General features: G+C 64.2%; 54 protein-coding genes and 1 pseudogene (2 of these 55 cut by a window edge). 31 read left to right on the plus strand and 24 right to left on the minus strand.

Annotated elements, in window-relative coordinates; genetic code table 11:
• The 3 genes from V5F53_RS09460 to V5F53_RS09470 form a co-directional block, all read left to right on the plus strand.
• On the plus strand, nt 1–525 hold the 3' portion of the coding sequence (locus tag V5F53_RS09460) for an HAD family acid phosphatase (RefSeq protein WP_393998542.1). It extends 192 nt beyond the left edge of the window; the window shows 525 of its 717 coding nt (coding positions 193–717); the start codon falls outside the window, past its left edge; its stop codon occupies nt 523–525.
• A gap of 138 nt (nt 526–663) precedes the next feature.
• Nucleotides 664–1,989 (plus strand): MFS transporter, encoded by a 1,326-nt coding sequence (locus tag V5F53_RS09465; RefSeq protein WP_393998543.1) that lies wholly within the window; start codon nt 664–666, stop codon nt 1,987–1,989.
• 94 nt (nt 1,990–2,083) lie between these two features.
• Nucleotides 2,084–2,686, plus strand: a complete 603-nt coding sequence (locus V5F53_RS09470; RefSeq protein WP_509212995.1) for a Crp/Fnr family transcriptional regulator — start codon at nt 2,084–2,086, stop codon at nt 2,684–2,686.
• A 26-nt stretch (nt 2,687–2,712) separates the two neighbouring features.
• Here V5F53_RS09470 and V5F53_RS09475 read toward each other — a convergent pair whose 3' ends face one another.
• The 7 genes from V5F53_RS09475 to V5F53_RS09505 form a co-directional block, all read right to left on the minus strand.
• A complete protein-coding gene (locus tag V5F53_RS09475) occupies nt 2,713–3,114 on the minus strand; it encodes a DUF2306 domain-containing protein (protein ID WP_509212996.1) in 402 nt (133 codons plus the stop codon).
• Between the two features lie 140 nt (nt 3,115–3,254).
• Nucleotides 3,255–4,049 carry a histidine phosphatase family protein gene (locus V5F53_RS09480; protein WP_393998546.1) on the minus strand — a complete coding sequence of 265 codons (795 nt, stop codon included), beginning with the start codon at nt 4,047–4,049 and terminating at the stop codon, nt 3,255–3,257.
• 223 nt (nt 4,050–4,272) lie between these two features.
• Nucleotides 4,273–5,139 (minus strand): CPBP family intramembrane glutamic endopeptidase, encoded by an 867-nt coding sequence (locus tag V5F53_RS09485; protein ID WP_393998547.1) that lies wholly within the window; start codon nt 5,137–5,139, stop codon nt 4,273–4,275.
• Between the two features lie 137 nt (nt 5,140–5,276).
• Complete coding sequence (locus tag V5F53_RS09490) at nt 5,277–5,774, minus strand: Spy/CpxP family protein refolding chaperone (protein ID WP_393998548.1); 498 nt, start codon at nt 5,772–5,774, stop codon at nt 5,277–5,279.
• Nucleotides 5,775–5,803: 29 nt separating this feature from the next.
• Nucleotides 5,804–6,133 (minus strand): hypothetical protein, encoded by a 330-nt coding sequence (locus V5F53_RS09495; protein ID WP_393998567.1) that lies wholly within the window; start codon nt 6,131–6,133, stop codon nt 5,804–5,806.
• Nucleotides 6,134–6,490: 357 nt separating this feature from the next.
• Nucleotides 6,491–7,288: a helix-turn-helix transcriptional regulator gene (locus V5F53_RS09500; RefSeq protein WP_393998549.1), complete on the minus strand. Its 798-nt coding sequence runs from the start codon at nt 7,286–7,288 to the stop codon at nt 6,491–6,493.
• 122 nt (nt 7,289–7,410) lie between these two features.
• Nucleotides 7,411–9,036 (minus strand): OPT family oligopeptide transporter, encoded by a 1,626-nt coding sequence (locus V5F53_RS09505; RefSeq protein ID WP_393998550.1) that lies wholly within the window; start codon nt 9,034–9,036, stop codon nt 7,411–7,413.
• 343 nt (nt 9,037–9,379) lie between these two features.
• On the opposite strand from V5F53_RS09505, the gene V5F53_RS09510 reads away from it, so the two are divergent.
• From V5F53_RS09510 to V5F53_RS09525, 4 genes are all read left to right on the plus strand, one after another.
• A complete protein-coding gene (locus tag V5F53_RS09510; protein ID WP_393998551.1) occupies nt 9,380–10,477 on the plus strand; it encodes an S-methyl thiohydantoin desulfurase family protein in 1,098 nt (365 codons plus the stop codon).
• Nucleotides 10,474–12,042 carry a hydantoinase/oxoprolinase N-terminal domain-containing protein gene (locus V5F53_RS09515; protein ID WP_393998552.1) on the plus strand — a complete coding sequence of 523 codons (1,569 nt, stop codon included), beginning with the start codon at nt 10,474–10,476 and terminating at the stop codon, nt 12,040–12,042. Before V5F53_RS09510 ends, V5F53_RS09515 begins: the two co-directional genes overlap by 4 nt.
• A 97-nt stretch (nt 12,043–12,139) precedes the next feature.
• Nucleotides 12,140–13,333 carry an alpha/beta fold hydrolase gene (locus tag V5F53_RS09520; protein WP_393998553.1) on the plus strand — a complete coding sequence of 398 codons (1,194 nt, stop codon included), beginning with the start codon at nt 12,140–12,142 and terminating at the stop codon, nt 13,331–13,333.
• A 78-nt stretch (nt 13,334–13,411) separates the two neighbouring features.
• Nucleotides 13,412–14,311: a LysR family transcriptional regulator gene (locus V5F53_RS09525; protein ID WP_393998554.1), complete on the plus strand. Its 900-nt coding sequence runs from the start codon at nt 13,412–13,414 to the stop codon at nt 14,309–14,311.
• A 257-nt stretch (nt 14,312–14,568) separates the two neighbouring features.
• Here the strand turns inward: V5F53_RS09525 and V5F53_RS09530 are convergent, their stop codons facing one another.
• The 12 genes from V5F53_RS09530 to V5F53_RS09585 all read right to left on the minus strand — a co-directional run bounded on the left by V5F53_RS09530 (nt 14,569) and on the right by V5F53_RS09585 (nt 27,107).
• Nucleotides 14,569–14,796: a DUF2274 domain-containing protein gene (locus tag V5F53_RS09530; protein WP_393998555.1), complete on the minus strand. Its 228-nt coding sequence runs from the start codon at nt 14,794–14,796 to the stop codon at nt 14,569–14,571.
• 1 nt (nt 14,797) lies between these two features.
• Nucleotides 14,798–16,039 (minus strand): TraB/TrbI/VirB10 family type IV secretion system protein, encoded by a 1,242-nt coding sequence (locus V5F53_RS09535; protein ID WP_393998556.1) that lies wholly within the window; start codon nt 16,037–16,039, stop codon nt 14,798–14,800.
• Nucleotides 16,036–17,088 carry a P-type conjugative transfer protein TrbG gene (gene trbG, locus V5F53_RS09540; protein ID WP_393998557.1) on the minus strand — a complete coding sequence of 351 codons (1,053 nt, stop codon included), beginning with the start codon at nt 17,086–17,088 and terminating at the stop codon, nt 16,036–16,038. Before trbG ends, V5F53_RS09535 begins: the two co-directional genes overlap by 4 nt.
• Complete coding sequence (gene trbF / locus V5F53_RS09545) at nt 17,085–17,774, minus strand: conjugal transfer protein TrbF (RefSeq protein WP_393998558.1); 690 nt, start codon at nt 17,772–17,774, stop codon at nt 17,085–17,087. Before trbF ends, trbG begins: the two co-directional genes overlap by 4 nt.
• A complete protein-coding gene (trbL, locus tag V5F53_RS09550) occupies nt 17,771–19,051 on the minus strand; it encodes a P-type conjugative transfer protein TrbL (RefSeq protein ID WP_393998559.1) in 1,281 nt (426 codons plus the stop codon). Before trbL ends, trbF begins: the two co-directional genes overlap by 4 nt.
• Nucleotides 19,048–19,308, minus strand: a complete 261-nt coding sequence (gene trbK-alt, locus V5F53_RS09555) for a putative entry exclusion protein TrbK-alt (protein ID WP_393998560.1) — start codon at nt 19,306–19,308, stop codon at nt 19,048–19,050. Before trbK-alt ends, trbL begins: the two co-directional genes overlap by 4 nt.
• A gap of 9 nt (nt 19,309–19,317) precedes the next feature.
• Nucleotides 19,318–20,052: a P-type conjugative transfer protein TrbJ gene (gene trbJ / locus V5F53_RS09560; protein ID WP_393998561.1), complete on the minus strand. Its 735-nt coding sequence runs from the start codon at nt 20,050–20,052 to the stop codon at nt 19,318–19,320.
• Nucleotides 20,049–22,478 carry a conjugal transfer protein TrbE gene (gene trbE / locus V5F53_RS09565; protein ID WP_393998562.1) on the minus strand — a complete coding sequence of 810 codons (2,430 nt, stop codon included), beginning with the start codon at nt 22,476–22,478 and terminating at the stop codon, nt 20,049–20,051. Before trbE ends, trbJ begins: the two co-directional genes overlap by 4 nt.
• A 14-nt stretch (nt 22,479–22,492) precedes the next feature.
• Complete coding sequence (locus V5F53_RS09570) at nt 22,493–22,765, minus strand: VirB3 family type IV secretion system protein (RefSeq protein WP_238123828.1); 273 nt, start codon at nt 22,763–22,765, stop codon at nt 22,493–22,495.
• Nucleotides 22,765–23,064 carry a TrbC/VirB2 family type IV secretion system protein gene (locus tag V5F53_RS09575; RefSeq protein WP_238123856.1) on the minus strand — a complete coding sequence of 100 codons (300 nt, stop codon included), beginning with the start codon at nt 23,062–23,064 and terminating at the stop codon, nt 22,765–22,767. Before V5F53_RS09575 ends, V5F53_RS09570 begins: the two co-directional genes overlap by 1 nt.
• 29 nt (nt 23,065–23,093) lie before the next feature.
• Nucleotides 23,094–24,080 carry a P-type conjugative transfer ATPase TrbB gene (trbB, locus tag V5F53_RS09580; RefSeq protein ID WP_238123827.1) on the minus strand — a complete coding sequence of 329 codons (987 nt, stop codon included), beginning with the start codon at nt 24,078–24,080 and terminating at the stop codon, nt 23,094–23,096.
• A 402-nt stretch (nt 24,081–24,482) separates the two neighbouring features.
• Nucleotides 24,483–27,107, minus strand: a complete 2,625-nt coding sequence (locus V5F53_RS09585) for an AAA family ATPase (RefSeq protein WP_393998563.1) — start codon at nt 27,105–27,107, stop codon at nt 24,483–24,485.
• 407 nt (nt 27,108–27,514) lie between these two features.
• Here V5F53_RS09585 and V5F53_RS09590 point away from each other — a divergent pair, with 407 nt between their 5' ends.
• Both V5F53_RS09590 and V5F53_RS09595 read left to right on the plus strand, forming a co-directional pair.
• Nucleotides 27,515–29,770: an nSTAND3 domain-containing NTPase gene (locus V5F53_RS09590; RefSeq protein ID WP_509212997.1), complete on the plus strand. Its 2,256-nt coding sequence runs from the start codon at nt 27,515–27,517 to the stop codon at nt 29,768–29,770.
• A gap of 539 nt (nt 29,771–30,309) precedes the next feature.
• Nucleotides 30,310–31,506, plus strand: coding sequence for a DUF932 domain-containing protein (locus V5F53_RS09595; protein WP_393998565.1), 1,197 nt, complete (start codon nt 30,310–30,312; stop codon nt 31,504–31,506).
• A gap of 204 nt (nt 31,507–31,710) precedes the next feature.
• Here V5F53_RS09595 and ltrA read toward each other — a convergent pair whose 3' ends face one another.
• Complete coding sequence (gene ltrA / locus V5F53_RS09600) at nt 31,711–33,237, minus strand: group II intron reverse transcriptase/maturase (protein WP_393998844.1); 1,527 nt, start codon at nt 33,235–33,237, stop codon at nt 31,711–31,713.
• Nucleotides 33,238–33,955: 718 nt separating this feature from the next.
• Between ltrA and V5F53_RS09605 the strand changes: the two genes are divergently transcribed.
• The 4 genes from V5F53_RS09605 to V5F53_RS09620 all read left to right on the plus strand — a co-directional run bounded on the left by V5F53_RS09605 (nt 33,956) and on the right by V5F53_RS09620 (nt 38,960).
• The gene (locus V5F53_RS09605) at nt 33,956–36,019 is read left to right on the plus strand and encodes a ParB/RepB/Spo0J family partition protein (RefSeq protein WP_393998206.1); all 2,064 of its coding nucleotides are present in this window, start codon (nt 33,956–33,958) and stop codon (nt 36,017–36,019) included.
• Nucleotides 36,020–36,109: 90 nt separating this feature from the next.
• Nucleotides 36,110–37,147, plus strand: a complete 1,038-nt coding sequence (locus V5F53_RS09610) for a DUF7146 domain-containing protein (RefSeq protein ID WP_393998207.1) — start codon at nt 36,110–36,112, stop codon at nt 37,145–37,147.
• Nucleotides 37,148–37,488: 341 nt separating this feature from the next.
• Nucleotides 37,489–38,409 carry a DUF2493 domain-containing protein gene (locus V5F53_RS09615; RefSeq protein ID WP_393998208.1) on the plus strand — a complete coding sequence of 307 codons (921 nt, stop codon included), beginning with the start codon at nt 37,489–37,491 and terminating at the stop codon, nt 38,407–38,409.
• Between the two features lie 383 nt (nt 38,410–38,792).
• Nucleotides 38,793–38,960, plus strand: coding sequence for a hypothetical protein (locus tag V5F53_RS09620; protein WP_393998209.1), 168 nt, complete (start codon nt 38,793–38,795; stop codon nt 38,958–38,960).
• Nucleotides 38,961–38,980: 20 nt separating this feature from the next.
• Here V5F53_RS09620 and V5F53_RS09625 read toward each other — a convergent pair whose 3' ends face one another.
• Nucleotides 38,981–39,526, minus strand: coding sequence for an AAA family ATPase (locus V5F53_RS09625; RefSeq protein ID WP_393998260.1), 546 nt, complete (start codon nt 39,524–39,526; stop codon nt 38,981–38,983).
• Between the two features lie 716 nt (nt 39,527–40,242).
• Between V5F53_RS09625 and V5F53_RS09630 the strand changes: the two genes are divergently transcribed.
• The gene (locus tag V5F53_RS09630) at nt 40,243–40,569 is read left to right on the plus strand and encodes a DUF736 domain-containing protein (protein ID WP_012112600.1); all 327 of its coding nucleotides are present in this window, start codon (nt 40,243–40,245) and stop codon (nt 40,567–40,569) included.
• 74 nt (nt 40,570–40,643) lie between these two features.
• Here V5F53_RS09630 and V5F53_RS09635 read toward each other — a convergent pair whose 3' ends face one another.
• The gene (locus tag V5F53_RS09635) at nt 40,644–40,892 is read right to left on the minus strand and encodes a helix-turn-helix domain-containing protein (protein WP_012112601.1); all 249 of its coding nucleotides are present in this window, start codon (nt 40,890–40,892) and stop codon (nt 40,644–40,646) included.
• A gap of 134 nt (nt 40,893–41,026) precedes the next feature.
• Between V5F53_RS09635 and V5F53_RS09640 the strand changes: the two genes are divergently transcribed.
• The 16 genes from V5F53_RS09640 (at nt 41,027) to V5F53_RS09715 (ending at nt 54,545) form a co-directional block, all read left to right on the plus strand.
• Nucleotides 41,027–41,287 carry a DNA -binding domain-containing protein gene (locus V5F53_RS09640; RefSeq protein WP_012112602.1) on the plus strand — a complete coding sequence of 87 codons (261 nt, stop codon included), beginning with the start codon at nt 41,027–41,029 and terminating at the stop codon, nt 41,285–41,287.
• Between the two features lie 119 nt (nt 41,288–41,406).
• Nucleotides 41,407–41,751, plus strand: coding sequence for a transcriptional regulator domain-containing protein (locus tag V5F53_RS09645; RefSeq protein ID WP_393998210.1), 345 nt, complete (start codon nt 41,407–41,409; stop codon nt 41,749–41,751).
• Nucleotides 41,714–42,175, plus strand: coding sequence for a DUF2285 domain-containing protein (locus V5F53_RS09650; protein ID WP_393998211.1), 462 nt, complete (start codon nt 41,714–41,716; stop codon nt 42,173–42,175). Before V5F53_RS09645 ends, V5F53_RS09650 begins: the two co-directional genes overlap by 38 nt.
• Before the next feature lie 139 nt (nt 42,176–42,314).
• Nucleotides 42,315–42,593 (plus strand): helix-turn-helix transcriptional regulator, encoded by a 279-nt coding sequence (locus V5F53_RS09655; RefSeq protein WP_012112604.1) that lies wholly within the window; start codon nt 42,315–42,317, stop codon nt 42,591–42,593.
• A 14-nt stretch (nt 42,594–42,607) separates the two neighbouring features.
• Nucleotides 42,608–43,747 (plus strand): replication initiator protein A, encoded by a 1,140-nt coding sequence (locus V5F53_RS09660; protein ID WP_393998212.1) that lies wholly within the window; start codon nt 42,608–42,610, stop codon nt 43,745–43,747.
• A complete protein-coding gene (gene parA, locus V5F53_RS09665; protein ID WP_393998213.1) occupies nt 43,744–44,397 on the plus strand; it encodes a ParA family partition ATPase in 654 nt (217 codons plus the stop codon). Before V5F53_RS09660 ends, parA begins: the two co-directional genes overlap by 4 nt.
• Nucleotides 44,394–44,648, plus strand: a complete 255-nt coding sequence (locus tag V5F53_RS09670) for a hypothetical protein (protein WP_393998214.1) — start codon at nt 44,394–44,396, stop codon at nt 44,646–44,648. Before parA ends, V5F53_RS09670 begins: the two co-directional genes overlap by 4 nt.
• Nucleotides 44,645–45,175, plus strand: a complete 531-nt coding sequence (locus V5F53_RS09675) for a DUF2840 domain-containing protein (protein ID WP_393998215.1) — start codon at nt 44,645–44,647, stop codon at nt 45,173–45,175. The genes V5F53_RS09670 and V5F53_RS09675 overlap by 4 nt, the downstream gene beginning before the upstream one ends.
• On the plus strand, nt 45,172–45,717 hold the full coding sequence (locus V5F53_RS09680; RefSeq protein ID WP_393998216.1) for a S26 family signal peptidase: 546 nt from the start codon (nt 45,172–45,174) through the stop codon (nt 45,715–45,717). Before V5F53_RS09675 ends, V5F53_RS09680 begins: the two co-directional genes overlap by 4 nt.
• 44 nt (nt 45,718–45,761) lie before the next feature.
• The gene (locus tag V5F53_RS09685) at nt 45,762–46,538 is read left to right on the plus strand and encodes a lytic transglycosylase domain-containing protein (protein WP_393998217.1); all 777 of its coding nucleotides are present in this window, start codon (nt 45,762–45,764) and stop codon (nt 46,536–46,538) included.
• A gap of 243 nt (nt 46,539–46,781) precedes the next feature.
• Complete coding sequence (locus V5F53_RS09690; protein ID WP_393998218.1) at nt 46,782–48,521, plus strand: relaxase/mobilization nuclease domain-containing protein; 1,740 nt, start codon at nt 46,782–46,784, stop codon at nt 48,519–48,521.
• Nucleotides 48,522–48,545: 24 nt separating this feature from the next.
• Nucleotides 48,546–50,525 (plus strand): conjugal transfer protein TraG, encoded by a 1,980-nt coding sequence (locus V5F53_RS09695; protein WP_393998219.1) that lies wholly within the window; start codon nt 48,546–48,548, stop codon nt 50,523–50,525.
• Between the two features lie 5 nt (nt 50,526–50,530).
• Complete coding sequence (locus tag V5F53_RS09700) at nt 50,531–50,959, plus strand: CopG family transcriptional regulator (RefSeq protein WP_393998220.1); 429 nt, start codon at nt 50,531–50,533, stop codon at nt 50,957–50,959.
• A 361-nt stretch (nt 50,960–51,320) separates the two neighbouring features.
• Entirely contained in the window at nt 51,321–52,442 is a 1,122-nt protein-coding gene (locus tag V5F53_RS09705; RefSeq protein ID WP_393998221.1) for a Fic family protein, read from the plus strand.
• A 428-nt stretch (nt 52,443–52,870) separates the two neighbouring features.
• Nucleotides 52,871–54,118: a DNA cytosine methyltransferase gene (locus V5F53_RS09710; protein WP_393998222.1), complete on the plus strand. Its 1,248-nt coding sequence runs from the start codon at nt 52,871–52,873 to the stop codon at nt 54,116–54,118.
• A complete protein-coding gene (locus V5F53_RS09715) occupies nt 54,096–54,545 on the plus strand; it encodes a very short patch repair endonuclease (protein ID WP_393998223.1) in 450 nt (149 codons plus the stop codon). Before V5F53_RS09710 ends, V5F53_RS09715 begins: the two co-directional genes overlap by 23 nt.
• Before the next feature lie 79 nt (nt 54,546–54,624).
• On the opposite strand, the gene V5F53_RS09720 is transcribed toward V5F53_RS09715, so the two are convergent.
• The gene (locus tag V5F53_RS09720; RefSeq protein ID WP_393998261.1) at nt 54,625–55,032 is read right to left on the minus strand and encodes an HNH endonuclease; all 408 of its coding nucleotides are present in this window, start codon (nt 55,030–55,032) and stop codon (nt 54,625–54,627) included.
• Here V5F53_RS09720 and V5F53_RS09725 point away from each other — a divergent pair.
• A pseudogene (locus tag V5F53_RS09725) lies at nt 55,005–56,139 on the plus strand (IS3 family transposase). The gene V5F53_RS09720 and the pseudogene V5F53_RS09725 sit on opposite strands and share 28 nt — an antisense overlap.
• An 18-nt stretch (nt 56,140–56,157) precedes the next feature.
• Here V5F53_RS09725 and V5F53_RS09730 read toward each other — a convergent pair.
• Nucleotides 56,158–56,458, minus strand: partial view of a hypothetical protein gene (locus V5F53_RS09730; protein ID WP_393998224.1) — the 3' portion only. The gene runs 83 nt beyond the window's last position; the window shows 301 of its 384 coding nt (coding positions 84–384); its start codon lies beyond the right edge, outside the window; it ends in the stop codon at nt 56,158–56,160.

The raw sequence follows: 56,458 nt of genomic DNA on the forward strand, positions 1-56,458 counted from the left end.
GCTGCGATAGCGTGGATCAATGACGCAGCGCCCCACAGCCACCGGCCTGCTGTAGTGCTCGATATCGACGAAACGGCTCTGTCGAATTGGGAGGTCATCCGGCGTGATGACTTTGGCCGGCCCATCGGCGGACCGTGCCTTGCAGGTGGCACCGATCCCTGCGGCTGGGCCGCCTGGGACATGCTGGCGTCCGATGTGGCCATTACGCCGGTGTTGGATCTCTTCAGACGCGCCCGGGAGCTCGGTATCGCGGTGGTATTCATCACCGGCCGTCCGGAAAACCAACGGACCGCGACCGAGACGAACCTGCGAACCGCCGGCTTTGCTGGGTACGAGGCCATGTACATGACGCCCGATGGCGCGCGTTTCGCATCGGCGGCCGACTTCAAGACGCCCATCCGGGCGCGGCTGGAAAAGGATGGCTACACCATCATCGCCAATGTGGGTGACCAACCCTCCGATCTTCTGGGTGGTCACGCCGAGAAAATCTTTCTCCTGCCCAATCCCTTCTACCGCGTGCCATGACGAGCGCCCGCGCGCGGCAGGACCAGAACGCCCACAGGGCCGCCACCATCCATTGCCGGCCGCACGAGCAGGAGGCGTCACCCTTGTGGCGGCCCCCTCGGAACCAAGTTCGTTCCTGCGGCAAGTAGGGAGTAGATCATGTTCGGCTCATCCTCCTCCGGGGGATCGAAAGCACGCACCATCATCGCCTCGGCCATCGGAAACGGGCTCGAATGGTTCGATTTTCTCAGCTACGGCCTGCTCGCAGGATCGATCGCGATCGCATTTTTTCCCGATCACGCACCGGGTTCCGGCCTCATCCTGGCTTTCGCGACCTTTGCGGTCGGCTTTGCCGTCCGGCCCATCGGCGGGGTTCTGCTGGGGCTCTATGCGGACAAGGCCGGACGCCGCGGCGCGCTCGCCTTAATGATGGGGATGATGTCCGGGGGCAGCCTGCTCCTCGCGCTGGCGCCAGCCTATGACCAGATCGGCATCGCCGCCCCCCTTCTCGTCGTTGCCGCGCGGATCGTGCAAGGGCTCTCCGTAGGCGGCGAATTCGCCGGTTCCGCAACCTTCCTGGTGGAGCACGCACCGCCCGGCCGACGCATGTTCTACGGCAGCTTCCAGATGTGCGCGCAGGGCGTCGGCATTCTGGCGGCATCGCTTTTCATTTTTGCGCTCGAGCAGAACCTGACGCCGGACGCCTTCGGCACCTGGGGGTGGCGTATTCCCTTCGCGGCCGGCGCCATCATCGGGCCTGTCGGGCTCTACTTGCGCTGGCGCGTCGCAGAGACTCCAGAATTTTGCGCCGCTGTCTCGAAGAGCCCCGCCCCTGCTGGTGTGCTGCGGGCGTTGCGCACCGAGGCTCCCGCGCTTCGGTGCGGCATCGGTCTAATCGCCGTGGGCACCGCCATCGCCTATCTTTGGCACAGCTATCTGGTGGTCTATGTGGTGCATGAGCTTCACCTGACGCGAACGGACGCATTGCTGAGCGCCTCTGCGTCCGGCGCACTGGCCGTGTGCCTCTACCCGCTGGCCGGCTGGCTCGGGGATCGGCTCGGTCCCTTCCGCCTTTTCTCATGGTCCACCGCCATCTTCGCGGGGCTGACATGGCCCATTTACGCCTGGCTGACCGGCGCGCCCGATTTCGAACGGCTCATGGCGGCGCAGCTTGTCGCGACCGCCTTTCTCGCCTTCATTTCCGCCTGTCACCCCGGATTGCTGGCCATGCTGTTCCCGGTCAAAGTGCGGACCACAGGCGTGGCGCTTTGCTATAATTTTTCGGTATTGGCTTTCGGGGGCCTCGCACCGCTCACAGTGTCGTGGCTGGTCGCACGGACGGGCAGCCCCATGATGCCGGCAGTCTATCAGATCGTGGTCGCCGGCCTGTCACTGCTTCTGGTGCTTTCGGCGCCTTCGGCACGTCGGCAGGCTCTGGCCCGCAACAGGGCGATGAAAGATAACCCGTCGTCTATTTTCAGGTAATAAGGTAGCATCGGTGTCACCGTTGCGATCCAGAGCATATTCAGCGATGCCTACACTCAACAATTTCATTCTGCGACGAACGGACTTACCTCCGGTGGAGATCGACTGGCTCCTCGCCCATACCAGGCCGCGCTTCCTGCCGCGCGGGGGCGTCTTCTGCACCATAGGGCAGGCCGAGCACGAGATCGGATTCCTCGATGAGGGCATCCTGCAGGTGTTCGCCTTATCGCCGGATGGGCGCAAGATCCTGCTGGACTTCATCTTCGCCGGCGGCGTCGCCCTGGCCCTGGACAGCGCGACCAAGGGCCTCCCCTCCGAGGTGGTGTTCGAGGCCGTCATTTCATGTCGGCTCACGGTCCTGCCCTATCACCTGCGGCACGCAGCCGTGGAGCGTCATGCGGGTTGGGAGCGCCTGGCAACGCGGATGACGGAGGAGATGTTCCAACGCAAACAACAGCGGCATATGTCGCTGCGCTCGAAGACCGCGCGGCAGCGCTACGCAGAGCTCTCCTGTGAACTGCCGGAGGCATGGCGATCGATCCCCCAGCATCTGATCGCCGCCTATCTCGATATCACGCCGCAATATCTCTCCACCCTCAAGCAAAGGGCGGAACGGGAGATAAGGACTGAGAAAGTGTCGGCGCGGGCCAGAGCCGCGGGCCTTCTCGTCAGCCCGGGTGAGGATGTGGGCCGTTAGCGCGCCGCTCCAGCCGCGAGCGCAGCTCACGGTGCCCCGAACAAGACCTGATGCATGATGCGTCCGGGCCAGAAGGTAAAGAGCCCCGCCAGCACGAGGCCGCCATAGAACAGCCCGCGCATGCCTCTGGCATGAGGGCTGATGTCGCCCCTGCGCCCATGCAGGAGCGCCAGAGGGAGGGCAAAGAGAACGTAAAGCGAGAGAAGGTGAATGGGACCGAAGGGGCCGATCCAGCGCATCTGATGGATGAAGAAGGACGATAGCGCCACGCTGGCCATCAAAGCCGCCCACACCCAGCCCACGAGCCGATGGGGAACTGTCCCCTTGGGCGCAGCCAGCTGGATCATGCCGATAGCCAATGCGGCGACGGCGGAAAACGCGTGAATGCGGATTGCCGCCGAGGCATCAAGAAGCGGTTCAAGTGTCATGACGCCTCCCAGCTGTGCGTCGCGCAGAATTCGCGTCACAGCGCTGACCATGGATACTCAGAGCGTCTAAACTGCCGCTATTCCGCCGGCAACGCCGCCATACGCGTTTCCCCGCCGACAACAGTCTTCTGCCTCCTCCATCAGAGGCAACCGAACTTGGTGGAGCGCGGTTCGGGCTGCCCCCAACCGTTGGAGGGCAGGTCCTCGAAAGGACGCCGGAAGACTTGGCGCACCAAGCTGAAGCGCGACGGCACTGTCAATGTCGGGCTGTCATAATCGAGAATCCAGAAGTAATCATAGGTGTCATCCGGCCAGGTCCCTGGCACGCGACGGGACGCACCGCTCATTTGATCGAGGTGCAGAAGTTGCCGAAGCGTGACCCTCTGGCCCGGGAAGGCCTCTTCCAGCCGCGCGCTGGCGATATGGAGATGCTCCCACACCATGACCACCGTCTGTCCGCGCCAACGCGGATTGTCCAATAGGTCCCGGGCCACCGCGGCGGTTCGCGCATTGAGCAGGACTTCGGGGTGAAACGGCGTGAGCATGAGCGGGTTCGCGGCAACACTCATGTTCCATGCCGCAGCGATGGGCTGCGCGGTTTCCAGCGTGTGCAAGGTAATGGCGAGAATGGCCGCCGGTCGAGCGCCATTGAGAAGGCTCCTGGATGCCCTCGGACCAAGATATTGCGCGGCGAGCGCCTCTGCCCGCTGCCGACCAACGCCACACAGAGACAGCAGGTTCTGTTTCTCACCGTGGCGAACGATAATGATGCGTGCGGGCGCTGCCGCTGCCTCAGTGACGCCAAACGCAGCGGCGCCCCATGCAACCAGAAGAATCAGAACGCATAGCCTGGGCAACAGCGTGCTATCGGTACGTAGGCTTGTCATTGAGATGACTTTCGCAGGTGGTGAGCACCATTTCTCAAGCCGGCGCATGTGGGGACATCGCCCCTCCCTCGTCGGCGCAACCAGGGACCGTATCGAAGCGCTACGGCTTTCTACTGGGATGGCAAAGGCGTTCATGACATGAGTACTGTGGAATGCCGTGCAATGCTGACGCGACGGTTGCAGGGGCGGGATGGGATCTGCTTCGACGCCCTCGCCGTCGCGCTGACTTGCCCAAGCGCCCATCATCACGGCGTGCGGCGCGATACACGCCCTACCAGGTAGCAGACGGGATCATCCGGAGCGGGTAGGTGAAGAGAAGAAGGTGGGCCGCATTGAAGCCAAAATGAGCGAGTGTCGATGCAAGGAGGCCACCCTTACGAAAGGCATAGCCGTAAATAGCACCCGCAACCGACGCGAACACAACCATAATAGGACCTCCAGAGTAGTGCATAATTCCAAAAGCTACGGCAGAAATTCCCAACGCAATCCATTGCGACATGGAATATTTTTCAAACCAGCGCGCTAGATTTGACTGCAGGAAACCTCGGAACAAGGCCTCTTCGGTGAAGGCGACAAGCAGGAGATTATTCAGCGCCCACAGGCCGAACTCCGGCGGCACCTTCGGCTCCCAAACCACGGCCTTGAACAAGAGAGCCGGCGGCAGGAGCACAAGGACAGTCGCGAAGGCGCCGGCGGCGGCCCAAGCCAATGATGTTCGAATGCCCTCCCCCCTGCGGAGCGGCCTGTAGAGCAGAAATATCGAAAGCCCCACAGCAGCCTTATCCAGGTTGAGGTACATCTTGAACGGATAGGCATCTGGGCTGAACTGAACCGGACCAATGAGAATTGGATTTTGAAATCCAGGAAACACATGAACAGACAAGGCAATGCATAATATGAAAAATGATATTTTTGCTATTTTTTTATTTGTTATCCAAATAGAACGGCTACAGATATGAGCCATCAGCATGCATAGCACAACTGCGAGAAGGCCCAGTGGCTGAACGTAACCCAGGACGGCGGCTGTGACGTAGGTGATAGCCGTCAACGCCCCGGCAAATGCAAACGCAGATGGAAGCCAGGCCAGGGCCGCGCTGAGCATCAGAAGCGCGGTTAGATATGACAATTCGGAAATCATATGTCAGAGACCCGGAATATTTCAATATTACTTAATTTATTTATCGTAATTAATTTTAATTAAAATTCGGCACCTCATGGATGCCGAAGCTGTTTGTGGCCAACGCGGTGGTTTAAATTCAAATCATGCCTTCGTCATCACCGCTCTTCTTCCTCGAACAGCCACAGAGATCGTGTCGCCAGTGGAGACTGAGCGTCGGCAACCATCCCAAGAAAAGCAGGCATCCGGTGCTTCTGAACATCTGAGAGCGACGCGACAAGCGGACGTGTCGCGCTGACGAAGGCTTTGAGATCCTGGCCGCGAATGACCTCGGCCTCGCCGATCCGCTCGAGCGCTTCAAGAAAGTCGGATGGCGGCTTAGCCTCCGCCCGCTTCTTGCCGCGGGCCATCGAATCCGCAGCGATCTTGCGGATCGAGGCTTCCACCGGCGCCCAAAGCTTATCCTGCGCCGGCGTCAGCTCCAGCACGGTCTTGAGGGCGGCAAGACGCGCGTTGAGGACCGCATTTGCATCAGCATCGGAGTAGATCTCGATGATCTGGGTTTCTTGCGGGGCATTTTGCGCCTGGGCGACGGAGGCGGCCAGCAGCAGACCGCTGCAGAGCGTCGCGCACAGGGCGGACTTGATGAGGTTCATGTTCATTCTCCGCAATGAGAGCGCGTGACCTACTGCCAGTTTCCATCGGGCAGGCGGCCGTGGAAGGGGGTGTTGCGGCAATGCCCCCAAGGGCCCCGCCAATAGCCGGGAGGGCAGCCATTCCAGGGCGCGCCACCATTATACGGACCGAAGAACCCGCCCGGATTCGGCCCGAATCCGAAACGGTGGCAGGCGCCACCGGGGCCACGATACCAACCTCCACCGCACCCATCGGCGACGGGCGTAACCTGCGCCGGCGCGTCAGTGAGCATCGCGGGCAGCGGCAGCGCCTCGGCCGAGAGCCCTGAGGCGACGAGAAATCCAGCGGCCGCCGCCGCCTTCAATAAATGACCAGCCATGCGACAATCCCTTCCGTCATCTGGATCGTTCCTGCTCCGCCAACGCTCGCCGCCAACATCGCGTCGACACATCCGAGAGGTCACGGCGAACAAGGCGCCGGTCATCGCGATGCTCAAGACCGGCGTTTGCACCTGCGGCGCGTCCCGCCCAGCGCAGCGATGGACCGTGCAGCAACACGGTTCAGCAGGACCTGGAGCGAAGATCGATCACCCTGCCTTCATGCAGGGGGCAGCAAGGTGCCGTCATCGCCAGAAGTGTTGATGCACGACGCCACAGGCAAGCTGCGCGGACGTTCCGACGATCCCTGCGTGCGAGCACCAAAAGCCGACGCGGCAGGTCAGCCTCTCTTCAGGCATTCAGCCCTCCTTGGGGAGCCCGGCGGAATCCGGAGGGAGCATGACCATGACGCTCCCGATCCTGTTCTCAAAGGCCCGCAGGTTCGGGGCCCCGGACTTGGACAGGATGGACCGGATCTGTGAGCGGATGGTATCGAGCCTGACGTTGCGCAGCCGCGCGACCTCTTCCGCACTTATTCCACCCACCAGATCGCTCGCCACTTCCGCTTCGGCCTGCGTGAAGCGGAACAGGGTGCGTAGCAGCACGGGAGGCGGCTTCGGAATCGCCGAGAACGGCTTGAAGATCAGGAGTGCCGCATTTCGGAAGCGTGCGCCCATCAGTGGATCGACCAACCCGCCAGCGATCGGCGAAATGAGACAGATGCTGCGGGGGCTGCATAAGGGATGGAACGGATTGGGAGGCTCGCTGGCCTCGCTGGTCGGTCCCTCCGAGATGGCTGCGGCAACCAAACGCCGCAGCTCCAGCGTATCCGCTCGGGTTCCCAATGACAGGTAGGTCCCACCGCCACGCACGCGCCGGGTCATGACAAAGCCAGCGCAAGGGCGAGTGGCATGGGTTCGACTGGCAGCGCTGGCATAGAGGACCCGCAGCCGCGAATCCACGACGACGATACACAGGCCGAGTACGCTCACGGCGTTTCGCGTGATCGCCGTAACCACGGGGCCATGTCCGTGAAATGGGGTGTCAGGGGGCAGCGCGCTGGCGTCGGCCCACAGCAAATCCTCCAGCTCGAGCACGACTTCATCGCCGTCCGCTGCATTCGGATCCAGGTCATGACGGAGGCGTCCTTCGTGCATCGCGACTCTTGTTCCGGTGATCAGGCTTGTGGGGAGCCAATCCCGGAACGCACGGCACTGTCATTCAACTACATGAAGTTTTGCGGGGCCCTTCGATACGGCCCCTTGTAGCGTGCTGCGCCTCAGCGGCCACGAAGCACGCCGATGGACATCCCCTGAACCACCGAAACGACGGCATCGGCACAGATCACGCCGCCACCGAAGGCCTGGAGCGCCTCCCGAGATGCCTCTTGGCGTGATGGCCGGCATTTCAGCCAGATGAGGCGAAGGGCAAGGCCTGTGAGGACAGCGAGCCCGGCGCCCGGATCACCCAGCAGCAGCCCGGTGGCCAGCATGACCCCAAGCTGCCGGCGCGCACCACCGATCCACTGAACGAAGGCGCCGGGAAGAGCCCACAGAGCAAGGCTCGCCAGCGTCTGCGGGTGCGCTCCGGTGTCGATGGCAGCCGCATAGACGCGGTCGATGGGTGGAATGAGGCCCCTTCCGAGCAGGCTCGGCCACGCGAGGGCCGTAATGGGAATGGCGACGGCGAAGGCGACGAGAGTGGCGAGCAACTGCTGGCGCCGCCCCTCCAGCTCGAACGCCGGCCCACAGCCCGCCCGCAGGATCGTTCCCGCCTTCAGGTCGTAGCCCATGTCGGCGAAGCATGGCCCCGTGGCTGCGGTGAAGCCGGTGAGCAAGGCGAGCGCCAGCGGCGGAAAGCCCGCCAGGAGGCCCAGCATCAAGGTCACGAGGGCGAGCGCATAAGCGGGAAACCAGCCGCTCTGCATGGCCGCCAGCCCCACCACCAGCTGATGGGTGAGAGCAGCCGCAGCCGCGAACACGACGAAGGCCACCAGCATCCGCGGATCGAGCTCAGCCGCGAGGCCCCCGGCAACAGCGATGAACGCCGCAACGGCAACGAACGCCGCCGCCCCACCCATAAGCGTTCGGCCCGGCCGGCGAGAGGCCCCCGCGCCCACGGCTCCGGTAGCATCGGGGTTGAGGTGGGGGGCGATCTGCGCAAGAGCAACGAGCGCCGCGCCGATCATCATGCCATGCGGAAGCAACGTGGGATCGACGCCGAGGCGCTGGATCCAGGCGGCACCCCCACCCGCAGCGAGCCAGCCGCCGGGGATTTTCGCCAACAGCCCGGCGCAGAAGGCGGACAAGGCAGGCACGCTGCCGATGAACGCGACCCCGAACGCGAGCATGGGCAGCCCCAAGACCCCACCCGCCAGGCCAACACCACCGCCGATGGCCAGCGTGCGGCCTGCCCTGCGGCCAGAATCCCCCATCTGGATCACCTCGGCCGCGGCAACCCCGGGCGGCCAAGCTCCTTCGGCCGGAAAGATCGCGGTGCCATAGAGGCGATAGAGCATGATCGCGTCGATGATCATCGCCATGGCCACGCCGGCGAACAACGGCGCGATGAGGTCCGCCCGGCCGAGAAGGAAAGGAATGCCGATGGGCAGCAGCAGGCTGTTGGCTGCTCCGAAAGTGGCGCTGGACATGGCGCTCTGCACCAGGTTCTGCGCATGCGGCGACCGGTAGCCGGCAAACGCCGCCAGCGGGATGCGCCCCAACGTCATGGCAGCCATGGCGCCGATGACGGACGTGTTCGGTGTGATGCCAAGCGATGCGATCAGGTCGAGGCCGATCAGCGCGCCGGCGGCCGAAACCGCCACGATGGGGAGAAGGAGAGCGGCCGATATCGCTCGGGGATGGACCGCCTGCTGTTGGGGTTCGACGTTGACGCTGTCGTTCATGATGCGCGTTCAAAGGCCCCGGGGGCTGGGAGACGAAATCTGGCGGGCAAAGGCACCATTTGATGGGAAAAGCGGCGCGAATGCTGGCGCGCACGACGCCCGAACGGCTCCATTCCACCCACGCACATTAGGCGGATGATATCCGGGCGACATCACCACATCTGGGGATCGCCATGAAGCTCGCGTGCTGAGGCGGGGCCCGCCATGTTTCACGTCATTACTTCTGGGGATGCTTGGCTTGCCGATCGCGGGCAGCCTTTCGCCCGATGCCTTTGCCCATCGCGCACTTCCCGCTCCTTTGGGCGGACGGGCGCTTGCCTGCCCTCCAGGAAGGAAGCGGCCATTGCCTCGCTTGCTGAAGACCGATGAACTGGAATTCCTCGCCACCGGCGCCTGGATCCTCGGCACGGGCGGCGGCGGATCGCCTTATGCCTCGTATCTGGGCGTGCGGCGCTTCCATGACGAGGGCAGCCGCATCATGCTCATGGACCCTGATGAGCTCGACGACGACGACCTTGTCGCCGTGGTGTCCACCATGGGGGCGCCGCTCGTCTTCCAGGAGCGCATGACCGATGCCGACTTTGCGCTCAAGCCCGTGCGCGTCATGGAGGATTATCTTCGCCAGCCGTTCCGCGCGGTGATGAGCGTGGAAGTCGGCGGGTGCAACGCCTTCCAGCCGCTGCTGGTGGCGGCCGCATGCGGCCTGCCGGTGGTGGATGCCGATGCCATGGGCCGCGCCTATCCCGAGGCGCAGATGCAGAGCTTCTCCATTGCCGGGCTGAACATGGTTCCGCACGCTGTGGCAGACGTGCGCGACAATGCTGTGCTCATTACCCGGGCCGCCGGCTGGCACGAGATGGAGCGCGTGCGCCGGAAGGTGTGCACCGAGTTCGGATCGGTCGCCACCACCTGCCAGGCGCCCCGCACGGGGGCCGAGATCAAGCGCTTCGCCGTTCTGCGCACTCTGTCTCAGGCCATCGCCCTCGGCCGCGAGGTGCACCGCGCCCGCGCCGCCCACGAGGACCCGGTGGAAGCCACGGTGCGCGCGGCCGCCGGCATCCGGCTGTTTGGAGGCAAGGTGGCGGACGTACAGCGCCAGACGACGGAAGGCTTTCTGCGCGGTGATGTGCGCCTCGACGGTCTCGATGCGGATGAAGGCGCCACGTTCGAGATCGCGTTCCAGAACGAATTCACCATCGGCCGGCGTGACGGGGCGGTGGCGGTGACCACCCCCGACCTCATCTGCGTGCTGGATGCCGTCACGGGCGAGGCCATCGGCACGGAGAGCCTGCGCTTCGGCCAGCGCGTGAGCGTGATCGCTCTGCCTGCGCCGGCGATCCACCGCTCGCCGGAGGGCCTTGCCCATGTGGGGCCCCGCGCCTTCGGCTACGACGTGGATTTCCGCAGCGTGTTCGACGGCAACAAGGAGACCCGCGGATGAGCCGCATCGGCATCGACGTTGGCGGAACCAACACGGACGCCATCCTCATCGACGGCGACAAGGTGCTGGCCGCGGTCAAGAGCCCCACCACCGCGGATGTATCGGACGGCGTGCGCCGCGCTCTTGCCGATCTGATGGCGCAGGCCGCATCCCTCCAGACCCTGCCCCGCATCGATGCGGTGATGATCGGCACGACCCATTTCACCAATGCGGTGATCGAGCGGCGCGCGCTCGACAAGGTGGCGGCTCTGCGCATCGGCCTTCCCGCCAATGCGGGATTGCCGCCCTTCATCGGCTGGCCGGCGGATCTTGCCGAGGCCATGGGCGGCTCCGTGCACATGGTGCGTGGCGGCCATGATTACGACGGGCGGTCCCTGGTGCCGCTGGACCGCGCGGCCGTGCGCGCCGAGGCGCGACGCATGGCCGAAGCCGGGCTCACCGCCATCGCCATCACCAGCGTCTTCTCCCCGCTCACCGATGAATGCGAGCGGGAGGCGGCCCAGATCGTGAGCGAGGAGGTGAGCGGCGCGCGCATCACCCTTTCCCACGAGATCGGCCGCATCGGCCTGCTGGAGCGGGAGAATGCGGCCCTGCTCAATGCCGGCCTCCAGAGCCTTGCGCGGCGCACCACGGCCGCCTTCACCGCAGCCATCGCCGACAGCGGCCTCGACGCGCCTTTGTTCCTCACGCAGAACGACGGCACCATCGTGCAGGGCTCGGTGGCGGAGAGCCATCCGGTCTATTGCTTCGCTTCCGGCCCCACCAATTCCATGCGGGGCGCGGCCTTTCTCTCCGGCATCGCGGACGCGCTGGTGGTGGACGTGGGCGGCACGACCAGCGACGTGGGTTGCCTGAAGGCGGGCTTTCCGCGCCAAGCCAATGCGGCGGTGGAGATCGGCGGGGTTCGCACCCTGTTTCGCATGCCCGACCTCCTCTCCATCGGCCTTGGCGGCGGCACCGAGATCTCCCCGGATGGACAGCGCATCGGCCCCGCCAGCGTGGGGTTTCGGCTGCCGGAGAAGGCTCTCGTTTTCGGCGGGAAGACCCTTACCGCCTCCGACGTGGCGGTGGCCGCCGGACGGCTCGACCTTGGCGACCGCGGAAAGGTCGCAAGGCTGCCCGTTGCTCTTGTGGCGCAGGGCCTCGCGCGCATGGAGCACATGATCGCCGACGCCGTGGACCGGATGCGCACCGACGCCACGCCCCTGCCCCTGCTGGCCGTGGGCGGCGGCAGCTTCCTGGTGCCGGATCAGATGCCCGGCATCTCGCAGGTCGTGCGCGTTCCCCATTATGCGGTCGCCAATGCCGTCGGCGCAGCCATCGCCCAGGTGAGCGGCGAGGTGGACCGCATCTTCACCGGCCTCACCCGCGAGGAGGCCCTCGGACGGGCGCAGGCGGAAGCCACCCGACGGGCGATCGCCGCCGGCGCGGAGCAGGGAAGCCTCCAGACCCTGGAGATGGAGGATCTGCCCATTGCCTATCTCCCTGGCAATGCCCGTCGGGTCCGTGTTCGCGTCATCGCAGATATCGCCATGGCCGATGTTCGTGCCGAAGCTCCATCCTGATCACCGGGAAGCGGCATCCACCAAGCCAGACGACGCCCCGGATGTGTCGAACGAGCCTGAGCTTGCTCCCACGCTCCCTCCCCTATGAAAGGCGGGCATGATGCAAACTGCCGAGAACGCGTGGCGCCATGTGACACGGATCCTCCACAGCATAAGCCGAAACCTGTGCATGTGCCCGATGGTGCTGATCCTGCTCTGCGCCAGCACCGGGACATGGGCCTCATCGGCACGCGAGGGACCAGGCACGATCATCGCGGCGGAAGCGATGCCGGGCGCCCCGGACGGAGCCACCGCATATAAGATACTCTATCGCTCGGAAAGCCGGTCCGGCGAGCTGATCCCAGTGTCCGGGGTCGTCATCATTCCTCCAGGCACGCCACCACCCGGCGGCCGGCCGGTCGTGGCCTGGGCCCACCCGACAACCGGAATAGAAAGCCGTTGCGCTCCGTCGCTCGCGCGCGTCTTCTTCGAATCCGTGCAGGGTCTCCGCGACATGCTGGCGCGCGGCTATGTGGTTACCGCCACAGACTATCCCGGCCTCGGCACACCGGAAGTGCATCCTTATCTGGTGGGTGTCAGTGAGGGACGAGCCATCTTGGATTCGGTTCGCGCCGCCCGGGCCCTTCCCACCGCCGACGCCGACCGTCGCTTCGCGGTGTGGGGGCATTCGCAGGGCGGGCACGCCGCGCTTTTCGCGGGGCTCCTGGCCCGCCAATATGCTCCCGAGCTCGCCCTGACGGGCATCGCGGTTGCGGCTCCGGCCACCGACCTCGGGGCGCTGATGCGTGATGACCAGGGGACGGGCGTCGGCAACAACATCACCGCCATGACGCTTTGGTCGTGGTCGCGATACTACGGTGCGTCCATCACATCGGTGGTGGAGCCGGCGGCGATCCCCGTCATCGACCAGCTTGCCGGTGAGTGTATCGAACGCTGGTTCGACGTGCTGATCCGGAGGGAACCAACCCGCGCGCTCATGGCGGGCTTCCTCACGGTGGGAAATCTTGCGGACACCGAACCTTGGAAGCGGCTCCTCGCGCTCAACACGCCAGGCGTATTGCCTCCCGACGTCCCCGTTTTCGTCGCCCAGGGCGCGGATGACCGCCTGGTGAGGCCTTCGGTGACGGATGCCTATGTAAAGGCACTCTGCCGCAATGGAAATCGGATGCGATACGAGACGCTTTCGGGCGTCGGGCATGCGTTCATCGCGCGCGATGCAGCCAACACAGCAGTGGAATGGCTTGCTGGCCGCCTGTCGGGACGGGGGATAGATGATTTCTGTTCAAAGTAGGCATTGGCCCGCACCGTTGAACTCACATCATCAACCATAGATATTTTTCAAAATTTCGCACCAAACGAGAATTGAGATTTGAATATCGAAATTCGTCATATTCAATATTTTCTAGCAGCGGCAGAGCACGGGAGCTTCCGCGGCGCAGCGATGGCGCTTGGCATTCAGGAATCTGCCATCAGTCGGCGAATTCGAGACCTGGAGGACCAGCTGGGAGCGGCTCTTTTCCAGCGACATAGCGGAGGCGTCCAACTTACTTTGGCTGGACAATGCTTTATACGACGCGCCCATAAGGGACTCCGGCAAATTGATGACGGCGCACGGGAAGTGGCTGCCGTAGGCAGAGTAGAATATGGCCACATAAAAATTGGAATTATTTCCTCAATAGCATCAGGATTTTTACTTAAACTCCTGCATGCTTATGACGAGCGACATTCTGGCGTGACCATAGAGTTCATCGATGGCGGACCGAGTGAACATATGGCGGCCATTCGCCACTTCCAACTCGACGTAGCGTTCGTTACGGGGGTTGCCGAATGGTCGGGGTGTGACACAGCTTGCCTCTGGACGGAACGAGCGTTTATCGTTTTACCTCAAGAGCACATTTTGACAAGACGAAGAGCAGTGGGCTGGCCCGAGCTCATTGGAGAAAACTTCATTGTAAGCGACCTCTCGTCCGGCCGCGATGTCCGGAATTATATTATTCGACATATTTCAGAATTTAACAGAGAATCAGAAATAAAATTCCAATATGTCGGGAGAGACAATCTGCTGCCTCTTGTCGCTTTGGGGCATGGCCTCACAGTGATAAGTGAGGCATCGACCGTCGTGCGGATTCCCGGCGTTTCATACCGACCGATAAGGGATGAGACCCTCCTCTTCAGCGCCGTCTGGTCACCGAAGAACGATAACCCGGCATTGCGCCGCCTTCTAAGCATGGCCAAGGCAATGTCAGGGAACGCAGCGAAAAGCTCCTGATGATTTCGTACGTCATGGCATCAGGGGGTCATTGTGCGTTTTGCGTACCCTCATGAACCCGCTATCCGTCGCGACAAAGCGCTCCAGCGCCAGGATATAAAGGTCGTGTGAGGGGCGGCAGCCTGAACCGAGCTACTGGGCACTCGGCCTGCGTTTCCTCCGCCGAGATTTTTCCCGCAAACTCACTCGCAGCCACGGCGGCCGGAGGCCCCTTATCCCTCGCCGGATCCGAGACCAAAGAACGGGACAGATTCAGGTCACTGTCCGCCGCTGCGCCGCCGAGCCTTCGCAAATCCTCGGTCCGTCGCAATGAAGCGTTCGAGCATGGGGGCGACGAGCCTGACGGGGTCTGCGATCGGGTTCCCCGTCTCTCCGCCCAATACCTGCGCATAGGCGACAAGATCGCGATGGAGTTTCGCCGGTAACTCCACGGTCACCTTCACCGGCTTGTCGTCGTGGAGCTCTGAGAGCTTCAGCTTCATCATTTCAGCCTCCATAGGGTTCAAGAACGAGATCGTGCGTGACGATGATCCGCACCGGGAATCCCGGCCGGATGGTCAGCGTCGGCGCAATATTGAGCTGGCGTTGAACAATCTGGCGGCCAGTCTGGCTGATGCTGTCGGAGGCGCCTTCCTTCAGAGCGCTGACGAGATCACTATCGCTACCCGACGAGCCCGCGCTCGCCCCAACACTCAGGATGGTGGAGAGCACCGCAGCCTTGAACAGCTCGCCCCAGTGATAGTCGACACCGTCCTCGAGCCCGGCATAGCCTTCAGCGTCAGCTCCGGGCTGGCGCTCCAGCACGATGGAGCGGCCATTGGGGAAGATCAGCCGGTTCCAGACGAGCAGCACCCGACGCTGTCCGAAGCCGACGCCATTGTCGTACTGGCCGATGATGCGGGTGCCCTGCGGGATCAGGAGGATCCGTCCGGTCGGGCTGTCATGGACATTCTCGGTGACCTGCGCGGTGATCTGGCCCGGCAGGTCAGAACGAATTCCGGTGATCAGCGCCGCGGGAATGACGGCGCCCGCCTGCAAGATGGCGGCAGAGGCCGGAGCCACCACACGGTCTGGCGATACCGTGCGTCGGTCCACTGCCTGGTTGAGGAAGGCGAGCTGGCGATCTTGGGCTTTTGGTGTCGCCCCCTGGGGGGCAAGACCAAGAGACGTGAGGTCCGGGGCAGGTGTCGCAGCTGGCACCGAAGTGACGCTCGCCTGTTGCGCCACAATCGGGCTCGCCGGCCGCGTATTGGTCTGGGCAAACAGCCGCCCGGTCCGCGCCGCCTCGCTTTCCTGCTGCTGGCGCTGCTCATCGGGACTGAGGGCAGGATTGGGCATACCTCCCATCGTGGGGACCGGCGGCTGGGCCGCCGTCTGTGCATTGAGGATCGGCCGGCCGAGGTCGCCCGGCAGCGGCGGCCCCAGCTTCGGGATACCTGTGTAATCCTTGGGAAGGCCAGCGAGCCCGTCGGGCGTTGCCTTGATGTCGGTGGCGTAGAGTTCCTGGCCGGGTCCGTGATCTTTCCGCGCTTGCAAGGCGTAGATCAGCGCACCGCCGATCCCGAGCCCCGCAACCAGCCCCAGCCCGGCCAGCACCTTGCGGGACAGGCGAGTCACCCGCGGCGGCTCCGGCCGCAGCCGCATGGCCGCCGCAGCCTCCCCCGTCAGCGGCTCGGCGTTATCTGCCGGGTCCGGTCCTTTCTCCTTTCCGGGATCGATACCGCTCATAGGACCGGCCTCCCGTCGGTGCGGGAGATGCGGACGCGCTTCTGGTTCTTGTCGGCGCCAAAGCGTAGCTCGGCCGCGGCGAAGAGCCGGTCCACGATCATGTAATTGCCGCGCACGCGATAGTTCACGAGCTCGGAGGTGTCGCCCTCGGGGCCCACCACGAAGAGCGGCGGCATCTCGCCCTGGCCGATGCCGCGCGGAAACTCGATGAACACCTGCTGGCCATCGTCGAACGCCCGCAGCGGCCGCCACGGTGCTCGGTCGCCCGAGACCTCGTAACGGAAGTTCACTCGGGTGAGGTCGATGCCGGTGGCGACAGGCTGCACCGCCTGCGCCTCGACATTCTGGCGCCGCAGGGCGATGAGTTGATCCTGCGGATATTGCCAGGAGACCGAGGCCATGTAGGTCTTCTCGGTGGAGCGCAGCTCCATGTGATAGGTGCGCAGATTGGTGTTGATGACGAGATTGGTGGTGAGGTCCGGCCGCGTGGGCTTCACCAGGATATGGACCTGCTTCGCCGTGCCCGCCCCGCTCTCGGTGTCGCCGATGATCCAGCGCACCGTATCGCCGGCGGCCACGGGCCCGGTGCCCACCAGTTGCTCGCCGGGTTGCAGGGCGATGTCGGTGACCTGCCCCGGCGCGGCATAGACCTGATAGAGCGCGCCTTCCACGAAGGGATAAACCTGCATGGAATTGATGAAGCCATTGCGCACCGGCTGGACCCGGGCGGCGGCATTGGCCTGCGTGACGCGGGCCCTCGGATCGGCCAGCTCGGGCTCAGCCTTCCCATTCTTGCCCACGGGCTTCAGCTGACCTGGCAGAGGCAGTGGCTTCGGCAGCTCGACGATGCGCACCGGCCCCGGCGGCTCGGCCTTGAAGACGGCGGGCGGTGCACCGTCATACTCGATCTCGGGCGGCTTCTCGAAGGTGGCGCAGCCCGCCAGTGCCGATGTGCAAACCAGCAGAAGCAGCAAGCCGGACTTGCGGAAAGCCTGGGAAGAGAAGGCGCGGGAAGCCGGCCTCCCGGATGCGCGGATGGCCAGCGTCATTGTGCGAGCTCCTTCGACCAGTTGATGGCGTTGACGTAGATCCCGAGCGGATTGGCCCGGAGGCGCTCCGCATCCCGCGGCGCCTGCACCACGACAGTGAAGATGGCGCTCCAGCGGGCGGTGTCGGCGAGGCTGCCGTCCTGGTAGCGGCGCTCGGTCCAGGCGATGCGAAAAGAATCCGGCGAGGCGCGGATCACGCTCGAGACCTCCACGGCCACCTGCTGCTTGCCAACCCGGGCGAACGGATCGTTGGCGCGGGCATAGTCGTTGAGGGCCACCGCTCCGGCCTGTGTCGTATAGGCATAGGCCCTGAGCCAATTCTGGCGCACGATGACAGGATCGACGGAGATGCTGCGCACCTCCTCGATGAAGCGGGCGAGGTGAAAGGCGATCTGAGGATCGGACGGGCGAAAGTCTGCAGCGGCGGGCGCCACGGCTTGCGCCTGTCCGAGCTTGTCCACCTGCACGACCCACGGCACCACCGAGCCGCTCAGGGCCTGCCACGCCAGAGCCCCGGAGAGGCCTCCCGCAAGCGCGAGGCAACCGAAGGCCATGAGGCGCCAGTTCTTCGCCTGCACTCGTGCCGAGCCGATGCGGTCGTCCCACACCTGGGCCGCACGCTGATAGGGCGTCTCGGGTTCGGGGGAGCGTCCGTAATGGACCGAGGGTCGCTTGAAGGGGATCATGGCCGATCGCTTTCCGAGAGGGAGATGGAAGACCCGCCGCCATGGCTGTCACCAGACCGCACCGCATGGGTCGCGGTCTGAATGCCGTGGGCCATCTGCTGGGAGCGGCGCATGCGCTGGGCCCAATCTGGGACATCATCGGAAGAGGCCGGAGCGCTCGACGGGGTGGCAATGGCTCCGGAGACCGGCGGCGCGGCGGCTGAACCGCGCAAGGGAGAGGCTGCCGCCGCTGCCCCGGCGCGTGCGACACTACCAAGGCCACCCTCGACGCCAGACAGACCGGATTGGCCGGCAGCTCCCGCGCTGTAGGCGGACGAGGCACCCCCGGCGAGGCTCGCGCCAGCTTGTGCGGCAGCTGCCGTTCCGGACAGCGCAGCCCCGGCGCCGCGCAGTGCCATGCCCGCTGCGCCGGCGCCCGCGAGCGCCGCACCGCCTGCAGCAAGGCCGGTCCCAACGGCGGCGCCGGCGCCCAGCTGTGGCGCGCCGGTGATCAGTCCCGTGGCGATCCCCGGCCCGAAGATACCGAGGCCGAGCAGCGCCAGCGCGGCCAGAACGGCGGACAAGGCCTGGCTGATGGTCGGCTGGGCATCGCCATAGGAAGTGGTGAATTGGGAGAAGAGCCCCGAGCCGATGCCGACGATGACGGCGAGCACCATCACCCTCACGCCCGATGCCACGATGTTGCCAAGCACCTTTTCGGCCAGGAAGGCGGTCTTGCCGAAGAAGGCGAAGGGGATGAGGACGAAGCCGGCGAGCGTCGTCAGCTTGAACTCGATGAGCGTGACGAAGAGCTGCACCGCCAGGATGAAGAAGGCGATCAGGATCAAGAGCCAGGAGATGAGCAGCACGGCGATCTGCACGGCATTGACGAAGATCGCCACCGGTCCGGTGAGCTGGCTTGCCGCATCGAGCATCGGCTGGCCGGCGGAGAGGCCCACTTCCGCAAGACGCCCCGGCCGCAGGAAGTCCGCCGTGCTGATGGCGGATCCGCCCGCCTTGAGGCCAAGCCCGGCGAAGCTCTCGAAGACGATCTGGGCCAGGGAATTGAAGTTGCCGATGATCCAGGCGAAGAAGCCGATGGCGAGGGTCTTCTTGACCAGCCGGCGCATGACGTCCTCGTCGGCGCCCCAGGCCCAGAACAGGCCGGCGAGCGTGATGTCGAGGGCGATGAGGATGGAGGAGAGGCCCGTGACCTCGCCCTTTATCAGGCCGAAGCCGGAATCGATGTAGCTGGTGAAGGTGTTGAGGAAGGTGTCGATGACCCCCACGTCATTCATGGCGCGGCTCCTTCCACGGACTTGCCGAAGAAGCGGCGGCGGTTCTGCTCCCAGAGCGCGGCGCAGCGCGGATCGATAGGGTCAGCCGCTTCGTTTCTGGCGCAGCTCTTGAGATCCGCTGACGAGACGGGCGCCGTCTTTCCGCTTACGACGACGTTGGGCTCCGGTCGTCGACCCGCGGCGGCAGCAAGCGCAGCCAGCACCGCGCCCACCAGGCCGGCGACGATGAGAGTTCGAAGCGCGGTGTCCCGGTCCATGGCGACGCCTCACTTGCCGTGGAACATGGTGACGGCGGCCGGCTGGTAGCTCGACTGGGTAGAGAAGCGCCGGTAGCGCTCCTGCCCTTCCGACACCGCCGTCGCCCGCTCAGCTTCGGATAGAGCCTGTGCTCGCCCGTTGGCCGTGACCACGGCGGTGAGGTCGGAGAGCTGCTGGGCCTGGAGCGCCTGAAGCTGGTTGCCGGCCTGCATGGCCTGCAGCGCGCCGGTTGCCGCCTGGCTCTGGTCCACCAATGTGGAGGACTGCGTCCGGTTGGTGTCGAGATTGCCGACGACACCGGCCTGCACCCGCATCGCATCCTGAAGGCCGGCGAGCGTGGTCTCCCACCGCGTCTTCGCCTGGGAGACGAGTTGTGCATCCGAAGTGCTCAGGGAGACGGAGCCGTATTGACTCTGGAAGGCCTGATCGATGGCGCTGACGTCATAGGCGATCTTCTGCGCCTGACCGAGCAATTGCTGGGTGCGCTGGGCCGCCATCTGGAAGGCGCTGACCGCGGAATATGGCAGGTTCGCGAGGTTGCGGGCCTGGTTGATCAGCATCTGTGCTTCGTTCTGCAGGGAGGTGATCTGGTTGGTGACCTGCTGCAGCGCCCGAGCGGCCTGAAGGACGTTCTGGGCATAGTTGGAGGGGTCGTAGACGACGTACTGCGCGGCAGCCGGCGCCAGCGGGCATAAGAGGAGCGGCGCGGAGACGAGCGCCGCCCGCAAAGAGTGGCGGATCATGAGGGTGTCTCCAGATTGTCGAGGGTGGGGATGAGGTCGGCCGCCCAGCCGAGGCCGCGGTACCGCAGCCAGGCGGCGAGGAAGCCATCGCCCCCGTGCTCGGCCAACACCTGCGAGAGCGCAGCCTGGTCGGTCTTGGATGAAGTGGCGCATAAAGCGAGCGCCACCTGCGAGAGCCCGAGCTCAAAGAGGCGGTTGCCGCGCCGGGATTGGCAGTAATAGTCCCGCTTTGGCGTCGCCCGGGCGAGGATCTCGATCTGTCGGTCGTTAAGGCCGAAGCGGCGGTAGATAGCCGTGATCTGGGGTTCCACCGCCCGCTCGTTCGGGAGAAGTAGCCTGGTCTGGCTGCTCTCGATGATGGCGGGGGCGATGGCCGAGCCATCGATATCGGACAGAGACTGCGTGGCGAACACCACGCTGGCGTTCTTCTTGCGCAGGGTCTTGAGCCATTCCCGCAACTGCCCGGCGAAGCCGTGGTCATCGAGGGCGAGCCACCCCTCGTCGATGATGAGGAGGGTGGGAGACCCGTCGAGCCGGTCCTCGATGCGGTGGAAGAGATAGGAGAGCACCGCCGGGGCGGCGCTGGTGCCGATCAGCCCCTCGGTCTCGAAGGCCTGGACGGAGGCCTGCCCCAGATGTTCGGTCTCGGCATCAAGCAGCCGGCCATGGGCACCGCCGATGCAATAGGGGCGCAGCGCCTGCTTGAGGGCATTGGACTGGAGAAGGACGGCAAGGCCGGTGAGCGTCCGCTCTTCGATGGGAGCGGAGGCGAGCGAGGAGAGCGCCGACCAGATGTGCTCCTTCACCTCCGGGGCAGTGGAGACACCTTCGCGGGCGAGGATCGCCACGATCCAGTCGGCCGCCCAAGTTCGCTCGCGCAGCTCGTCCACGCGTGATAGCGGCTGGAGGGCGATGCTGTCCTCCGCGAGACCTCCACCGAGATCATGCCAGTCGCCGCCCATGGTGAGGGCCGCCGCCCGGATGCTGCCGCCGAAGTCGAAGGCGAACACCTGGGCTCCGGCATAGCGCCGGAACTGCAGCGCCATGAGTGACAGCAGCACCGACTTGCCGGCGCCGGTCGGCCCCACCACCAACGTGTGGCCCACATCCCCCACATGGAGGGAGAAGCGGAAGGGGGTGGCGCCTTCCGTCTTGCCGTAGAACAGCGGCGGCGCGGCAAAATGCGTGTCCTGCTCGTCGCCCGCCCAGACTGCGGAGAGAGGGATCATGTGGGCGAGGTTGAGGGTGGAGACGGGCGGCTGGCGGACATTGGCGTAGACGTGTCCCGGCAGGCTGCCCAGCCAGGCCTCCACTGCATTGAGGGTCTCCACCATGGCCGTGAAGTCCCGGCCCTGGATCACCTTCTCCACCTGCCGGAGCTTCTCGTCCGCGATGCGGGGATCGGCGTCCCAGACCGTCACTGTGGCGGTGACATAGGCGATGCCGGCATGGTCGGCGCCGAGCTCCTGCAAGGCGAGATCTGCGTCCTCCGCCTTGTTGGCGGCATCCGAATCCACCAGTACCGACGCTTCGTTGGTCATCACCTCCTTAAGGATGGCGGCGATGGACTTGCGCTTGGCGAACCACTGCCGGCGGATCTTCGTGAGGAGCCTGGTGGCGTCGGTCTTGTCGAGGAGGATGGCGCGGGTTGACCAGCGATAGGGAAAGGCCAGCCGGTTGAGATCGTCGAGGATCCCGGGCGTGGTTGCCGTGGGAAAGCCGACGATAGTGAGCACGCGCAGGTGCTGGTCCCCGAGCATGGGCTCGAGCCCGCCGGTCAGTGGCTGATCGGCGAGGAGCGCGTCCAGATACATGGGCGTTTCGGGGACACGCACCCGCTGGTGCCGGGTCGAGACACATCCGTGCAGATAGGTCAGGGTCTCCGTGTCATCGAGCCAGCGACACTCAGGCATGAAGGCTTCGACCAGCCTCAGGACGCGGTCCGTGCGATCGACGAAGCCATCTAATGCTTCGCGGGGATCGACACCCTCGTCCCCACGCCCCTCATAGAGCCAGCTCTCCGCCCGCGCGGCATCCTCCGCCGGGGGGAGCCAAGCGAAGGTGAGAAAGTAGCTCGACTCGAAATGGATTCCGGCCTCGGCGAACCCGGCCTTCCGCTCGGCATCCACCAACGCGGAAGCAGGATCGGGAAACAGGCTCTCGGGATAGGCTCCCGCCTCGTGCCGCTGGGCTTCCACGAACAGTGCCCAGCCGGAGCCGAGGCGGCGGAAGGTGCTGTTGAGGCGACCCGCCACCGCCACCAGCTCAGCAGGCACCGCGGAATCGAGGTCCGGCCCGCGGAAGCGCGCGGTGCGCTGGAAGCTGCCGTCCTTGTTGAGGATGGTGCCAGGGCCGACCAGGGCCGCCCAAGGCAGATAGTCTGCGAGCCGGCTCCCGTGTCCGCGATACTCGGCAAGGTTCATCATGGTGCGTCCCCTCCTCAGACTGACAGGTGGGAGGGGATGCGCAGATGCCGGCGCACCACGTCGACGAAGAGCGGATCGCGCTTGCCAGCCCAGACGGCGGCGAGGTGGCCGATCGCCCAGAGGGCAAGGCCCACGAGCCAGAGCCGGAGCCCCAGTCCGACGGCGCCGGCGAGCGTGCCGTTGAAGATGGCCAGCGCCCGCGGCGCGCCGCCGAGCAGGATCGGCTCACTGAGCGCTCGGTGGACCGGAACGGAGAACCCCGGCACCTCGCCCGCATCGCTCGCCATCAGACCAGCGCCCCGCCGCTGAAGGAGAAGAAGGAAAGGAAGAAGCTGGAGGCGGCGAAGGCGATGGAGAGGCCGAACACGATCTGGATCAGCCGTCGGAACCCGCCCGAGGTGTCGCCGAAGGCGAGCGCCAAGCCGGTCGAGATGATGATGATCACCGCCACGATCTTGGCCACCGGCCCCTGGATGGACTCCAGGATCGACTGCAACGGTGTCTCCCACGGCATGGAAGAACCAGAGGCATGGGCTGCGGATACCGCGCAGGCGAAGGCGACGACCACCACGGCGGTTCGCAGCAGGCGGCGATGGCGAGAGACAAAGCTTGTCTTCACAGGGAGGTTCCTTCTTCGGTGGGAGAGATCGCGGGCGAGATCCGGTAGTCACCGTCAGGGCCAAGCCCTTCGACGTGGGCGAGTTCGGTGAGCCGGCGTGCGGCACCGCGGCCCGACAGCACGGCGATCAGGTTGATGGTCTCGGCGAGCAGTGCGCGGGGGACGCTGACGACGGCTTCCTGGATGAGCTGCTCGAGCCGTCGCAGGGCGCCCATAGCGCTGCCGGCGTGAATGGTGCCGATCCCACCGGGATGGCCCGTGCCCCACGCCTTCAGCAGGTCCAGGGCTTCCGCACCGCGCACCTCGCCGATGGGAATGCGGTCCGGACGCATGCGGAGCGACGAGCGGATCAGATCCGAGAGCGAGGCGACGCCGTCCTTGGTGCGCAGAGCTACGAGATTGGGCGCAGCGCACTGAAGCTCACGTGTGTCCTCGATCAGGATGACACGCTCGGAGGTCTTGGCCACCTCGGCGAGGAGGGCATTGGTAAGGGTGGTCTTGCCGGTGGAGGTGCCGCCCGCCACCAGGATGTTGGCGCGGGATGCCACGCCCTTGCGTAGGGCCTCGGCTTGCGCCGCAGACATAATGTCGGAGGCCACGTAGTCGTCGAGCGTGAACACGGCGACGGCGGGCTTGCGGATGGCGAAGGTTGGAGCCGCTACGACGGGCGGGAGCAGTCCCTCGAAGCGTTCTCCCGTCCTGGGCAGCTCGGCGGAGAGCCGCGGGGCACCGGCATGGACCTCAGCCCCGATATGGTGCGCGACGAGGCGGATGATGCGCTCGCCGTCAGAGGGTGATAGCCGCTCGCCCGTAGCGCCGAGGCCTTCGGACAGCCGGTCAACCCAGAGGCGACCGTCCGGATTGAGCATGACCTCGACGACAGTGGGATCATCGAGAAGACGGGAGATCACCGGGCCGAGTGCGGTGCGCAACATACGCACGCCGCGCGTCAGGCCTTCCGAACTGTAAGCTGAAGCCGCCATGTCATCCCCGCCGTGGCCGGGCGCGATGCAAGGGCTTCCCGGACGGGGATGATTAAAGAAGGGGGAATTGGGGGAGATTCAACAACAGGAATGAGCCATCGCAGTGTGGCGTGAAAAGACAGGCAAAAGGGCCAATAGCTCTGACATCACCGTGGTCAGGAAAATAGCGCTGTTGACCCATAGAGGCCCCTCGACGTCGCTTGCAGCGACGTCGGCTTTGCGCCCCCATTTCGGTCGTAGAGATCAGACTGGCTATTTCCTGAAAGCAGACATTGCGCCTTGTAGTTCCGGAAGTCATTGGTTGCGCCACAAGCTGACATTGGCTCGATGCAGTCAAGCAGATGCCCGGTTAGCCGGCCGCCCACAGAAACAGCAGTAGGCCAATTGGTCGGAATAGGCAGCTTAAGCGCGTGTTACCTTAGCAAGTCGGATGACCTCCTTCGTCCGCGCAATAAGCTCGTCAAGCTTGTCGGGAGTCGGCGGCGCTTCCGTGCCCGCTTCGGTATGGCTGTGACCTTCCATTATCGCGGAGCACGCCTCGAAGATTTCGATGACTTCATCAGCGAGGGCATTGTCCCAGTTGATCTTTTTCAGGGCGGTGACCATCACGCGGTCGGTCCAACGTCTCACAACCTCCTTAAGGAGATATTGTGGGATGACCTCTTCAACCGTTCGCCGAAGCTGGCTGGCCCCCTGCCGAACAAATGCCTCGCGGGCCGATCCTGACGCGGCCTTGGCCTTCGCAAGCGTTTGTTCGGCGAAGTCGGTTTTGCGGTACTGCGGCGTGGTCGTCGGCCCATCATTCAGACTGACTTGCCCCGGCTTGTTGTCGCCCGAGCGCTGCATCCAATGCGTCGTTATCTGAGCCTTCGCTTTGTCGGCTGCATCGGCAAGCTTGGCAAAGAATACCATATCATGCGTGAAAACGACCACCTGGCGGTCCGCCGCCGCTGCGACGAGCCTTTTCGCAATGAGTTCCTTACGTTCGTGATCGAGGGAGGTAACAGGATCATCTAGGATAATGCCGACATTGTCGTCGTTAAGCCCGACCTCCGTTAGAAAGTCCGCTAGCGCAACAGCTCGCTGTTCACCCTCGCTGAGAATATCGTCAGGGGAGCGATCAGCCACTGAAAGCGAACGCATCGTCTGTCCCTGCCGCCCCTGCGTACGAAGCTGCACGGGCACGTTACAGGACAGGGCATCGCACTCTTTCGCCAGCACCTCCCGATAATTCTTGGCAATGACGCGTGAAAAAAGCTCGCCCTGCTTTTCGGTCAGGTGTCGAGGATTGAGCACCGGACGGGCCTTCGTTTCCGCACGCGCGACCCACTGCAAGTCTTGCACATAGGACACAGCGTTCTCCAGATTCTGCGAGAGCACTTCACGATGGCGAAGTTCGACGCGCTCCTTTTCGATTGCTGCGACTGCCGAGGGAACGTCACTCTGGCGAAGGCGCATAAGGTCCTGCTCAATGGTTTGGATAACGCCATCGAGCATTTCGCTGAAATCGGCGAGAACGACTGATGCGACTGATCCCGTGCCTGAAAACGCCGCGAGCACCGACGCCTGGAGCGCTCTGATCGCTACCGCACCGTCGGTAATCGCCGTGAGAATAGCGGGATGCGTTTCGGACAGGAAATTGTGAGCAATACTGCCCTCGTCGGTCAGGGTAAGAGATATGCCCTCCACTTGTTGACGACGATCCTGAACAGCACGCTCGGCGCCCTGAAGCGCGGCCTTGCTTTCACCCGATGAGAAGGCCGCATATGAGCCAAACAATGTGCAGGCTTCCTCGCCAAGGGGCTGTTGGCAAAGAAGACAGACATCGCCCTCTGCCGGATAATGTTCATGTTGCTGCGGCCGCAACTCATCGGCGCCTGCGATCATTTGTTCCCAGGCCGGCGTGCCGATCCCGGCGATCTTGTCATGCTGGAACTGTGCTGCGCCCGCCCGCGCAAACTCACTTGCTGCGGCGACGAGCAATTGGCGCAGTCGTGTATCTGTCTCCAGCTTCTCCTCGGAAAGCGCAGCTCTTGCGTCGGCCAAAGTTTGCTTCAGGAGTACCAACTGCGGTTTGGCGTCACTTAGGCGTTTGATCGTTGCGTCCGGGGCCTGGACGCGCAATTGATCGGCTTGCGATTGCAACTGCTCAATCCGAGCTTGCTGATCAGCGCCAAAGACGGCGAGCGCGCGCAAGCCGTCAATATCGGTTGCTTGGCTGAGAGCCGCGGCGGCGCGCGAAGCTGGCGTCTCGGGGCCTATGAACGCTTTTGTCAAAGCGTTTTCACGCTTTTTGGTCTGAATGTCCGCAGCGAGTTTCGCTTGCAGGGCAGTGTACGCTCGCGCCATCTCGGGGAACACGTCGAACCCGGTTGGCGTGAAGCCAAACGGACCAGTGTCCGTCAGGTGTCGCATGGCGACTGCGCTGTCGAAGACGACAAATCCGCGCTTGAGCTCCGGATAGTCGGAGTTCACTTCAACGGTCACCGTCGAGATGGTTCCCTTCTCGTCGACGAGATCGATAAGGGCCGTTGAGGACTCGGGAGCGGCATCATCGAAGACATCAGCATAAATGGGGTGCCGCTGACGGCTAAAACAAGCATTCGAAAGGACGCGAGCAAAGCCGCTTTTGCCCACCCCGTTCCCGCCGTAAATTACGGTGAGGCCGTCCGCGAAAGTTAGTTCCGCTGTGCTTGGCAGACGGTTTACGCCGACGGGCGTATGAACCCTATGCAGTCGGCGGCGAGCAGCGCCAGCGCTCTCTCTTCCAGTCATGGACGCTGGGATTTCGAAAGCGATATCCGGCTTTGGAGCCAGGGCGTGCTCTACAAGAAGAATTCGGTACGCCTGCTCAATCACGGCGTCGGGTATGACACCGCTGCGCACGGCGGTCGCGATCAGCAGCTTTTGCCAATCCGCCAATGCGCCTGACCACCTTTCTAGCTCCTGCCAGATTGACGGGGACGCGGCGGGTGAAGCCTCGCGTATCGCGGTTTGTTCAATCTGCTCGGAAACCTCGCTTGTCACTCTGCTACCCTCCGGCGCCGCACGTTTTCCAGAGGGTAGGATAAATGACCGGCCATGGTCGATGGGCACATTTAACCTCTTCTCGCACACTCGCCGGGCGGTCCCATGACGGCCATAAGTCTTAGTCGCGCCCCCATGTCGGCCATCGAGCTGATAAAGGCCGCGGCCCAAAAGCCGACATTCGCATTTTGGGGCACGGCGTCACCTTTGCGCCGGGATTGTCATTAGCGCTCCGACGAGAGATGGACATCAAACAATGCCACGATGGCGGCCAGAGACTACTGCTCACCGATCTGCGTCTGAGGCGTGCCGTCCGTCCTCTCCGTAACGCAGAAATTCAGAGGATAAACCGGACGAAAGCCCCAATTCGGCTTATGCCGAAATTGCCGTCCTGATAGTGTTTGCGGGTGAACGAGACAGCAGCGCCAAAGGCCACCATGATTGAGGCCCTGCAGCCTTACCCCTTGCATTTGCTGGGCTGGAATGCCTTTCAGGAACTAGCGGTCAGTGTCGCCGAAGTTTGCCTCTCGCGACCCGTTCAAACGTTCTTGCCGTCCAGTGATGCCGGTCGCGATGGCGCATTTATCGGAAGGTGGGACGGAGCAAACCCTGGCCGCTCGACGGTGCAGTGCAAATTCACGTCGAAGCAAGGGAACAATTTGAGTCTGTCGTTGCTCAAAGACGAGCTGAAAAAAGCACAAAGACTCGTGGAGCTAGGTGAAGCGGACGACTACATCATCATCACAAATCACCATGTGACCGGTGAGAGCGACCTCGCTATCAAAGCCGCTTTCCTGAAAGCCGGCGTCAAGGAGTGCCGGATTTTTGGTGCGGATTGGATCAACCGTCAGATCCGCAGTTCGCCCAAGCTTCGCATGCTGGTCCCCCGCTTGTACGGCTTGGGCGATCTTCACGATCTCCTAGATGGCCGTGCCTATCAGCAGGCGCAGATGATTCTGAGCGCCATGGGGGATGATCTTCAGCGGATCGTGGTGACCGACGCACATCGGCAAAGCGTGAAAGCTATCGGCGATCATAACCTCGTCCTGCTCCTGGGTGCTCCGGCAGCCGGCAAATCCACAATCGGCGCGAGCATCGCGGTAGGCGCAGCAGATCGATGGCAGTGCAGCACAGTACGAGCAACGTCGGCCGACGATTTGCAGCGCCATCTGAATCCAGCGGGAGGTCAATTCTTTTGGATCGATGACGCGTGGGGGAGCAAGCAATACCAGAAACAAACGGCCGAAGCGTGGAACCAAGTATTCCCCCTTATGCACAGCGCCATGCGACGTGGCACGAGATTTCTCATCACATCGCGTGACTACATCTGGCGGTCAGCGAAGTTCGACCTGAAAATATCAGCGATGCCAGTGCTTAGCAAAAGTCAAGTGGTCATAGACGTCCACAGGCTGTCGAACGCAGAGCGCGCTCAAATACTCTACAATCATTTGAAATTTGGCGACCAACCGACCAAATTCCGAAGCGAGGTGAAGCCCTTTCTTTCTGCTCTTGCTAAGCAAAGCAATTTCTTGCCTGAAACGGCGCGAAGGCTGGGTTCGACATTTTTTGCCAAGAATCTGCCCCCGATCGAAGGAGTGCTGACGAACTTCTTTGCGAACCCACGGGACTTTCTGAAAGAAACTCTAACGGGCCTTTCGCCGGAATGCCGTGCTGCAATAGCAGTCGTGTTCCTGAACGGCGGCAAAGTTCGTTCGCCCGTCAGCGCGTCCGAGCTGGAAGCGGGGGCAAGTGCGTTCGGGGTGAGTGTAGCCTCCGTAAGGAATGAGCTAGAGGCTTTAAACGGGAGCGTTCTGCTGCTCGCGCTGGATGAGCAAGGTCACTATTGGACCTACAAGCATCCAACGGTGAGTGACGCCTTTTCCGCCTACTTGGCCGGAAGTCCGGAGCTGATCGAGGTGTATCTTCGAGGCGCGAAGGCCGAGACGATCCTCGACGAAGTCGTGTGCGCTGGCGAATCTATACAGGGAGCTTCGCTCGTAGTGCCTGGGTCGCTCAACACGCTGTTGGTCGAGCGCATCCAGAATGTGCATATCGCCTATCTTCGCACGTTCATGTCGTACCGCTCTAGCAAGGCGGTAAACGCGCTTCTGATAAATCAACGGCCTGACGTCCTGAGTGGGTTCAACCATTTCAGCGCGCCAATTACAGACGATGCGGACTCCTCGCTTCTGTCTAAGCTGTACCGGCAAGGACTCCTACTTGAGGAACACCGTCTGAATTTCGTCGCGTCGGTGATGAACAACTTGATCAATGAGGGTGATGCCAGTTTCCTAGAAGATCATTACCTTGAACGGGTTCTCCGTTCCGACGAGATGGATGAAGTCCGACGGTTGGCGCGGGAGAAGGTTTTACCTCGGCTTGACAATTATGTGGACCGGCTGCGGTCATCTTGGGACCCCGAATACCCGCCAGACGAACTTTTCAACCGGCTCGAAGAGTCTGTGATGAGGCTATGCGACGCCCTGACTGTGAACGGCGTTTGCGACCAAACTCCTATGGTGACGCTGGCAGGCTTGGTCAAAAAGGCTGTCTATCGGATGGAGGACGAGTACCAGCCCTCCCCTTCACCTAGTGGATCTTCGGATGCTCCAAAGGCTAGCTCAGGCCTGTCGGACAGTATCTTCCGCGATGTCGACGAATAATGTGGATTGGCTTGGTCGCTGAGGGATTTCTCGTTGTTAGCTGGCCGTTTCGGTGGTGGCCCCGGTTGACCTATTGCGTACTCGCCCCCACCTCAAAAAAGGCCTATGGCGTGCGATCGATTCTTCCGTCCAAGCTCGCCAAGAGCTAACCGGCACCTCTGCGGTCGGAAAGCATCCCCGCCGATAGCGGACCTTCCTAACGGCTCTGATGGGTCAGATCGACACGGTACGCTGTCAAAACTGAGCGTCCGCTTTCTCCCAATGGACGACGCAAGCCGCCGGTCCGCTCCCGGCCCCAAACCGGCCCTTCGTCCTCACCGCAGCGAACTTCTGCTTCTGGCGCACTCCAGAGGTAATGGCAGCATCGCCCTCTCTCGCGTCAATGCGGCGGGATGCCATCCATCGGAGCGACGCGTTTTTGGGGTGGGGAGGTTGAGCCCCTCATCCGCGCGATCGAGAGTGAGAGGTTGGAGCGGATTTCCGTGACGGGTTGAGGGCAGGGAGAGATGCTCCCGGCGCCCGTCGTGGAGTTTGGTCCCATGACTGAGGTTGAGGTTTTAGATGCGGGCCGGGAAGCGGCCGGCGGTTACAAGGTGGATGCGAGCCGCGGCGAGCGGAACGGCCGTGTGTCCTCCGAGTGGTTTTCCCGGCCGGCGGACGAGCGCTATTTGTCGCTGTCGGAGCTCTACGGTGCGGTGCGCGGGCGGTCCGACCGAAGCCGGACGCGCACCGTGGAGAGCGCCGCCATCCGCGTCGACGCCAGCCGCGAGGCGCCGGACCGGCTGACGCTCGCGTTGCCCGGGGCAGATGCTCCCGTTGTCCCGACCCATTGGAGCTTCGGCCAGCTTGCGAGCCTCATCGGCGCGCCGGCAGCCTATTTGCGCCAGCTCCCGGCTTCGCTCGCCGGCATCAACCTGCAGCACGGCCTCCTGACGCACCGCGCCGAGCAGGTAAAGACGCTGGAGGTGGAAGACGGGCGCGTCGAACTTCGGGCCGTGACAGGTCCCGACTATGGCCGCATCTACGATCATGAACTGGTGGACGCCGTGCGCCGCATCGCCGGCAACGGCACCGGGGACACCCGCTGGAAGGTGCCGGGCGTGCTCGACTGGTCGACCGGCATCTACAATCCCAGAGTCGACATCACGAAGGACACCACCACGCTCTACGCCTCGGACCGGGACGTTTTCCTGTTCCTGGTGGACGATCTCAACCCCATCGAGGCCGGGCGGTTGCCGGATGGCTCCCCCGACCTGTTCTTCCGCGGCTTCTATTGCTGGAACTCAGAGGTGGGCGCCAAGACGTTGGGCATCGCGAGCTTCTATCTCAGGGCGGTCTGCCAGAACCGCAACCTGTGGGGGGTGGAAGATTTCGAGGAGATCACCATCCGGCACTCGAAGTATGCCGCGTCTCGCTTCGCCCATCAGGCCGCGCCGGCCCTGGAGCGCTTCGCCACTTCCTCGCCCATGCCCTTCGTCAACGGCATCAGGGCGGCCCGCGAGCGCATCGTGGCGCGCACTGACGAGGATCGCATCGAGTTCCTGCGCCGCAAGGGCTTCTCCAAAGCCGAGACGCAGAAGGTGATCGAGACCGTGCTCGCCGAGGAGGGCCGCAAGCCGGAGAGCATCTTCGACTTCGTGCAGGGCATCACCGCCGTGGCGCGGGACAAGCCGCACCAGGACGCCCGTCTCGATCTGGAGGCGCGGGCGAAGAAGCTCCTCGATCGCGCTCCCTGAGATCCGCAAAGCCGGAGATGGGGATTGCCGTGTCTCCGGCTTTGCGTTGTTCCGGATCATCGGCTTTACGGCGCTGCCCGTAGAGTAGGGATGAAGCGCCTTGCCCCGTTACTGGGGCAGGTTTCTTCATCCCCCTCTCCGAACCGGACGTGCAAGTTTCCCGGCATCCGGCTCTCCATGCGTGGCGATTGCCACGGGTGGCCCTCACAATAGGGCGAGGGTGTTGGTCGCCTCCCAGAACTTGTTGGCTCCGTTCAGGAACCACTCATCCGGGGTGGCGTTCCATCCGTTCGGTATACGTATGCCCCGGTCCGGGAAGCGTTTCTGGTGAGCCTCGGTAAACAGAGCGACTTGCCGTTTGCCGTGTTGCCAGCGTTTTCGCTTCCCGCTCCTCGATTGCGCATATTGGCGGAACAGCTCCGCCCACGTTGTTTTATCGTGTTTCCTGCGCAACCAAAGAGTAATGCGCTGATCCAGCCACCAATCGAGTTTGCCAAACTCCTTCCACGCCCGTGAGGCATATCGGTAGTAGTTTCGCCACCCGATGATCATTGGATTGATGGTGCCTATGAGATCGGCGAGAGTCCGGCCGGTTGGCGTTTTCCTCACCTTGCCCTTGATCTTGTCGCGCAACAATTGCAGCTTGCTCTTCGGGATGAAGAGATTGCCGACGTGCCGGCCCGTTGCGGGCGACCGTTGCTGTACGACTCGATAGCCGAGAAAGTCGAAGCCTTCTCGGACATCGGTGATGCGGGTCTTTTCCATCGACAACTCCATACGCAATTCCTCTTTGAGGAACTGCGCCAGCGCGTGACGCTCCTCTTCGGCCTCCTGCCGGGTTCCTTGCACGAGGACGACAAAATCGTCCGCGTAGCGCACCATGTAGAAGGTTGGACGGCCAAGCTTGCGATCCCAGCTGTGGCGACCGCTTACTTTGCTTACTCCCTCCCTTGGGTCAGGAATCCAGCGTTTATATCGCTCGTCGATAGCCGACAGATAGATATTGGCCAACAACGGCGAGATGACGCCCCCTTGCGGGGTTCCCGTCACCGGATGTCGAAGATTGCCCTCGATCATGATGTCCGCCTTCAGGAATGCGAGTACGAGCCGCAGGACCTTGGGGTCCCGAATGCGACGACGTACCCGCTCCATGAGCACGTGATGATCGATGGCGTCGAAGCAGCCCTTGATGTCCCCCTCGATCACATAGCGGGTCCAGGATGGACCAGTGGATGAAGGATGCAGGCGTTGTTGAATTCGCGCCAATGCATCATGAGTGCTTCGACCGGGCCGGAAGCCATACGAGATGGGATAGAAATCCGCCTCGAATATGGGCTCCAGCACCATTTTGAGCGCCATTTGAACCAGTCGATCCTTCAGCGTGGGGATGCCCAATGGCCTGAACTTTCCCGGCTTTCCCGGCTTCGGAATAAGCCTCTGCCGGACAGGTTGTGGCCGGTAAGTTTCTTGCCGTAGGTCTTGCCGGATTTCCTCCAGAAAACCCGTGGCGCCGTTGGCACGCTTTTGGATCGTGTCCCGCGTCACGCCGTCCGTGCCGGGTGTCCTGCTGCCCGCGTTGCGGGCGAGCCTTTCCCAGGCGTGAGACAGCGTCCTGCGGTCGCATACGAAGTTGAACAGATCCGCGAACCTCTTCTCGGGGTCCGTGGAACTCCACCGATACAGCTTGCGCTGCATGTCGAGAATGAACTCGGTATTCACCGTGTCCGACAAGTGTCGATCTCCTGCCTGCAAATTGTATCCACTGCCTGCCTTCGCCATGTGGACGGCTTTCCCGTCCTCGAACTACTACACAGGCTCCGTCCCTGCTCCGCGTGTTCGCCGGTCGATTCGACCATCCGTTCCCCGAGTGGTTCGGAAACACGGGCAGGTTCCCAAGTTCCACCGCCGTCCTTTGTCCGCTTTAGGAGCCGACTGTTCCCCGTGTGGATTCAGACCTCCGAGCCTTGCAGGCTTTCCCGGCGGCTGGCGTTTGAGTGATCAAACGCCCCTGGCGCGCACCTCTAAACAACGCGCCGGCGCTCCACAGGTCTTGCGACCGCTCCACCCACTTCCGAGTTGGTGGAGACCCTCTTGACGGGGAGTCAGCCATCGGTTCGGTTTCCCTCTCCATGGCGGTCTCGCTTGCCGGGCCGCGTCGGGATCGGAAGTCCCCTCGCGCCCGGCTTCAACGGGTTCTACTGATTTATGGCTTGTCGGAATCACCCGGCTCACCTCACCCGCTTGCTTCTCGCCCCACGCTGCACCGTGTGGCGGTCGGGGTCTTACACCCCGAAGGACTAATCGGTAGTTTTGACCGATCTGGTTTCTCCTTTTATTCCAGTTGGTTACAGACTTGGCGTACTCAGAGGAAGAGGGTGGCGCCGTGCTTCGTGACGGGTTCGAGGTTGAGAGAGAGGTTCTCCTGCCGCCCGTCGCGGAGAAGCATCCGATGGCCACGTCCGTTCAGAAGATCACCCTTTCGTCCTCGCGGGACATCCCCTTCAACAAGCTGGTGCTCAGTCAGTCCAACGTCCGCCGGGTGAAGGCGGGCGTCTCCATCGAGGAACTCGCCGAGGACATCGCCCGGCGCGGCCTGCTCCAGGGCCTGAATGTCCGCGCCGTGGTCGATGCCGACGGCGTCGAGACCGGCATGTATGAGATCCCGGCCGGCGGACGGCGCTATCAGGCGCTGGAGCTGCTGGTGAAGCGCAAGCGCCTTGCCCGGACCGCGCCGGTACCCTGCATCGTTCGCGAGGGCGGCATCGCCGAGGAGGATTCCCTTGCCGAGAATGTCCAGCGCGCCCCTCTCCATCCCCTCGACCAGTTCCGCGCCTTCCTCGCTCTGCGGGAGAAGGGCCAGTCCGAGGAGGAGATCGCAGCGGCTTTCTTCGTCTCGGTCGCGGTGGTGAAGCAGCGACTGAAGCTTGCCTCGCTTTCCCCGAGGCTGCTCGACACCTATGCCGAGGATGGACTCACTCTCGACCAGCTTATGGCCTTCACCGTCTCCGGCGACCATGAGCGGCAGGAGCAGGTGCTGGAGCGTCTCGCCCAGGCTTACGACAAGCAGCCCTACGCCATCCGACGCATGCTGACCGAAGGCGCGGTCCGGGCATCCGACAAGCGGTCCCGGTTCATCGGCATCGAGGCCTATGAGACGGCCGGAGGCACGGTGCTCCGCGACCTGTTCCAGGGGGACGACGGCGGCTGGCTGCAGGATGTCACCCTCGTCGATCGCATGGTGGCGGAAAAGCTCGCCATTGAGGCCGACGGGATCCGCGGCGAAGGCTGGAAGTGGATCGAGGTCGCGCCGGACTTCGCCTATGGCCACACCTACGGCCTGCGCCAGCTGCGGGGCGAGCCCGCGCCGCTGGCCGCGGAGGAGGAGGCAGCTCGGGCGACGGCCCAGGCCGCATATGATCGCCTCTCCGAGGAACATGCCGATGCCGACGAGCTTCCCGAGGAGGTGGATGCGCGGCTCGGTGAGCTCGAGGCGGTGCTGGAGGCCTTTGATACGCGCCCCCTCGCATTCGATCCGGCGGAGGTCGGCCGCGCCGGCGCCTTCGTCAGCATCGCCCAGGACGGCAAGCTCCGGGTGGAGCGGGGCTATGTCCGCCCGGAGGACGAGGTGCCTGTCGAGGAGGCCCAAGACGGTTCCGCCGAGAGCGATGACGGGTCCGCCATGCCCGCGGCACCGCACCAGGAGGCAGCGGCGTGCGATGCACCTGCGGAGCCCGAGGAAGAAGACGGCCTCGCGCCGATCTCCGACCGGCTGCTCACGGAGCTGACCACCCATCGCACCCTCGGCCTGCGCCATGCGCTCGGCGAACAGCCCGATGTGGCCTTCCTCGCGGCGGTCCACGCTCTGACGCTGAAGGCCTTCTACGTCTATGGCTCGGACAGCTGCCTTGAGCTCGATCTGAAAAGCGTGTCTTTCAACGCCCAGGCGCCGGGCCTCAACGACAGCGTCTCGGCCGAGGCGATCCATATCCGGCATGAGAGCTGGGCCAAGGCCCTTCCCAAGGAGCCGGTCGCGCTCTGGGACACCTTGAGCGGGTGGGAGCGTGACAGCCGCGCCGCCCTGTTCGCCCATGTGGTGAGCCTCTCGGTCAATGCCGTGCATGACGCTTGGAACCGCCGTCCCCGCGCCTTCGCCCACGCCGACCGGTTGGCCCAGGCGGTGTCGCTCGACATGGCAGCGGCGGGATGGAAGCCCACCGTCGACACCTTCCTCGGCCGGGTGACCAAGGCCCGCATCCTGCAGGCGGTGACCGAGGCCAAGGGCGAACGCGCGGCCGAGCGGATCGCCCACCTCAAGAAGGGCGACATGGCCCGGGAGGCCGAGACCCTCCTCGCCGACAGCGGCTGGCTCCCGGAGGCGCTGCGGACCCAGCCCTGCGACATCGCCGGCGAAGAAACGGCGGAGATCGACGGCGAAACGGCCATGGCCGACAGCGAGGAGCTCGCCGATAGTGAAGAGCCCGAAGCGATCTCCCCCTCGGTCGCTGCCGAATAATCCTCCCGGGCAACCTGGCCCGCCGCCCGTCGCCTCGCGCTCCCCCTGTCGCGTGGTCCGGACGGCGGGTCTTTCTGTTGGAGCGTCCCCATGTCGTATGCTGCGCACGATCTCGCCCGGCAGTTGGGGCGGCAGGCGGAGGCAGTCTGCCAACATTATCTCTCCGCAGGCCGGCGGCAGGGTCACTATTGGCAGGTGGGAGATGTCCGCAATGCGTCCGGCCGCTCCATGTTCGTGCGGCTGCGAGACAGCGCGCATGGCCCGGCCGGCAAATGGACCGATGCGGCGACCGGGGAGTACGGCGACCTCCTCGACGTGATCCGGGAGAGCCAGGGTCTGTCCCACTTCAGCGATGTGGTTGCAGAGGCCGAGACGTTTCTGCGCATTCCTCGATCAGTGCATGAGGCGCAAGGTCCCCTGTGTAGGACGGGAAGCTCCTCACGTGATCCGGTCACCTCAGCACGGCGGCTCTTTGCAGCCGCACAGCCGATTCCGGGCACAATCGTGGAGACGTATCTGCGGAACCGCGGCATCACGGCTCTGCACGAAACCGGAAGCTTGCGCTTTCATCCTCACTGCTTCTATCGCCCGGCTGCGCACGGGCCCATTCAACCCCTGCCGGCTATGATCGCAGCCGTTACCGATCTCAGGGAACGGGTCATGGGCATCCACCGGACATGGCTCGCTCCCGATGGGTCGGACAAGGCGGGCATCGCCACGCCCCGGCGCGCCATGGGGCACCTGCTCGGGCACGCGGTTCGTTTCGGTAGCACGGACGACGTGATGGCCACCGGCGAGGGCATCGAGACCATCCTCTCCGTGCGCACAGCGCTGCCCAGCCTCCCGATGGCAGCGGCGCTCTCGGCCGCACACCTCGCCGTCTTCGCCTTTCCACCCAGGCTGCGGCGGCTCTACATCGTCTGCGACAACGATCCTGCCGGCAACAAGGCACGGGACAGCCTTATCGCACGAGCGGCTTCTGCCGGGATCGAGGCCATCGTGCTCTCACCAGCCCTCGGAGACTTCAACGAGGATCTGCGCGCCTTTGGCGTCGACACTATGCGAGCTGAAATCAGATGCCAGCTTGCTCCCGAAGACGTCGCCCGCTTCATGCTGCGGAGCTCGTAATCTGGAGTGGCAGGGAGCGGGGATGCTCTCACACCGCGCTCTGGTGCCCACCGACATCGGAGAAGCCCGCAGCCAGGCCTTCCAGAGGGCGATCGGCCAGCAGTCGTCCCGGACCGGCAATGGCTGCGGCCGACGATTTTCCGTCGGCGATGTTTTCCCCACGACGCAGGCGTCGCGGGACCCCTGCCACCGCCTTTCCATCGCGAAACAAAATCGTCGGCCTCCGCCATCCTCCGCTCACGCTCCGGCCCCGCGCTGCCCGCGGGGTGCAGGTCCGTCCCGCCCGCCGGCTTCGTCGCCATGAAGGCCGCAAGGCTGCGGTCCAATCGACGGAGCCTCCCATGAGCACCGAGCACGACGAACCCCACGCCTCGTCTCCAACCGATCACCTGCTGCAGCACCTTCAGCTCTATGGCTACCGCCCGCTCAATGACGAGCCCGATCCCCGGCTACTTCCGGATGCCAATCGCATCACCGGCGCCATCGCAGACATCTTCGATGCGCTGATCGCGACCCTGCAGGACACCCGCCTCGATCCGGACCTTCCCGATCTCCTGTGGTCGACGGTCCATCTCTTCCACCGTGCCGTCGGCCGCATCTCCAGTGCCCTCGACGATAACGAGCAGAGACAGCGCCACAGCCAACAGGAGCAGGACGGCAGCGAGGTTCGATCGGTCGAACTCGAGCGCCTGACCGCCGAGGGGCAAAGCCTCATGGAGCGCCGCGATGCCTTCGAGCTGATGCGCGACGAGGCCGCCGACGCCTTCGAGCGCCACAGCGGCTCAGCCTGGCGCCCACGCACCGGATCCCTGGTGAACCATCGGCACCTCACCGCAGCCCTCATCGACAGCCGCGATTTCCTTGCCGCCCGTAGGCGCGCTGAGACCGAGGTGCTGATGCCCGCAGGACCCAAGATCGCCTTCTCCGGCGGCGACACGGCCGATCACAAGCTCATCTGGGCGAAGCTCGACCAGGTGCACGCCAAGCACCCCGACATGGTGCTGCTGCATGGCGGTTCGCTGAAGGGCGCCGAGAGGATCGCGGCCTGCTGGGCCGATGCGCGAAAGGTACCCCAGGTCGCCTTCAAGCCAGACTGGACACGGCACGCCAAGGCCGCTCCCTTCAAGCGCAATGACCAGATGCTCGCGGTCATGCCCATCGGGGTCATCATCTTCCCCGGCACGGGCATCCAGGACAATCTTGCCGACAAGGCCCGCAAGCTCGGCATCCCGGTCTATCGCTTCGGGTCGGGCGGCGCATGAGCGCCGTCCTTCCTTCACCTTCGGAATCGGATTTCACGGTGCGTGACCACTTTTCACGAGAATGCGGTTCCCGTCATCGATTTTCAGCGGACAGGCGAGCGAGACCACCACTCATCACGTATGGAGCTCAACGCGCCTCCTGAGCCTGACCATGCAGGCGGATGGCAGCACCCGGCGCTCTTCAAGCAAGACCACCCCCGCTTTCCTGCGCTGATCCTTAGGTGCCGGCCGAGGGCCTGGCGCCATCAACCCGCAAGGGGTCGGCTACGCACAGCGTGCCGCCGTTGCGGCTTTGCCTACACGGTGATTGCGGCCCGCGGCCGGACCCGTCGGGCGCCTGTCAGCGGGGGATGGTCCTCCGCTTCGAGCAGGAGCCGGACCCCATGTCCTCCACCGATGCACAGGCCTTCGCCCACAGCCTCGCCAAGACCTTGATGGTCGTCATCGTGATCTTCCGCGCCGGTGACGGCACCCTGTCCGTTGTGACTGCCGACGAGTTCGACGGCGACGCCTCCCAGATCGTCCGTGAGATCGACCCCTTCGGGTCCTAACAGGAGTGAAACGAGACGCCTCAATCTACTTGGTTCAGGGCTTCCAGCTGGCCGATGATGAAATCAGCGCGGTCCGCAACCGATGCCCTGGGCAGGATCGTCACCTCGTAGCCGAGCTTCGGATAGGCCGCGATCAGGCGCTCATATTCGGCAATCGCCGTGGACAAATCGTGCTGGCGCGCGTCATCGCCGCTGAAGATCTCTGGCCATGGGGGTGTCATAAAGACAGTGTGATTGTAGCGATGGGCATTGCAGAGCGTCTCGGCAATGGGCTCCCCGGTTGCGTATTCAAGCGCAACGGCCGCATCGACAAGCCCACGGTCAAAAAAGACCCATCCGCTCTGGGCAAAAGCCGTGGACCTGTCTTCCAGCGCCATGGCGATCGCACGTCGCGCAAAAGCGGCCAGATCCACCCAAGGCAGATCCGATCCGCCGCTGCGGATCTGCTCGGCGACAATGCGCCGCCCTGGCTCCTCGACCGCGGCAAAGCCACGGCGTGCAAGCTCGGCGATCAGTGTCGACTTGCCCCCGCCGGAGCAACCCGAAATGACGACATAACGATCCATACCCACCATCTCATTCATCTCGGGAGCGCGGCGTTTGAACTGACCCGCGGCGCACACGATCTCGGCCTTCGATCCTTGCCTCATGGGGACATCAGGCTGGCCAGTGCAGCCTCGCCATACGCTCTGTCCAGCCCCTGACGCGGGGCTCGGATCGACACGACCCGATCAGGCAAGAGCAAATCAGCGGGGCGACATTTCCCATGTCGTCGAGGATGCGATGGCGACCGTGAGAGGATCGAGTCACGAGGCCCCGATTGTGCGAGCATGGCAGGGCTTGGTGACAAGCTTCGCGCGGTTGCGCGCGAATCCTCGCATGGCCGGTGAGGAAAGCGTTCCACCCGTTGGTCCTGTCAGTTCGACGCACACGCAATGGCCGGAAAATGAAGAGGTCAACACCGGTGAAGGTTGGGCCGCCTTCGTGCAGGGCCCGTGAGAAATCACCATCATCTCCTTATCTCCAACCGTTGATCGCGCGCACCAGCTGGCCTCTTCCATGGCCTGATCTGGCCGAAGGCCGGCTGCGCCTCGACCGCCTCTGCCGCAATGGCGGCGTCGGGCTTTCTTCCCCTGGGCGTTCCGCCCATTCCTCGCGCGACAAGAAAGTCCTCCTTGGCCATCAAGCCCCTGCCGGGGTGCGGCGGCAGTCGCCTTCGGCCCTTCGATCGCCATCGAGGCCGCAACGGGGCGGGCTCGGAAACGGAAGACGGGGATCGACAATGGCCACCATCGGTACTTTCAAGAAGACTGGCACGAACGAATTCACCGGCGAGATCGTCACCCTCAGCGTCCAGGCCAAAGGCGTGCGCATCGTCCCCGACCTGCGCGCCAATGGCGAGAACGCCCCCAGCCACCGGGTCCTGGTGGGCCGGATCGAGATCGGCGCCGCTTGGTCCAAGCGCTCCAGCGAGGGCCGCGACTATCTGGGCCTCAAGCTCGACGATCCGAGCTTCAACGCCCCCATCTACGCCAACCTCTTCGACGACGAGGATGCCGACACCTTCTCGCTGATCTGGTCCCGCCCCAGCGGGCGACGCGGCGAGTGAGGCGCTCAAGGCCCCGGCCGGCTCCGGCCGGGGCTCTCACTTCGAAGTCAGCAGTTGCCAGCCGGTCCCGCGCTTCACTCGACCGTGTTTTCGGGTCCGCTCGGCACGTCCGCGGCGGGTCTCTTCAGCAAGGCGGCGGCGTCGAGCTCAAGGGCGCAGGCCAAGCGATCTACGACATCGATGCTGGCGTTGTAGACGCTGCGCTCCAACGAGCTGATATAGGTGCGGTCGATCCCGGCGCGATGGGCGAGCTCTTCCTGCGACAGGCCTTTGGCGAGCCTCGCAGCCTTCAAATTCCGGGCGAACACCTCTCGGATCTCCATGGTCGAGAGAGCATCGCCTTGATGAGTATTTCACCACGGAGTATTCTCTACAAACGCGACCGTGGCAGTGGTGTCATTGGAAGTCGTGTAGGATTTAGGGAAGAACCCGATCTTGAGAGAAGTGGCAGGCAGACATGGTGACTGCGGCGTTCGAGGACACTGCACCGACGGGTCCCGAACTGACGGACTATGACCGGGCGCACATCAGGCTCTATGCCCGCCTGCTTGATGCAACGGCGGATGGCGCCGGCTGGGAGGAGATCGCCGCGGTGCTGTTCGGCATCGACGCGGCTCGAGAGCCCGAACGCGCCCGTCATGTCCATGACAGCCATCTTGCCCGCGCCCGTTGGATGGCCGCCGGCGGCTATAAAGACCTTCTCCGCCGCCCCGCCTGAGCTGACTGGGGTGATGCCGCAAGCGCATCACGCGATGCCTTTTAGCCGGCTTCTCACGCCCGTCTCAATCCCCGATTGTCTTCGCTCAATGCGCACGCCTCTGATGCGGAGACGAGTGAATGAAGCCGGATACGTCGCACTGGCGGGATAACGCCAGCTACGATTACTTCGACGACCTGTCGGTCGAAGGCCTCGCCTGGGAATGCCTGCGCCGGGACGAAGCCTATCAGGATCATTATCAGTCCATCGTGACCACCGGCACCGACGCCGAGCCGCTCCCCCGGGAGGTGGAGCAGCGCTGGGGGCTGCGATTTCGCAGCACGCCCTTCCATGAGCGCTGTCGAGCAGACCGTTTTGTGGTCCCCCATCGTCGACCCGGCCGTCGTGCTTCTTGGTCCATCTCCGGATTTCTTGGCCGGCGCACGTATGAACATCCTCGACAGCGCTTCTGTGGTGCAAAGTAGCCCTGAGGGGAAGCTTGCCATCCTTGGCTTGGCCGCGCGTTCGTCCCAACTCCTTGCCTTGCCGGGCTCTGATCCTGACGCGCCTATCGCTGCGATCATTCCGCTGGACACCGATATCGTGGGCCGCGTGGAAGCTTTATCCCGCTTTTGGCGCACCATCGAAGGTCGCCCGGCGCTCCCCGACACGCGGATGACCACACAGCAGCGACAGCGCCTGCGCGCCATGATGCTGGCCGCAGACGGACGCGCTGACGGCGCCAGCTATCGCGACATCGCATTCGCTCTCTATGACCAGAGGCGCATCGCCGCCGAGCCTTGGAAGACCTCGTCGCTGCGCGATCGCGTCATCAGCCTCGTGAAGGGTGGCCGAGCGCTGATCGCCGGCGGCTATCTCAAGCTTCTGCGTCATCGCCGGCGACCATAACCGCATCGCCGAGACGTTCGGGGTGGGCATTTTACGCCCCTCAACTTCCCCATCCCCCACGACGGCCGCCCTTCGCCACCGTGATCGCCATCCGCCGCTGATGATCAGTGGCCCGATAGCGCCCACGGAGGTTCGATCCATGCGCCCCGATGCTGTCCCGCTGCCGCCGCGCTATCTGCGCACCAAGGAAGCCGCGGTCTTCCTCAGCCTCTCGCCCCGAACGCTGGAGAAGCATCGCACCTACGGGACCGGTCCCGCCTATCGCAAGCTCGGCGGACGCGTCGTCTATTCCGTCGAGGATTTGCAGGCCTGGGTGGCCCGAGGCGCCGTCACCTCCACCTCCGATCCGCGCGGCTCCATCCTGCCGGCCAAGCGCCATTCCATGCCTGGCGTCCTGCCGGGCAGCCCCGCGCGCTGAGCGGCCATTTCATCATGGCCGCACCGCACCGCTCTCCTCAGCCCGGCAGACAGCTTGAGCTCTTCCGCGCACTTCCCGGCGCCTTCGCGCCCCGCGATGCGCAGGATCTCATGGCCTATCCCTTCTTCTCCCTCGCCAAGACCCACCGTGTCGCCCCCATCGATTTTGTCTCCGGCGACATCGCGATCCGGGTCGAGGCGGTGCCCGACCATGGCATGGCCACCATCTGGGATGCGGATATCCTGATCTGGGCGGCCAGCCAGATCGTCCAAGCGCGCGACGCCGGCCTGCGCACCTCGCGCTTCATGGCGGCGACGCCCTATGAGATCCTCCGGTTCGTGGGCCGCGGCACCTCACTCAGGGACTATCAGCGCCTCAAGGCCGCCCTGGACCGCCTGCAGTCCACCACAGTGTCCACCTCCATCCGCCAGCGGGCGGAGGGCCGGCGCCACCGCTTCTCCTGGATCAATGAATGGAAGGAGCGCACGGACCGGGATGGCAAGCCCGCCGGGATCGAGCTCATCGTCCCCGACTGGTTCTACTGCGCCATCGTCGAGGACGCGCTCGTCCTGACCATCGACCCGGCGTATTTCGACCTCACGGGCGGGCTGGAGCGCTGGCTCTACCGGATCGTGCGCAAGCATGGCGGGCGGCAGCGCCGGGGCTGGCGCTTCGATTTCCGCCACCTGCACCTCAAATCCGGCAGCCTCTCGCCTTTCAAGCGCTTCGCCTTCGAACTGCGCGACATCGTCCGCCGTCAGCCGTTGCCGGGCTACACCCTGTTCACGGAGGTGGAGATTGGCGGGCGGGTGCTTCTCACCTTCGAGCCGTCGGTGCCCTGTGGAAAAGCTGTGAAAGCCTTCGTGCCATCCGGAACCCGGATTGGCGTGCCATCGGGAACGGGCCTCCCGTGCCATCGGGAACCGAAACAGGGCTCAAGCCCAGGTGATGAAAATGAAAATTGCGCCCCTAACTTAGAATCTAACATAGAGTCTAACCTTAAAAGGTGCGCAGGCGATGTGGATAACTGCCATCTCCCGTACGCTTCTCAAGATGATGGTCTTCCGTCTTTCCGTAAAGACGGATTTCACGCTCCCGATCCTTTGACAGTAGGCGAAACGATGCCTGCCGACACATCGGGAGCATCCCGATGATCGTCGCGCTGCTCAACCAGAAGGGCGGCGTCGGCAAGACGACGCTCGCCCTTCATCTCGCCGGCGCGTGGGCGAGCCGCGGCCAGCGTGTCATGCTCATTGACGCGGACCCGCAGGGCTCGGCCCTGGACTGGTCGCAGCAGCGCAGCCGCGAGGGGTTGCCGCGCCTGTTCGGCGTCGTCGGCCTCGCCCGCGATACGCTGTACCGGGAAGCCCCCGAGCTGGCACGCGATGCCGACATGGTCGTCATCGACGGACCGCCCCGCGTCGCCGGCCTGATGCGCTCGGCCTTGCTCGCCGCCGATCTGGTCCTGATCCCGGTGCAGCCATCACCGCTCGATGGATGGGCGTCCGCGGAGATGCTCGCCCTCCTAAACGAGGCGCGCATCTATCGCCCGGAGCTTGTCGCGCGCTTCGTGCTGAACCGCTGCGGCGCTCGCACCGTGCTCGCCCGCGAGACCGCCGAGACGCTGGCGGATCACGATCCGCCCGTGCTCGTGAGCACTGTCGGCCAGCGCGTCGCCTTCGCCATGTCCGCCCAGTCCGGACGGCTCGTCGGCGAGCTCGACGAGGGTGGGCCAGCAGCGCGGGAGATCATTGCGCTCTCCGCCGAGATCGCCGGCCTCGCCGGTTCGAGATCTACGCCATGACCCGGCAACGAACGCGCAAGGGCTTTGCCGCGCGTCCGGCCGATCCAGAGCACTGGATCAAGGCCGCCGACACGAGGCCGGTTGGCCATGGATCAGCCGAAGCCTTCACCGCGCGGCTCACCATCGACATCACGCCCGACCTGCGCGGGCGCATCAAGATCGCCGCCTTCGGACGCGGCCAGACCGTCGCGGACATGCTCCGCGATCTCCTCGCCCGTGAATTTCCTCCGACATCAGGAGATGCGTCATGATCAGTTCGTCGGTGTCACCCTCCATTGCGAAGCAGGTCGCTCCGTTACCGGCCGTGCCGACCGCCGACCCGCTCACCCATGTGGAGCTGACCTGGATCGAGAAACGGATCGAAAACTGGATCCGCTTCGGCCGGCCGGTCCATGCGCAGACCCTCGACCGCAGCCGCCGCATCGTTTCCTTCGCCCCAGGCGCCATCTTCGCGTTCGTCCGATGGGCGGCGAACGACTTCGGCACCGTAGTCTCGCGCATCGACATCGTGCGTGCCGTGGCGCCGGGCGAGGCCTGTCAGACGCTGCCCTTCGTGCGCCCCGGCGGCGAGATCCTGCTGCGCGCGGACGGCTGGCCGAAGGTCGAGAAGGTGCTCCAGCACATGGATGCCGTCGATGCCCTCGGCATCCATGGGGCGGACGTGGCCCCGGATCACTGGCGGCATGTCCACAATCGCCTGGCGGCCGGCCACGCGCTCCGAACCTACACGGTCGAGCGCCATCAGGCCTGGCTCAAGCGGCGGGAGTGCGAACAATGACCCGCTTCGGCTATGTGATGGTGACGTATTTCTCGGTGATGGGGGTCGCGGCGGCCTCCTTCGTTCCGACACCGCTGAAGCTGGTGTGGAACGTCTCCGCCAGCGCACCCATCGGGCTCTACGCCATCGAGCCGGCGCGCAGGCTCGAGGTCACGGACCTCCTCGCCATTACGCCTCCGGCGGCACTCGACCGCTTCCTGGTGGCGCGCGGCTATGTGGGGGCTGGTGTGCCGCTGATGAAGCGCGTGGCGGCGCTTCCCGGCCAGGAGGTCTGCCGGAAGGAGAGCGCCATCTCCGTGGATGGCGTGTCGTACGGCGAAGCATTGGAGCGCGACCGCATGGGGCGTCCGCTGCCGGTCTGGCGCGGCTGCAGGCGCATCGCCGCAGGCGAGCTCTTCCTCATGAATTTCAACGTGCCCGACAGCCTCGACGGACGCTACTTCGGGCCACTGCCGGCCAGCACCGTGATCGGCCGCGCGGTGCCGATCTACACCGACGAGGCCGGAGACGGACACTTCGTCTGGCGCGCGCCGACACGCTGAGCGCCGCCCACCGCTTCAACCATCAAAAGCTTCGCGAGGCCGCCATGCTTCGGACCGGATTGATTTCTCCTGCCGTGCACCTGCTGCTGCGAGCGCGCAACGGCCGTCGTGTCGCCGTCCTCCTTCTCCTTTCCGGGGTGCTCTCAGGCGCGTCGACGACTGTCCCCGCGGCTAAAATGCAGGCGCCCCGGAACGCGCCATCCGCCGTCGATCGCTACGCCGATTTCATCGCTGAGGCCGCGGAACGCTTCGACATTCCCTCCGTCTGGATCCGGAGTGTGATGCGCGCGGAAAGCGACGGAGATCCGCGCGCGACGTCGCCCAAAGGCGCGATGGGGCTGATGCAGATCATGCCAGAGACGTGGGCCGAACTGCGCATCCATTACGGCCTCGGCGACGATCCCTTCGATCCCCATGACAACATCATGGCCGGGGCCGCTTATCTGAGGGAGCTGTTCGATCGCTACGGCAATCCCGGCTTCCTCGCGGCCTACAATGCGGGGCCGGGCCGCTACGAGGCCTCGCGGAAAGGGAACCCCCTGCCACCGGAGACCCGCGCCTATGTCGACAAGCTGGCGCCGGACATCCCGCGCGGAGAGGTTCAGCCCTCCTCGCCGAAATCGCCCTCTCCGCCGGCGGTCGAGACGCCGGCCTGGGCTCAATCTCCGATCTTTGCGGTGCAGCCGATCCGCATGTCGGCTGCAGATCCGGCGCCACACGATCGTGCTCAGCCGGGGCCTACGGTACGCGATGTCTCAGCCATCGTTCCGCAGTCGGAGGGTCTGTTCGTGGCTCGTGGCGGCCCGGGAGGTGCGCCATGAGCACCCTTAGCATCGTCGGTACCCTGGCGGGCTCTCGCGTGGTCAGGCGCAGGTCCGGAGGGGAGACGCGGGAAACAACCGTCCAATGGCGAGATAAAAGGGCGCAGGGTGCGCTGCGGTCGGACGATTGTTTTTGCTTGGGAATTTCCAGTCAAACGCACATTGCGCCGCAAATCTGCAATGTGCGTCGAACGCTCAAGTCTCTGATCTCGTTTGGCTTCTCGCACCTTGCGGGGGCGCACCATGCCCGATGAGCACGAGTTCCGCGTCCGGTCTGGCCGCATCCGCTCGACCCGCGCCCAGCGGGCCCGCCCCTTCATCGCCCAAGCCCTCGCGGCGGCCCAGAAGTCCGGCGGGCATGTCTCTCGATCCGGCCGCATCTCCTCCGGCACCCGCTCGCACTTCGGCCGCGGCCGGGCGGCCAGCATCGTCGCCAATCGGTTCCTCACCGGGCGCTCGCGCGTCGTCGTCATCAAGACTCGCGTGGTGCGGCACACGGCGCGGGCTACGCCGCTGTCCGCACATCTGTCCTATCTGCGTCGGGAGGGCGTGACCCGGGACGGGGAGAAGGCCCGCCTGTTCGGGCCGGGCGCCGAAGAGGGAGACGGCCGTGCCTTCACGGAGCGCTGCGCCGATGACAGGCACCATTTCCGCTTCATCGTCTCGCCTGAGGACGCGGCGGACATGACGGACCTCAGGTCCTTCGCTCGCGACCTCGTCGGTCAGATGGAGAAGGACCTCGGCACGAAGTTGGATTGGGTCGGCGTGGACCACTGGAACACCGACAATCCCCACCTGCATATCCTGGTGCGAGGCCGAACCGACGACGGCCAGGACCTCGTCATCTCCCGCGACTACATCAAGGAGGGCATGCGCGCCCGCGCGCAGGGCCTGATCACCCAGGAGCTGGGGCCGCGGACGGAACTCGACATCCACTGCGCCGTCGCGCGGCAGGTGGAGGCGGAGAGCTGGACTCAGCTCGACCGCCAGCTGGTTCGCGATCAGCGCGAGGCGGGCGTGATCGATGTGGCGCGCGATGCCGATGGCGGGCCGGACGCTTTCCTGCCGCAGAAAGTCGGCCGGCTGCGCAAGCTCGAGGCCCTCGGGCTCGCCGATGAGATCGGCCCTGGCCAGTGGGTGATCGACGAGAAGGCCGAGGCGACATTGCGCGCCCTCGGCGAGCGGGGTGATATCATTAAGAGGATGCACTGCGCGCTCACCGCCCAGGGCATCCAGCGGGGCGCCGCGAGTTATGTGCTCGCCGGTGAGAGTTTGGACGCTCCCGTCATCGGCCGTCTCGCCGATCGCGGCCTCGATGACGAACTGAAGGGCACAGCCTATGCCGTGGTCGACGGGGTGGACGGGCGCACCCACCACATCCGGCTGCCCGACCTCGATGCGGCAGGCGACGGCGCGCCCGGCGCCGTCGTGGAGCTCCGGAGGTTCGAGGACGGGCGGGGCCAGCAGCGGGTCGCGCTGGCCGTCCGCTCCGACCTCGACATCGAAAGCCAGGTCACGGCCTCGGGCGCCACCTGGCTCGACCGGCAGGCGCTCGGCCGCGCGCCGGCAGCCCTGTCGGAGGGCGGCTTCGGCGCCGAGGTGCACGAGGCCATGGAGCGTCGCGCCGACCATCTGGTCCGGGAGGGATTGGCCGAGCGCCACGGCCAGCGTGTCACCTTCGCCCGAGACCTGATCGAGACCTTGCGCCGGCGGGAAGTGGACGCGCTGGGCGGGAAGCTCTCCGGGGACGCGGGGCAGCCTTTCAACCGACCAGGACCGGGAGACTATGTCTCCGGCACCTACCGCCAGCGCTTCGCGCTCGCCTCCGGCCGCTTCGCCATGCTCGACGACGGCCTCGGCTTCCAGCTCGTGCCCTGGACGCCGTCCCTGGAGAAGCAGCTCGGCAAGCACATCTCCGGCGTCGCCCGCTCAGACGGCGGCATCGACTGGTCCTTCGGCCGCACCCGCGGCCTCGGCCTCTGACCTCACCCATCACCGGAGCGCCTTATGTCCGCGACCAAGATCCTCTGGGGCCAGATCCTCCTTGTCCTCTCCATCGTGCTCGCCACCACTTGGGGCGCCACGCAGTTCGTGGCTTGGCGGCTCGGTTTCCAGGACCAACTCGGGCCGCCCTGGTTCCTGATGGGGCCCTGGCCAATCTATCCCCCGCCGGCCTTCTTCTGGTGGTGGTATTTTTACGACGCCTATGCGCCGGCCATCTTCACCGAGGGAGCGATCATTGCCGCCTCGGGCGGGTTCCTGTCCATCGCGGCCGCCATCGGCCTCTCCATCTGGCGGGCGCGGGAGGCACGGCGGGTCGAGACCTATGGGTCCGCCCGCTGGGCCGAGCCGGACGAGATCCGCGCAGCCGGGCTGCTCGGTCCCGACGGCGTGGTGCTGGGGCGCCATGGGCAGGACTATCTGCGCCATGATGGACCGGAGCACGTTCTGTGCTTCGCGCCCACCCGATCCGGCAAGGGCGTCGGCCTCGTCGTCCCCTCGCTGCTCACCTGGCCCGGCTCGGCCATCGTCCACGACATCAAGGGCGAGAACTGGCAGCTTACCGCAGGCTTCCGGGCGCGGCACGGGCGGGTGTTGCTGTTCGACCCCACTAATGTGGGGTCTTCTGCCTACAATCCCCTGCTGGAGGTCCGCCGCGGGGAATGGGAGGTGCGCGACGTCCAGAACATCGCCGACATCCTGGTGGATCCCGAGGGCTCGCTGGAAAAGCGCAACCACTGGGAGAAGACCAGCCACGCGCTGCTGGTCGGAGCCATCCTCCACGTGCTCTATGCTGAGCAGGACAAGACGCTGGCCGGCGTCGCCGCCTTCCTCTCTGATCCTCGGCGTCCCATCGAAACGACCCTCGCGGCCATGATGACGACGGCGCACCTCAAGGAGGTGGGTCCCCATCCGGTGATCGCCAGCGCCGCCCGCGAGCTTCTCAACAAGTCCGAAAATGAGCGATCTGGCGTCCTCTCCACCGCCATGTCCTTCCTCGGGCTCTACCGCGATCCCGTGGTGGCCGAGGTGACCCGGCGCTGCGACTGGCGCATCATCGACTTGGTGACGGGTGCCCGGCCGACCACCCTTTACCTTGTCGTGCCGCCCTCGGACATCAACCGGACCAAGCCGCTCATCCGCCTCATTCTCAACCAAGTGGGCCGCCGCCTCACTGAGGATCTGCAGGCAAAAACCGGCCGCCAACGGCTGCTCCTCATGCTGGACGAGTTCCCCGCCCTCGGACGGCTCGACTTCTTCGAGTCGGCGCTCGCCTTCATGGCGGGCTACGGGCTCAAGAGCTTCCTCATCGCCCAATCCCTGAACCAGATCGAGAAGGCTTACGGGCCGAACAATTCCATCCTCGACAACTGCCATGTGCGGGTGAGCTTCGCCACCAACGACGAGCGCACCGCCAAGCGTGTGTCGGACGCCCTCGGCACCGCCACCGAGATGAAGGCCATGAAGAACTACGCCGGCCATCGGCTCTCGCCTTGGCTCGGCCACCTGATGGTTTCGCGCTCGGAGACGGCCCGCCCACTTCTCACGCCCGGCGAGGTCATGCAGCTTCCGCCTGCCGATGAGATCGTCATGGTGGCCGGCACGCCGCCCATCCGGGCGAAGAAGGCGCGATACTACGAGGACGAGCGGTTCAGGGAGCGGGTTCTGCATCCGCCAGAGGTCTCGGTCCCTCGTGATCGCCAGCCCGATGACTGGACCGTCCTGCCGCTGCCCGCGCCGTCGCAGTTGAGCCTGATGGTCGAGGGCAGTGACGATGAGGACACAACCGGCTCGGAGCAACGGCGCCAGCCGGAGCTTGCACGAGTAGAGACGGTGGAGACGTCGCAGCAAGTGCGGAACGAGTTCGAGATCGATCTGGTCGATGAGACTGAAGACGACGTGGCCCGGACCAGTCGTATGACGGGCGTCATGCAGGGCGTCGCGCGTCAGGTCTCGCTCGATCCCAATGATGGCATGGAGCTGTGACGGTGATGGCCCCGCGCAAGAAGAAGGCCCAGATCTCGGTCTATCTTGATCCCGCGACAATGGGGCTGCTGGCCGACTATGCCGCGCGGCGCGGCCAGCCTCAGTCCCTGATCGCCGAGGCGGCCATCGCGTCCTTTCTGTCGCCGGACGCCGCGGAGCAGCGGGAAGCTGCAATCGCCAAACGCCTTGACCAGATGGACCGTCGGATGGCCCGGCTGGAGCGGGACCTCGGCATCTCTGTCGAGACGCTCGCGGTGTTCGTGCGGTTCTGGCTGGCCACGACACCCGCATTGCCTGAGTCGGCGGCCCAGGCTGCGCGAGCCAAAGCAGGGGAGCGGTATGAGGCGTTTGTCGCGGCGTTGGGGCGGCGGCTCGCGAAGGGGACGACGCTGGCGCATGAGGTTTCTGAGGACAGCGGCGTTTATAAAGCGTGAGAAAGGGGCCCCGCCAGATATAGACATTGACGAGGTGTTCGCAGCCGGACGTTGTAGGTAGATCCAATCGAGCTCAAATGCGCGTTCATCCACGCTCCGATCAGATAGCAGGCCACTGTCGCAATTCGCTTAATCGATCAGTGGATCAATGGCTTGAAAGGCTTTCGCGAGCGATCTCCGTTGTCGAGAAATGCTGCCCGATCCGTGCCATCCTATTGCGTTTTCGGCGCCAAGGAGGAGAAAGTCGCGCCCTTCGCTCCACAATGCACTTCGGCCCCGTGGGTCGCGTGAGCCATAGGACGGCTTTCTATAAATCATATATTCGCTAATATGCGAGCTATAGAGAGAGGCTCTATCGCTCATGGCATGGAATTGGACGCAGCCTCATTGGCCGCATTTGACCTATGATCCGGCCGCCCTTGAACCGCTGGAGCGGCACTTCCTGCTGCTCTCCGGTGAGGTGATCGGCGCGGTCCGACATGTGGGCGACGATGACCGCGACCTGCTGCGGATCGAGCTCCTCAGCGAAGAGGCGGTCAAGACCAGCGCGATCGAGGGTGAGGCTTTGGACCGCCTGAGCGTGCAATCTTCCCTGCGCCGGCAATTTGGCCTCGACACCGACGATCGCGCCGTGAAGCCGAGGGAACGCGGCATCGCGGAGATGATGGCTAATCTGTACCGGAGTTGGGCGGATCCGCTGGACGACGATACCCTGTTCCGCTGGCACCGCATGCTCATGGCGGATAGCCGGCATCTGGAGACGATCGGCGGCTACCGTCGTCATGAAGACGCAATGCAGATCGTATCCGGTCGCTACGATCGACCGACAGTGCATTTCGAGGCGCCGCCTTCGTCCCAAGTTCCCGACGAGATGACCGCCTTTCTCGCTTGGTTCAACGGCTCGCCACCGAACGGCAGCACACCGCTACCGGCCCTCACGCGTGCCGGGATGGGACATCTCTATTTCGAGAGCATCCACCCCTTTGAGGATGGTAACGGTCGGATCGGTCGCGCCGTCGCGGAAAAATCCCTCGCGCAGAACATCGGACAACCGACGCTGATCGCGCTCGCTCATACCATCGAGCAGCACCGCAAGACCTATTATGAACAGCTGGAGCTCCACCAGCGGACGCTCGATATCACCGGCTGGCTGATCTACTTCGCCGAAACGATCATTGCGGCGCAGCAGACGACGCTGGGCCGCGTCGCCTTCCACATCGCCAAGACGCACTTCTACGATCGTTTCCGCGACAAGATGAACGAACGCCAGGAGAAGCTGATCGCCCGGCTACTCCGTGAAGGCCCCGGCGGATTCACGGGTGGCCTGAGCGCAGAGAATTACATCGCCATCACCGGCACCTCGCGTCCGACCGCCACGCGTGACCTCCACGATCTGGTCGAGAAAGGCGCCCTGACGCGAACCGGCGAGCGCCGCTACACGCGCTACCACCTGAATCTGCCGGGAACCGCTTCGAAGCCATAGCGCCAATTAGGCTCATGCCACTCACGCGATCCAGGCATAGGCTGGCTCTTTGCTGTGCCGCGCCAGAAGCAGAAGCTCGCTGCGACCACGACGAATGGCCGGTCTGGGGCCGTATCCTGCCTGTCCGGTTTTGGTGGCCAAAATGAGGGAACCTGCCGCTCGGTCGCACAATTTTGCCGGTAGATTTCGCGCGCCATCTCGGACATTCGCGACCGCTACGGCGCTGACTGGACGCTGCCGGTTGCTTATCGAGTTGGCTGACCGATGACGCTGCTTCCGCTAGCCAGGCTCTAGTCGTCGGCCTTGTCGAGTGCCGAGACGCGATCCAAGATGCCCCTAGTCAGCTGAGCGATTTTCCTCGAGGTGGGATCGCCATCGTGCTATGCTCGATCGAGTCATCATTTTGTATTCTGAGAGCGGCTCGTGAAATGTTCTTGAAATCGATCCTAGGCGAACCTCTCGATTCGCAAATGGAGGGCACCGTATTAACCGGCGCTCCACCCGCACCCGGACCGATTTCTAAGAAGCATTTCACCGTCGTCGGCATGTTCGCTGGCATCGGGGGGCTCGAATGCGGTTTTCACCAACACGGTCATCGGAGCGTCCTGCTCTGTGACGCAGACGATCGCGCCCGTGCGGTCCTCGCCAATCGCTTCCCCAAAGTGCAGATAAGCGACGATGTTCGCACTGTGGGCAAGCTGCCTGACTGCGATGTCTTGACCGCGGGATTCCCCTGCCAGGATCTCAGCCAGGTTGGTCGCAGGAAGGGAATCTCGGGGCCAAACTCGGGCCTGATCGATGTACTGCTTGAGCTTCTCCGGAAGGCTAGGCCGGGGCCAGCATGGCTGGTTCTTGAGAACGTTCCATTCATGCTCAGCCTCGACGGCGGACGCGCCATCGATCGGATCGCAACCGAGCTTGAGGCGATGGGTTTCATGTGGGCCTATCGCACCGTGGATGCGCGCTCCTTCGGCCTGCCGCAGCGACGCCGGCGGGTGGTGATCCTCGCCTCTCGCGTAAATGATCCACGGCCGGCCCTGCTCGGAATCGACGCCCGTGCGCCGTTGATCGACAAACGCGGGGTACATGCGTGTGGCTTTTACTGGACGGAGGGCAACACCGGCATTGGATGGGCCATCGATGCGACACCTCCGCTCAAAGGTGGCTCAGCACTGCACATCCCATCGCCGCCGGCCATCTGGTTCCCGAGGCGTCGATTGATCGGCGTGCCCTCAATCGAGGATGCGGAACGCCTACAGGGGTTCGATCCAAAATGGACGGAGGTTTGCGGCGAGGATGCTGGACAGGCTCGCCAACGCTGGCGTTTGGTCGGCAATGCCGTAAGCGTACCCTTCGCCGCGTGGATCGCGGAGCGACTGCAGCACGCGGGCGAGTATCATAGCGACGACGAACCCTTGATCACCGGGACCCGCTGGCCGAGTGCCGGTTGGGGATGCGAGGGCCAGCGAGGCCGATCCACGGTGTCGGAATGGCCGGTCGCCCGCCCACAGCAGCACCTCGCCTCATTCCTATCTGGAGTTGTGAAACCGTTGTCCCGCAAGGCTGCGTCCGGCTTCCTTTCCCGGCTCGAACGAAGCACCTTGCGATACGAGGAGGCTTTTCGCCTCGATCTCCATCACCATATTGCAGTGCATGACGCGGCCGAAGCGTCTTGAAGCCGTCGCACCGGCGACCTCTAAACGGATGGCAGCGACAACGGCACGCGACAATTCACGCGAGCGCGCCCTGCGTTCCGAGCTGCACCGCCGAGGTCTGCGGTTCCGCCTACATCAGCGCTTACTGACAGGCTCGCGCCGTACCGTCGATATCGTTTTTCTGGGTGCGCGGACGGCCGTCCTTCTCGATGGATGCTTCTGGCATGGTTGCCCGACGCACGGCACTTGGCCGAAAAATAATGCGGTGTGGTGGCGCGAGAAGATCGAGGCCAATATTGCCCGCGATCGAGACACCGACCGCAAATTGATTGAAACGGGTTGGAAGGTGATGCGCATCTGGGAGCACGAACCGATCGCGGCCGCGGCCGACCGGATCGAAGCCTCGGTGAGGGCGGTCAGCGGTCGTACCGAGGGGAAGCGCGTCTGAGCTTCAAGAGCGGCTCAGATGCGTTGGCTTCGCTCACAACCGGATCGCGCATACCACAGGAGGCTACCGCACTTCTGGGTCACGGTATGAAAACCGTGCTGCGATGGTGCCGGATATAATCATGGCTCTCGGCCCTCATCGGACGTGGCGGTGGGCACTGGATCATATGAAGACCAAGCTTCACCGCGTCTGCGTCCTGCAATTGCGATGAGAACAGGGAGCGCCCGTCCTCCTCGAATCCAATAAGGCCGTGATCGAATAGGAAGTCGGCATGCGGGGCCAGCATAAGGCCGTTGAACCCGTCGAGCCGTTCGGCTGCCGTTCCGCAGGCGCGCCATGGCTTGATATGGCTGGCGATCAGTAGGCTGGGCTTCTCGACTCCAGTGATGCGGCTGATGTGGTCCCCGAAAATTGGACAGGGAGTTAAGCTTGGTTCGGCCTGACGGAAGGACGAGCCCGATGAGCGGGAAGAGGAAGCGATATTCAGCGGAGTTCAAGGCGCGGGTAGCCCTGGAGGCGATCCGCGGGGAGCAGACGGTAGCGCAGCTGGCGGCGAAGCACGGCGTCCACCAGACGATGATCAACGCCTGGAAGAAACAGGCGGTCGAGGGCATGGCCGCAGTGTTCTCCGGCAAGGCGGAAGCCGCCGAGACCGCCCGCGAGGGTGAGATCGACCAGCTCCACGCGAAGATCGGCCAGCTTGTGGTGGAACGGGATTTTTTGCGTCGGGCCTCCGGGCGCTGAGCGTGGGGGCGAGACGCGACATGATCGAACCGGATCATCGACAACTGCCGATCACCCGCCAATGCGCCCTGGTCGGCATCAGCCGGTCGGCGTTCTACGGCGGACCGCGGACCGAAAGCCCCGCGACCCTTGCCGTCATGCGGGCGATCGACGGCCAGTTCCTCGAGACGCCCTGGTACGGCTCGCGGCAGATGGTTCGTCATCTGCGCCGGCAGGGCCATGAGGTCGGACGCAAGCGCGTGCGGCGCCTCATGGCCCGCATGGGGCTGGCCGCCATCTACCAGCGGCCGAAGACCACGGTGCGGCACCCTAAACACCGCGTCTTCCCCTATCTCCTGCGGAACATGGCGATCGACAAGGCTGACCAGGTCTGGTGCGCGGACATCACCTACATCCCGATGCGGCGCGGGTTCCTGTACCTGGTCGCCATCATGGACTGGCACAGCCGCAGGGTTCTGTCCTGGCGGCTCTCCAACACCATGGAGGCGGACTTCTGCATCGAGGCGCTGGAGGAGGCCTTGTCCCGGTTCGGGCGGCCCGGCATCTTCAACACCGATCAGGGCAGCCAGTTCACCAGCCCGCGCTTCACCGAGGTGCTGCTGGATGCCGGCGTGCGGATCTCCATGGATGGCCGCGGCCGGTGGATGGACAACGTGTTCATCGAGCGCCTCTGGCGGTCGCTGAAATACGAGTGCATCGACCTCAATGCATTTGCAACCGGTTCCCAGGCCAGGGCCGGGATCGGCAGGTGGATCACCTGCTACAATCGCACGAGGCCCCCTCAGCCCTCGGCGGCAGAACGCCGGAGGAGGTCCATACGGCCTGTGACGGCATCAACATGGCGGCCTGACGCACACCGGAACCAAGCTTAGCGAAGCCGCCAAACTGTCCGCCAAATGGGGACCACCTCAGGTAGCAATGGCGCCAGGCGAGACAGCAAGTCCTTTGGTCGTACAGCCAATTCGGTGTCGAGCCATTGCACAGGCAACAGCCATCCGACCGCGCTCCAATACGCGCCGATCCTGCCGAATTCCTCGGGTTTCGGCGCACTGATCGCGAAATCCGCGACGATGCCAATTCTTCCGACGCGTCCCTCGGCGTAGGAGAGGACGACATCGCCTGGTGCTGCGGCGCGCATGTTGTCGTAGAATCGGCTACGAGCACTATTG

The sequence above is a fragment of the Xanthobacter cornucopiae genome, from assembly GCF_043195065.2.
Taxonomy (GTDB): Bacteria; Pseudomonadota; Alphaproteobacteria; order Rhizobiales; family Xanthobacteraceae; genus Xanthobacter.

Bases quoted from the DNA above. Each gene is read 5' to 3' on its own strand.
- V5F53_RS09690 (WP_393998218.1), top strand. From the start codon at position 46,782: ATGCCCGATGAGCACGAGTTCCGCGTCCGGTCTGGCCGCATCCGCTCG.
- V5F53_RS09700 (WP_393998220.1), top strand. From the start codon at position 50,531: ATGGCCCCGCGCAAGAAGAAGGCCCAGATCTCGGTCTATCTTGATCCC.
- V5F53_RS09635 (WP_012112601.1), bottom strand. From the start codon at position 40,892: ATGGAGATCCGAGAGGTGTTCGCCCGGAATTTGAAGGCTGCGAGGCTC.
- V5F53_RS09530 (WP_393998555.1), bottom strand. From the start codon at position 14,796: ATGATGAAGCTGAAGCTCTCAGAGCTCCACGACGACAAGCCGGTGAAG.
- V5F53_RS09650 (WP_393998211.1), top strand. From the start codon at position 41,714: ATGAACATCCTCGACAGCGCTTCTGTGGTGCAAAGTAGCCCTGAGGGG.
- V5F53_RS09605 (WP_393998206.1), top strand. From the start codon at position 33,956: ATGGCCACGTCCGTTCAGAAGATCACCCTTTCGTCCTCGCGGGACATC.
- V5F53_RS09475 (WP_509212996.1), bottom strand. From the start codon at position 3,114: ATGACACTTGAACCGCTTCTTGATGCCTCGGCGGCAATCCGCATTCAC.
- V5F53_RS09710 (WP_393998222.1), top strand. From the start codon at position 52,871: ATGTTCTTGAAATCGATCCTAGGCGAACCTCTCGATTCGCAAATGGAG.
- V5F53_RS09570 (WP_238123828.1), bottom strand. From the start codon at position 22,765: ATGGCGAGCGATGCGGGCGAGGTGCCGGGGTTCTCCGTTCCGGTCCAC.
- V5F53_RS09680 (WP_393998216.1), top strand. From the start codon at position 45,172: ATGACCCGCTTCGGCTATGTGATGGTGACGTATTTCTCGGTGATGGGG.
- V5F53_RS09715 (WP_393998223.1), top strand. From the start codon at position 54,096: ATGACGCGGCCGAAGCGTCTTGAAGCCGTCGCACCGGCGACCTCTAAA.
- V5F53_RS09705 (WP_393998221.1), top strand. From the start codon at position 51,321: ATGGCATGGAATTGGACGCAGCCTCATTGGCCGCATTTGACCTATGAT.
- V5F53_RS09695 (WP_393998219.1), top strand. From the start codon at position 48,546: ATGTCCGCGACCAAGATCCTCTGGGGCCAGATCCTCCTTGTCCTCTCC.
- V5F53_RS09670 (WP_393998214.1), top strand. From the start codon at position 44,394: ATGACCCGGCAACGAACGCGCAAGGGCTTTGCCGCGCGTCCGGCCGAT.
- V5F53_RS09500 (WP_393998549.1), bottom strand. From the start codon at position 7,288: ATGCACGAAGGACGCCTCCGTCATGACCTGGATCCGAATGCAGCGGAC.
- parA (WP_393998213.1), top strand. From the start codon at position 43,744: ATGATCGTCGCGCTGCTCAACCAGAAGGGCGGCGTCGGCAAGACGACG.
- V5F53_RS09485 (WP_393998547.1), bottom strand. From the start codon at position 5,139: ATGATTTCCGAATTGTCATATCTAACCGCGCTTCTGATGCTCAGCGCG.
- V5F53_RS09535 (WP_393998556.1), bottom strand. From the start codon at position 16,039: ATGAGCGGTATCGATCCCGGAAAGGAGAAAGGACCGGACCCGGCAGAT.
- V5F53_RS09610 (WP_393998207.1), top strand. From the start codon at position 36,110: ATGTCGTATGCTGCGCACGATCTCGCCCGGCAGTTGGGGCGGCAGGCG.
- V5F53_RS09630 (WP_012112600.1), top strand. From the start codon at position 40,243: ATGGCCACCATCGGTACTTTCAAGAAGACTGGCACGAACGAATTCACC.
- trbB (WP_238123827.1), bottom strand. From the start codon at position 24,080: ATGGCGGCTTCAGCTTACAGTTCGGAAGGCCTGACGCGCGGCGTGCGT.
- V5F53_RS09520 (WP_393998553.1), top strand. From the start codon at position 12,140: ATGATGCAAACTGCCGAGAACGCGTGGCGCCATGTGACACGGATCCTC.
- V5F53_RS09640 (WP_012112602.1), top strand. From the start codon at position 41,027: ATGGTGACTGCGGCGTTCGAGGACACTGCACCGACGGGTCCCGAACTG.
- V5F53_RS09625 (WP_393998260.1), bottom strand. From the start codon at position 39,526: ATGGATCGTTATGTCGTCATTTCGGGTTGCTCCGGCGGGGGCAAGTCG.
- V5F53_RS09595 (WP_393998565.1), top strand. From the start codon at position 30,310: ATGACTGAGGTTGAGGTTTTAGATGCGGGCCGGGAAGCGGCCGGCGGT.
- V5F53_RS09660 (WP_393998212.1), top strand. From the start codon at position 42,608: ATGGCCGCACCGCACCGCTCTCCTCAGCCCGGCAGACAGCTTGAGCTC.
- trbF (WP_393998558.1), bottom strand. From the start codon at position 17,774: ATGATCCCCTTCAAGCGACCCTCGGTCCATTACGGACGCTCCCCCGAA.
- V5F53_RS09495 (WP_393998567.1), bottom strand. From the start codon at position 6,133: ATGGCTGGTCATTTATTGAAGGCGGCGGCGGCCGCTGGATTTCTCGTC.
- trbL (WP_393998559.1), bottom strand. From the start codon at position 19,051: ATGAATGACGTGGGGGTCATCGACACCTTCCTCAACACCTTCACCAGC.
- trbK-alt (WP_393998560.1), bottom strand. From the start codon at position 19,308: ATGGACCGGGACACCGCGCTTCGAACTCTCATCGTCGCCGGCCTGGTG.
- V5F53_RS09480 (WP_393998546.1), bottom strand. From the start codon at position 4,049: ATGCGCCGGCTTGAGAAATGGTGCTCACCACCTGCGAAAGTCATCTCA.
- V5F53_RS09465 (WP_393998543.1), top strand. From the start codon at position 664: ATGTTCGGCTCATCCTCCTCCGGGGGATCGAAAGCACGCACCATCATC.
- V5F53_RS09515 (WP_393998552.1), top strand. From the start codon at position 10,474: ATGAGCCGCATCGGCATCGACGTTGGCGGAACCAACACGGACGCCATC.
- V5F53_RS09615 (WP_393998208.1), top strand. From the start codon at position 37,489: ATGAGCACCGAGCACGACGAACCCCACGCCTCGTCTCCAACCGATCAC.
- trbE (WP_393998562.1), bottom strand. From the start codon at position 22,478: ATGATGAACCTTGCCGAGTATCGCGGACACGGGAGCCGGCTCGCAGAC.
- V5F53_RS09685 (WP_393998217.1), top strand. From the start codon at position 45,762: ATGCTTCGGACCGGATTGATTTCTCCTGCCGTGCACCTGCTGCTGCGA.
- V5F53_RS09645 (WP_393998210.1), top strand. From the start codon at position 41,407: ATGAAGCCGGATACGTCGCACTGGCGGGATAACGCCAGCTACGATTAC.
- V5F53_RS09505 (WP_393998550.1), bottom strand. From the start codon at position 9,036: ATGAACGACAGCGTCAACGTCGAACCCCAACAGCAGGCGGTCCATCCC.
- V5F53_RS09490 (WP_393998548.1), bottom strand. From the start codon at position 5,774: ATGAACCTCATCAAGTCCGCCCTGTGCGCGACGCTCTGCAGCGGTCTG.
- V5F53_RS09655 (WP_012112604.1), top strand. From the start codon at position 42,315: ATGCGCCCCGATGCTGTCCCGCTGCCGCCGCGCTATCTGCGCACCAAG.
- trbG (WP_393998557.1), bottom strand. From the start codon at position 17,088: ATGACGCTGGCCATCCGCGCATCCGGGAGGCCGGCTTCCCGCGCCTTC.
- trbJ (WP_393998561.1), bottom strand. From the start codon at position 20,052: ATGATCCGCCACTCTTTGCGGGCGGCGCTCGTCTCCGCGCCGCTCCTC.
- V5F53_RS09675 (WP_393998215.1), top strand. From the start codon at position 44,645: ATGATCAGTTCGTCGGTGTCACCCTCCATTGCGAAGCAGGTCGCTCCG.
- V5F53_RS09620 (WP_393998209.1), top strand. From the start codon at position 38,793: ATGTCCTCCACCGATGCACAGGCCTTCGCCCACAGCCTCGCCAAGACC.